This is a genomic window from Streptomyces sp. H27-D2 (assembly GCF_035828615.1).
In the GTDB taxonomy this organism is placed as follows: domain Bacteria; phylum Actinomycetota; class Actinomycetes; order Streptomycetales; family Streptomycetaceae; genus Streptomyces.
In genome coordinates this window covers 1-56,950 of the sequence record NZ_JAYMZR010000016.1, presented here as the reverse complement: position 1 = coordinate 56,950, position 56,950 = coordinate 1, and the positions used below count along the sequence as shown (strand labels likewise).

Sequence of the window (56,950 nt, the reverse complement as noted above, 5' to 3'; positions counted from 1 at the left end):
TCGCGACGACCCCCAGCTCGGCGTTGACCTTGGCCGCCGCCGCCTTGATCCGCGCCAGCGCCGCGATGTGCGCGCGCTCCAGCCGCTGTCCGGAGATCGGGAAATTCTCCACGGCGCGCTGCGTCTGCGCTCGCCACTTGGCGTCCTCGGGGACTCGCACCTCGCCCATGGAGTCGTGTTCGGTCCGGAAATTCGTGCCGGTCGTGTCATTGCCGTCGGTCATCGTCAGGCACCTCCTGAAGGCTGAGCGCTGGTCCTGTTCCGGATGTTCCCCAGCGGGCCGGATGCGCCCCCAGCGGGTCCGGCCGCAGCGGGTCCGGCCACCAGTAAATGCGGTGGGCGGCGGCTGGGACGGGAGCGGCTCCGGCCGGACGCCGCGCGGCGGCGGAGGGGCCGCCGCTACCCGTGCAGCGTCGAGGTCAGCGCCCCCACCGGGTCCTGGTCGGCCTCGCCCTCCGGCCACCAGTCGTCCCGGCCCCTGTCCGAGCGGTACGGGTACCAGAAGCCGTCCTGGCCGTAGCGGAGTTGGATGACTCCCGAGGGGTTGGTGAGGCGGTTGCGCCAGATGGCCATGGGGGGCCGGTCCGCGGCGGCCAGGGCGCTGCGGGCGCGGTCGAAGTTGCCGGCTGGGGGGTCCCAGGGGGTTTCCAGTACGGCCAGGCCCGCCGCGCCGCCCTGGAGCCAGGCGGCGGCCGCGCGGGCCAGGCCGTGCGGCGTGCGGTCGTTGGACTTGGCCAGTGAGGCGTACAGGTCGCGGGTCGCGGCGGTGAGGCCGGAGCCGGGGTGGGCGGCGGCCAGCCGGACCGCGTCCTGCCAGCGGGTGAGGCCCGCGAGGGGGTCCGCGCCGGTGGTCAGCAGGGTGTGCGCGCGGGCCGTGGCGTCCGTGGCCAGCAGGTCCAGGGCCAGCGGGTCGGGGGCGCCCGCGCCGCCGCCGGGGTACGCGGGCGGCCGGCCCGGGTGCGGGGCGGGCGGCATCGGGGCGGGGAGCGGCGGCAGCGTGCGCGGCGCGAGCGCTTCGCGGGCGTTCACCCCGGGCAGCACGGCCGCGGACTGCCGCTCGCGGGCGGACTGGACCGCGTTACGCCGGTCCAGCTCGTCGAGCAGCTCGCGCTCGCCCCGGCCGCGCATCAGGAGCAGCACGAACGGGTCCGTGTCCAGCAGCCGGGCGCACTGGTAGCAGAGGGCGGCGGCGTGCTTGCACGGATGGCCGTCGTCCGGGCAGGAGCAGTCGGGCGCGAGGTCCCCGGCGGCCGGCAGCAGCGAGACGCCCGCTTCCGCCGCGGCCTCCACCAGGGAGTGCGGCATGTCCTTGTCCAGCAGCGCCGCGATATGGCCCGGCTGGGCCGCCGCCGCGTCGAGGAACCGGTCCCACTCCTCGTCCGTGAGCGTCCGCAGCCGGATCTGGGTGCGGTACGGGCGGGGCCTGCTGCCGTGCACATACGCGATGATCCGGCCTGCCTCGACGGTGATCGCGTCGACGTGGCCCGCGCGGGCGTAGGTCCGCCCCCGGTTGAGCCGGCCGGCGTCCAGCGACATCTCCTCCAGGGCCGCTACCCACGCGTCGCCCCACCAGCTCTCGGTGAGCCGCTCGCCGCGCCCCGCGATCGGCTCCAGCGCGGGGAAGGTGCGGCGGCGGTCGGCGGTACGGGCTGCGTCGGCAGGGGGGCGGGTGGCGGCCGTTCCGGCCGGGGCGCGGGTACGGGCTCCGGTGGTCCCCTCGCGGGTGCGGGCCGCGCCGGCCGCGTCACGGGTACGGGCTCGGGCGGCCCCGTCACCCGTAGCGGCCCCGATGCTCGTAGCCCCGTCGCTCGCGGCGGCGCGGGGCCGCTCGGCGGTACGGGGCTCGTCGGCCGGGGCGGCGGCACGGGCTTCGCCGCTCCCAGCTCCGTCGGCCCGCTCGGCACCCGTACGGGCCCCACCGGGCCGCTCGCCGGTCCGCGCTCCATCCGTTCCGGACCGCCTGCCCCGCCTGCCGGGCCGCCCCCTGACGATCCCTGCCCTGGCCTGATCGCTGGCTCGGGCTCCGCCCGTCCGCTCGCGCGTGCGCGCATCCGGCCCGTCGCCCTCGCTCCGGTCCTCGCCCGGCTCCTCGCCGCGCGGGACGTCCTGATCCGTGCTCATCCCGTCCTCCGCAGCGCCACCAGGTCCGCGAGATCGCGGTCGTTCAGCTCGGTCAGGGCGGCCTCGCCGGTGTCGCCCAGCACCGCGTCGGCGAGCGCGCGCTTGGACGCGAGCATCTCGGCGATGCGGTCCTCGACCGTGCCCTCCGCGATCAGGCGGTGGACCTGGACCGGCCGGTGCTGTCCGATGCGGTACGCGCGGTCCGTCGCCTGCTCCTCCACCGCTGGGTTCCACCAGCGGTCGAAGTGGATGACGTGTTCCGCGCGGGTGAGATTGAGGCCCGTGCCCGCGGCCTTCAGCGAGAGCAGGAAGACCGGGATCTCGCCGGACTGGAAGCGGTCCACCATCTCCTCGCGCCGGGGGACCGGCGTCCCCCCGTGCAGGAGTTGGGACGAGATGCCCTGCGCGGTCAGGTGGTCCGAGAGCAGCCGGGCCATCGACACGTACTGGGTGAAGATCAGCACCGCGCGGCCCTCGGCGAGGATCGTGTCCAGCAGCTCGTCGAGCAGTTCCAGCTTGCCCGAGCGGCCCACCAGCCGCGTCGAGCCCTCCCGCAGATACTGCGCCGGGTGATTGCAGATCTGCTTGAGCGCGGCCAGCAGCTTCATGACCATCCCGCGCCGCGCGATGCCCTCCGCGCTCTCGATCACCGCCATCGTCTCGCGCACGACCGCCTCGTAGAGAGACGCCTGTTCGCGGGTGAGCGCGACCGGGTGGTCGGTCTCCGTCTTGGGCGGCAGCTCGGGCGCGATGCCCGGGTCGGACTTCTTGCGGCGCAGCAGGAACGGGCGCACGAGACGGGACAGCCGCTCCGTCGCCTCGTCGTCCTCGCCGCCCTCCACCGCGCGGGCGTGCCGGGCGCGGAAGGACTTCAGCGGGCCGAGCAGGCCCGGCGTGGTCCAGTCGAGGAGGGCCCACAGCTCGGAGAGGTTGTTCTCCACGGGCGTGCCGGTCAGCGCGACGCGGGCGGGCGAGGGGATGGTCCGCAGCGCCTTCGCGGTCGAGGAGTACGGGTTCTTCACATGCTGCGCCTCGTCGGCGACGACCATGCCCCAGCGGTGCTCGGCCAGTTCGGGGGCGCTGCCGCGCATCGTGCCGTACGTGGTGAGGATGAAGCCGCCGGTTGTGCCGGTCGGGCCTGCTGTGTCATCGAGGGTGGCGGGGGCGTCGAGGGTGCGGCCCGCGCCGTGGAAGCGGCGCACCGGGGTGCCGGGGGCGAAGCGCTCGATCTCGCGCTGCCAGTTGCCGAGCAGCGAGGCGGGGCAGATCACCAGCGTCGGGGCGGTGCGGGCGCGGTGCAGGTGGAGGGCGATGACGGTGATCGTCTTGCCGAGGCCCATGTCGTCGGCGAGGCAGCCGCCCAGGCCCAGCGAGGTCATCAGGTCGAGCCAGCCGAGGCCGCGCAGTTGGTAGTCGCGCAGCGTCGCGTCGAGTCCGGCCGGCTGGGCGAGGGGCGTCGCGCCCGCGATGAGCCGCTCGCGCAGGGCGGCCAGCGCGCCGACCGGGACGGCCTCGACACTCTCGCCGTCCACCTCCGCGCTGCCGCTCAGCGCGAGCGCCAGCGCGTCGACCGGGCCCAGCAGCCCCAACTCGCGCTTGCGCGCCTTGCCCACGAGCAGCGGATCGACCAGCACCCACTGATCGCGCAGCCGCACCACCGGCCGGTGGGCCTCGGCCAGCGCGTCCATCTCCGCCTCGGTGAGCGGCACCCCGCCGACCGCCAGCTGCCAGCTGAACTTCAGGAGTTCGTCGCTGTCGAAGAAGGTCGTGCCGTCGGTGGCGGAACCGGGCGCGGCGCCCACGACGGCGGTGGCGGTCAGCGTGCGGGCCAGGTCCCTGGGCCAGTGCACGGCGACCCCCGCCGCGCCCAGCCGGGTCGACACCTCGCCCAGCAGCTCGTACAGCTCGTCCTCGGACAGCGGCAGCACGTCGGGCACCGGCCGCTCCAGCAGCCGGCCCAGCGGCTCCCACAGCCGGGCCGCCCGGCGCAGCGCCAGCGCGGTGTCGATCCGCACGCGCGGCCCGAAGTGCTCACCGCCGCCGCCCGACCACAGCTCCGCCGCGTCGATGACGATCGTCGGGTCGGCGAGGCTGTGCACCTGGACGATGGCGGCGCCCGCGTGCCGCTCGCCGCCGCCGTTCTCGTCCTCGGCGTCGTCGGGGTCTGGCTCTGGGTCTTCCCCGATGTCGAACAAGTCGGATGCCTTCAGGTCCAGCCGCAGCGAGACCCGCACCCCGGCGTCCATGCCCGCCGCGACCTCGGCCGCCCACCCGCGCGCGTGCGGCAGCCGCTGCGGCTCGCGCGCCGCGAAGGGCGCTCCCACCGCGTGGGCCGCCGCCGGGGTGCGCGGCAGCGTGTCGGCGACCGCGTCGAAGAAGGCCCGCACCAGGGCCTCGGCGTCGGGCAACTGGAGGGGCTTGCGCCCGGCGAGCGGGGCCGCGTGGGCCTCGGGGGGCATGGCGGCGGCGATGGCCCGTACGTACGCGGTGTCCTCGGCGTCCAGCGGCCCGGCCCGCCACGCGTCCTGATCGGCGGCGGTCAGCCCCGGCAGCAGCCGCCCGCGCGCCACGAGGTGCAGCGCGTGCAGCGCCGCCGCGCCCCAGCAGCGGGCGGCTGGGTGGGCGCCCGGTTCGTTCCGGGCGCGGACCAGCAGCGGCACGGCCTCGGCCACGGACAGCAGCACGGCCGGGACGGTACGGCTGCGTACGCCGGAGCCGTGCCGCCGTACGACCGTCAGCTCCTCGACGGCGTAGCGGCTGACCACATCGGCCCCGTCGGCGGCAGGCTCGCCCCCGCCCGGCCGCGCGGGGAGCTCGTCGCCCTCGGGCGACCAGAACGCCAGCAGCCCCTCGCGCGGCAGCTCGGCCGGCACGAAGACCACCGCGCACCGCACCAGCCCGCCGACCGGGCTCACCTGCGGGCGTCGCGCCACCATCGCTCCCGCCCCGTTCCTGTTCCCGTGCGCGCTTTTCGCTCGCGCTTTTTCGTTCCGTACGGTCCCCGAGTCTAGAAGCGAGGTCTGACAGTCGGCACGGCCGTCGACGGGAGAGCGGGACGGGGGCCAGGGGGCCGGCGGGCGCGCCGACGGGACCGGGCCGCGGCGCTACGCCCCCTGGCGGACCGGAATCGTCAGCATCGTGGGCGTGGTCTCGATCGACGCGAAGAAGTCGTTCCCCTTGTCGTCCACCACGATGAACGCCGGGAAGTCCTCGACCTCGATCTTCCAGACCGCCTCCATGCCCAGCTCCTCGTACTCCAGGACCTCGACCTTCTTGATGCAGTCCTGCGCGAGCCGCGCGGCCGGGCCGCCGATGGAGCCGAGGTAGAAGCCGCCGTGCGCGCCGCACGCGTCGGTGACCTGCTGCGAGCGGTTGCCCTTGGCCAGCATCACCTGCGAGCCGCCGGCCGCCTGGAACTGCTCGACGTACGCGTCCATCCGGCCCGCGGTCGTCGGGCCGAAGGAGCCGGAGGCGTAGCCCTCGGGGGTCTTGGCCGGGCCGGCGTAGTAGACGGCGTGGTCGCGCAGGTACCGCGGCATCTCCTCGCCCGCGTCCAGCCGCTCCTTGATCTTCGCGTGTGCGATGTCGCGCGCGACGACCAGCGGGCCGGTGAGCGAGAGCCGGGTCTTGACCGGGTACTTCGTCAGCTCGGCGCGGATCTCGTCCATCGGCCGGTTCAGGTCGATCTGCACGACGTCCGTGTCGAGGTGCTCGTCCGTCGTCTCCGGCAGGAAGCGCGCGGGGTCGGTCTCCAGCTGCTCCAGGAAGACGCCCTCGGCGGTGATCTTCGCGACGGCCTGCCGGTCCGCGGAGCAGGAGACCGCGATGGCGACCGGGCAGGACGCGCCGTGCCGGGGCAGCCGGACGACCCGCACGTCGTGGCAGAAGTACTTGCCGCCGAACTGCGCGCCGATGCCGATCCGCTGCGTCAGCTCGAAGACCTTCTCCTCCAGCTCCTTGTCCCGGAAGCCGTGGCCGGTCGGCGAACCCTCGCCGGGCAGCTCGTCCAGGTAGTGCGCGGAGGCGTACTTCGCGGTCTTCATCGCGAACTCGGCGCTGGTGCCGCCGACGACGATCGCCAGGTGGTACGGCGGGCAGGCCGCGGTGCCCAGCGAGCGGATCTTCTCCTCCAGGAACTTCATCATCCCGGCCTCGTTGAGGACGGCCTTCGTCTCCTGGTAGAGGAAGGACTTGTTGGCCGAGCCGCCGCCCTTGGCCATGAAGAGGAACTTGTACGCGCCGCCGTCGGTCGCGTACAGCTCGATCTGCGCGGGCAGGTTCGTGCCGGTGTTCTTCTCGTCCCACATGGTCAGCGGGGCCATCTGGGAGTAGCGCAGGTTCAGCTTGGTGTACGCGTCGAAGATGCCGCGCGAGAGCGCCTCCTCGTCGCCGCCCCGGGTCAGCACGTTCTGGCCGCGCTTGCCCATCACGATGGCGGTGCCGGTGTCCTGGCACATCGGGAGCACGCCGGCCGCCGCGATGTTCGCGTTCTTCAGCAGGTCGAGTGCCACGAAGCGGTCGTTGGCGCTGGCCTCCTGGTCGTCCAGGATGCGGCGCAGCTGGGTGAGGTGGGCCGGGCGCAGGTAGTGCGAGATGTCGTGCATCGCCTCGGCGGCGAGCTTGCGCAGCGCTTCGGGCTCGACCTTGAGGAACGTACGGCCGTCCGCCTCAATGGTGCTCACACCCTCGGAGGTCACCAGCCGGTACGGGGTGGCGTCCTCGCCCAGCGGGAGGAGGTCCGTGTAGGCGAACTCGGGTTGGGTCGGGCGGGCGACAGGGGGCATGACGGCCATTCCTCACTCGGGCGGCGACTACGGCTGGCTTCTTCGACAGCATCGTCCAGAGTAGAACCCGCTGGTGCGGTCGCGCCGGTGAGGTAAGGCTCACCTCGCACGGCGGGGGCCGGCAAGCCCGACCGGCAGGCCGACCGCCGGGCTCGCAGCGGGCTCCCGACGGGTTCCTGACGGGCCTCCTTCGGGCCGTCCGCCGGCCGTCCGCCGGGTTTCGAGTCGGCACGCGATGGGCCTAGTCGCGATCTATCGCGTTTGGGTACGCTGAGCGCGTGGATGAGTCGTCGCTTCAGAAGCGAGAGCAGCAGCCCGTGCCCCTGGCCAAGCCCGTCGCGGAGGCCGAGCCTTCCGGGGCCGGGCCCTCGGCAGCCGGCGCGCCCGCCCCGTACGTCGCGTCCTCGGCCATCGCCTCCTCGGCGATCCGCGCCTCCGACGCGGACCGCGACCGGGTCGCGGACCTTCTGCGGGAGGCGCTGGCGGAGGGGCGGCTGAGCGCCGCGGAGCACTCCGAGCGGATCGACGGGGCCTACCGGGCCAAGACCCTCGGCGAGCTGGAGCCGCTGGTCCGCGATCTGCCGGCCGCCCGCGACACGGACCGTACGGGCAGGGCGGCTTCCCCGTCGGACGACGCCCCGCCGCACTCCCGCACCCCGCTCGCCGCGCAGAACCTGATCGCGGTCTTCGGCGCCGCGACCCGCAAGGGCCGCTGGCGCGTCGGCGCGCGCACCAACGCGTTCGCGTGCTTCGGCGGCGTGGAGATCGACCTGACCGAGGCGGTGTTCGAGCGCCAGGAGACCGTCATCAACGCGACGGCGATCTTCGGCGGGGTGGCCATCCTGGTTCCGGAGAACGTCACGCTGCGCGGTACCGGCACCGGAATCTTCGGCGGCTTCGATGTGAAGACGTACGAGGCGCCCGACCCGAACGCGCCGGTGATCGTCGTCAGCGGCTTCGCGGTCTTCGGCGGCGTCGAGGCGAAGCCGAAGCTGGGCAAGCGGGTCCGCGACCTGCGGGACCGGCTGCGCAAGGAGTTCGGCGGCTGAGGGCTCGGACGGCGGCTCGGACGGCGGGCTCGAGCTGCGGACCCACTGACCGCTCGGACGTTGGACCCCATCGGCGGTCCGGTGGCCCGGAGCGCCCCGGCGGCGGTCCGCCGCCCGCCCCGCGCCGCCCCGGCGGCCGGAAGTTGATTTCCGGACCATGTCCCGCTGGTAACCGTTGATTTCGCGGAGGTGTGATCCTCGGCGGACCGTCGGCGGGCCCGCGCCGGCCAGTGGTGGGATTTTATGCGAAATCAGTGCTGAAACCGACTGCGGAATCGAAAGTTCCGTATTTCCGGGGCACACACTCCGCGTACGGATGGCCACTCTCGGCATGAAGTGCCTTGCAACGGGTAGGGCTTGCTCCATCGTCTCGTACGGCTGCAAGTGCGAATAGTCGTGACCAGCGAGACGGGCAAGGGTGACTCTTTCGCGAAGCCGTCGTCAGGAGTAGACCGTGCTGCTACCGCATCAGCCCCTGCAGGACGCCGCCATGCCTTCCCAGCGAATGCATGCTCGGGAACAGGTCGGCCCCTGGCACTCGGAGGCGGTGTGCCGCCGGGATGAAGCCGGGCTGTTCTTCGCCCCGTCGAAGGAGCCGACGGCCGCACGGCTGTCGCGCGAGGAGGCCGCAAAACGGGTCTGCGCGCGCTGCCCGGTCATGGTCGAGTGCCAGGAACACGCACTCGTCCAGCCGGAGCCGTACGGCGTCTGGGGAGGACTGACCGCAGCCGAGCGTCGAGTCGTACAGGCTCGCCGCCGGCGCCGGGAAGCCGAGATACAACGCACCACGCGGATCGCCGCCGCTGGATAAGGGGGCGGAGGTACACGTGGCCGACGGGCCGGGGCCCCACCTGATCGGTGGAGCCCCGGTTCGCTCGTGCTGTTCTCGCGGCTGTCGCGCCGGCCGCTCGCGTCACGCCGTCACGGTCGCCGTGCTCAGCGGGCGCGCTCGAAATCGACCGAGCTGTACGCGCGCAGCTTCGACAGCCGGTGGGTGGAGTCGATCTGCCGGATGGTGCCGGACTTGGAGCGCATCACCAGCGACTGAGTGGTGGCGCTCTCGCTGCCGTACCGCACACCGCGCAGCAGTTCGCCGTCCGTGATCCCGGTCGCGACGAAGAACACGTTCTCGCCGCTGACCAGGTCGTTGGTGTGCAGGACTCGGTCCAGGTCGTGGCCCGCGTCGATCGCCCGCTGCCGCTCCGCCTCGTCCTTCGGCCACAGCTTCGCCTGGATGGTGCCGCCCAGGCACTTGATCGCGCAGGCCGCGATGATGCCCTCGGGCGTGCCGCCGATGCCGAGCAGCAGGTCCACGCCGGCGCCTTCGCGTACGGCCATGATCGCGCCGGCCACGTCGCCGTCGGTGATGAACTTGATCCGGGCGCCGGTCTCCCGGATCTCCTTCACGATGCCGTCGTGCCGGGGGCGGTCGAGGATCATCACGGTGATGTCCTCGGGCGAGCTGTGCTTCGCCTTGGCGACGCGCCGGATGTTGACCGCGACGGACGCGTTGATGTCGACGAAGTCGGCGGCCTCGGGGCCGGTGACGAGCTTTTCCATGTAGAAGACCGCTGACGGGTCGAACATGGTGCCGCGCTCGGCGACGGCCAGCACGGACACGGCGTTGGCCATGCCCTTGGCGGTCAGCGTGGTGCCGTCCACGGGGTCCACGGCCACGTCGCACTCGGGGCCGGTCCCGTCCCCGATCCGCTCTCCGTTGTAGAGCATCGGGGCTTCGTCCTTCTCGCCTTCGCCGATGACGACGACGCCGTTCATCGAGACGGTGCCGACGAGCGAACGCATGGCCTTGACCGCGGCGCCGTCGGCGCCGTTCTTGTCGCCGCGTCCCACCCACCGGCCGGACGCCATGGCGCCCGCCTCGGTGACCCGGACGAGCTCCAGAGCGAGGTTCCGGTCAGGAGCCTCGGGGCTTACTTCGAGCTGGGAAGGCAAGTGGTGCTCGGACATCGGAACGCACCTTTCTGTACGGCGACGGCCGGGTGGGCCACGCTCCCCCGATGGCTGCGAGGAGGGTGAGGGTGCTGCCGACTTTATCGGTTCATCGTCAAAGTGAGCAGAGGGCCCCACGCATGAGCGGCGAGAAGTCCGCTGCTGAGGGGCGAGAAGCCGGCCGCTCGGGCGGGTCGGCCGGACCGGCGGCGCCCGATCGACGGGACCGGCGGCATCCGCGCGGCCGGACCGGCGGCATCCACGCGGCTGGGCCCCCGGACTCCGTACGGCTCGGCGCGTGGGGGACGATAGGGGGGTGGCAGCTAAGCGCGGTAGGCAGACGGTGCGGGACATGGTGTTGTCGATGGCGGTCATCGGCGCCGTCGTAGCGGGCATCTACGTCTTCATCCCGCACGATGAGAACAAGGACCCGGTCAAGCCGGTCAGCTACCGGGTGGAGGTGGACACGGCCCGGCGCGCGGCGCCCTACGCGGTGGCCGCGCCCGAGAGCACGCCGAAGGGCTGGCGGGCCACCTCGGTCTCGTACAACGGCCAGAGCCCGGACGGCGCGGTCTGGCACCTGGGCTTCCTGGACCAGGACAAGGAGTACGCGGCCGTCGAGCAGAGCGACGGACCGGCGAAGAAGTTCATCGCGACCGTCACCCAGGGCGCGCGCAAAACGGACGTCGTCGAGCGGATCGGCGGCGTGAAGTGGGACCGCTACCAGGGCTCGCAGTACAACGCGCTGGTGCGCGCGGAGCCCGGGGTCACCACGGTGGTCACCGGTACCGTGCCGCACGCCGAACTCGCGAAACTGGCCGCCGCGCTCAAGGTGAAGAAGACCTGAGCACGACGGCCGGCGGCGCCCGCTGGTGACGCCTCGCCGCGTCGCCGCGACTGAACCGCGGGCCCCCCGGTCCGGGGAGCCGCGCGGTCCCGCCGCAGTGGGTCGGGCGCTGGTTCGGGAGGGTCAGACGGTGCTGACGACCTCGTCGTAGGCCAGCCGCGGGGAGCGCGCGAACCAGGCGTCGTCGCCCGGCTTGCCGATGTTGACGACGGTCAGCACGGAGTGGTCGCCGTCGCCGAAGAACTCCTTGTCGATGCCCGCCGGGTCGTAGCCCGTCATCGGACCCGCGGCCAGACCGGCGGCGCGGATGCCCAGGATGAAGTAGCCGGCCTGCAGCGAGGCGTTGAAGGTGCCGGCCTGCTCGCGGACCGAGCGCTCGGAGAAGAACGCGTCGGCGATGCCCGGGGCGTGCGGGAGCAGCTGCGGGAGCTCCTGGTGGAACTCGTGGTCGGTGGCGAGGATCGCGACCAGCGGGGCGGCGGCGGTCTTCGGCTGGTTGCCCGCGGCCATGTGCGACACGAGGCGCTCGCGGGCCTCGGGGGAGCGGACCAGGACGACGCGCAGCGGCGACTGGTTGAAGGCGGTCGGCGCGTACTTGACCAGGTCGTAGATCGCCTGGACCTGCTCGTCGGTCACCGGCTCGTCGGTGAACGTGTTGGCGGTGCGGGCCTCGCGGAACAGCAGGTCCTGGGCGGCGGGGTCGAGTACGAGAGACATGCGTACAACCTTCTGAGAGCGTGCGAACCGATGGGGCTACGCATCAGCCTACGCCGACTAGATTAAGATTCAACTAAAACTGGGGCAGTGTGCTCCGCTTCACACGCCGCAGTGCGTACGGGGGGCTGACGGGTCCCTGGGCGGTCCCCGAGCGGGTGTGATCGGGGCCTGACCGGCCCCTGAGCGGGGCCTGACCAGGGTGTGACCGGGGCTCTGAGCAGCGCCGTCGTCGGGCCGGGCGCAGCCTGCCGCGCTCAGCCTTCCCCGCTCAGCCCTCCGTGGGGTCCGCCGCCCGGTCCTTCGACTCGGCGAGAGCCGCGTCCAGCCGGGCCCGCGCGCCGTCCAGCCACCGACGGCACACCTTGGCCAGCTCCTCCCCGCGCTCCCACAGGGCCAACGACTCCTCAAGGGTCGTGCCGCCCGTCTCCAGGCGGCGCACGACCTCGATCAGCTCGTCCCTGGCCTGCTCGTAGCCGAGCGTCGAGTCGGTGGACTTCTCGTCCGTCTTGCTCATGGGAACCACCCTGGGTCTGAAGTCTGAAGTCTGAAGTCTGGGGCTCTGGGGCTCTGGGGTGTGGGGCTCTGGGGTGTGGGGCTCTGAAGTCTGGGGTCTGAAAACGACATCGCGGCTGTACGGCGGGGAGCGGTGATCGGGATGCGGCGGGAAGCCCCCGCCGCCTCCTCAGGGCAGCACCCGCACCGTGAAGCCGCCCTCCGCGACCCGGGCGCGCAGCTCCTCGTCCGGCGCGACCTCGTCCGCCGCCCTGACCACCTCGCCGTCCGCCCGCTGCAACACCGCGTAGCCGCGTTGCAGCGTGGCGGCCGGGGAGAGGGCGAGCACCCGCGCGCGGGTGTGCGACAGCTCCGAGTCGGCCCGGTCCAGCAGATGCCCGAGCGTGCGCCGGCCGCGCTCCAGCAGCGCGGAGACCTGCTGCTCGCGCTCGGCCACCATCGTCTGCGGCCGCTCCATGGAAGGCCGCCCCAGCGCCGAGGCCAGCCCCCGCTCCTCGCGGTCCAGCAGCCCGGTGACCGTACGCAGCGCCCGCTCGCGCAACTGCTGGATACGGGCCAGCTCCTCGCCCACGTCCGGCACGACCTTCTTCGCCGCGTCCGTCGGCGTGGACGCGCGCAGGTCGGCGACCAGGTCGAGCAGCGGGGAGTCGGGTTCATGGCCGATCGCGGAGACGACCGGCGTGCCGCACGCGGCCACCGCCCGGATCAGCTGCTCGTCGGAGAACGGCAGCAGGTCCTCGACGCTGCCGCCGCCGCGCGTCACGATGATCACGTCGACGTCCGGCCTGGCGTCCAGCTCCTTGACGGCGTCGGTCACCTCAGACACCGCGCGCACGCCCTGCACCGGGACGTTGCGCACCTCGAAGCGGACCGCGGGCCAGCGCAGCCGGGCGTTCTCCAGCACATCGCGCTCGGCGGCCGAGGCGCGGCCGCAGACCAGCCCGATGAGCTGCGGGAGGAAGGGCAGCGGCTTCTTCCGGTCGAGCGCGAACAGCCCCTCCGCCGCGAGGCTCTTCCTCAGCTGCTCCAACCGCGCCAGCAGCTCGCCGACGCCGACCGGCCGGATCTCGGCCGCGCGCAGCGAGAGCTGGCCGCGCGGCGCGTACCACTCCGGTTTCGCGTGCACGACGACCCGCGCGCCCTCCGAGACGGTGTCCGCGATCTTGTCGAAGACGGCGCGGAAACACGTCACGCTCAGCGAGATGTCGTACGAAGGGTCGCGCAGCGTCAGGAACACCACCCCGGCGCCCGGTCGCCGGGACAGCTGGGTGATCTGCCCCTCCACCCACACCGGCCCGAGCCGGTCGATCCACCCCCCGATCATCCGGGACACCTCGCCGACCGGGATCGGCGCTTCCGCGGACGTGTTCGCAGCCATACGCAGAGGCTATCCGCCGGTACCGACAGTGCGCCCGCCGCGCCGCCCGCGCTGTACGGCGAGGACGGCCAGCCCCACCGCGAACCAGATCGCTCCGACCACTTGCGCCACTTCCGACGCTTCCACGATCACCGCGATCGTCACCGCCATGCCGAGCACCGGGAGCACCAGGTGCTTGAAGGCGTTCGGGGCGCCGGACCGCTTGCGGACCCAGAACCAGCCGACCACGGACGCGTGCAGCAGCGTGAAAGCGGTCAGCGCGCCGATGTCCACCACCGAGACCAGCCGGTCCAGACCGTCGTCCCGGCGGGCCGCCCACACCGCCGCGATCAGGGTCACCGCCGCCGAGAGCAGCAGCGCCCGGCGCGGCACCCCGCTCGCGCCGTTCACCTTGGACAGCAGAGCCGGCAGCCGCCGCTCCCGCGCCATCGCGAACAGCAGCCGCCCGGCCGCCGCCTGCCCGGCCAGCGCCGCGAAGGCCGCACCGATCGCCTTGCTCACCGCGACCAGGTCGTGCAGCCAGGAGCCGACCGAGGAGTCCACCGTGTCGTAGAACGCGGACCCCTGCGTCGCCGGCTCGGCGGCCAGCTCGGCCGCCGACATCGGCGCGAGCAGCCCGGCCAGATACGTCTGCGCGACGAACAGCACGCCCGCCGCCACCAGACAGGTGAGCACGGCCCGCGCCACCCGGGCCGAGCCGCCGAGCGCCTCCTCCGCGAACGAGGCGATCGCGTCGAAGCCGAGATACGACAGCACCGCGACCGACACCGCGCCCAGCACCGCCGTCATCGAGAACGCGCCCTCGCCGGTCAGCGGCGACAGCCAGCCGCGCTGCGCGCCGTCGGCGGCCAGCACCACGACGGCCGACACCACGAAGATCAGCAGCACCGCGATCTCCAGGGCCAGCACCAGGAAGCCGACCTTCGCGGCGGCCCGTACGCCCCACAGGTTGAGCCCGGTCGTGACGACGACGGCGAGCGCCGTCCACACCCACTGCGACACCGAGGGCACCAGCGCGTGCATCGCGATGCCGGAGAAGAGATACGCGACCGCCGGGATCAGCAGGTAGTCGAGCATCGCCATCCACCCGGCGACGAACCCCGCCCCCTCGCCGAGCCCCAGCCGCGCGTACGTGAAGACGGACCCGGCCTGCGGGGCGACACGCACCATCTGCGCGTACGAGTAGGCGGTGAAGGCCATCGCGACGGTCGCCACCAGGTAGACGAGGGCGACGGCGCCGTGCGACTTCGCGTCGAGGGTGCCGAAGATGCCCACCGGCGCCATCGGGGCGATGAACAGCAACCCGTAGACGATCAGGTCCCGGAAGGTCAGAGTGCGCTTCAGAGTGCTCTCGGCGGCGGCCGGCCCGGACGGCTCGATCGGCTCGTTCGGCTCGGCGGGTGTGACCGGTGCGGTCATGGCGGGGCCTCCTCGCTGGTCGGCGCTGGTCCATCGGCTCGGTGCGGACGGCCGCCGCGATACCGGGCGCTCAGCGGTGTGTCGGCCGGCGGGCACTCGCCCGCCGGAGGCTGTCGGTCGCCCGCCGGCCGGTGGTGACCGCCCGGCGGGACGCGCCCACCAGCTTCCGGCACTCCCGGCCCGCCGCCGCCGGGGCGCGCCGGGGCCGCTCGCCCGGCCCCGCCTCCGCCTCCGGAGGTCCACCGGGAGGGCGATGTGCCGCACGGACGCCGACCCGTACGATGGACGGCATGACTGCTACGACCGCCCGCCGTGTCCTGCTCGCTGCCCCCCGGGGCTACTGCGCGGGCGTGGACCGTGCCGTGATCGCCGTCGAGAAAGCTCTGGAGCAGTACGGCGCACCGATCTACGTGCGCAAGGAAATCGTCCACAACAAATACGTCGTGCAGACCCTGGAGCGGAAGGGCGCGATCTTCGTCGAGGAGACGGAGGAGGTGCCCGAGGGCTCCATCGTGATGTTCTCCGCGCACGGCGTGGCCCCCGTCGTCCACGAGGAGGCCGCGCAGCGCAAGCTCGCGACCATCGACGCGACCTGCCCGCTCGTCACCAAGGTCCACAAGGAAGCCGTCCGGTTCGCCGACGAGGACTACGACATCCTGCTCATCGGCCACGAAGGCCACGAGGAAGTCGTCGGCACGGCCGGCGAGGCCCCCGAGCGGATCACCCTGGTCGACGGCCCCGGCGACGTGCCCAACGTCGCCGTCCGGGACGAGTCCAAGGTCGTCTGGCTCTCGCAGACCACGCTCTCGGTCGACGAGACCATGGAGACGGTCGACGCGCTCAAGGAGCGCTTCCCGCAGCTCATCAGCCCGCCCAGCGACGACATCTGCTACGCCACGCAGAACCGCCAGGTCGCGGTGAAGCAGATCGCCGCCGAGTCCGACCTCGTCATCGTCGTCGGGTCGAAGAACTCCTCCAACTCGGTGCGGCTCGTCGAGGTCGCGATCGGCGCCGGCGCGAAGACCGGCCACCTGGTCGACTACGCCGACGAGATCGACGAGGCGTGGCTCGAAGGCGTCACCACGGTCGGCCTCACCTCGGGCGCGTCCGTGCCGGAGATCCTGGTCGACGGCGTCATCGAGTGGCTCGCGGAGCGCGGATACGTCGACGTCGAGGTGGTCCAGCCGATGAAGGAGAGCATCACCTTCTCGCTGCCCAAGGACCTGCGCCGGGACCTGCGGGCGGAAGCGGCCGCGGCGTCCGAGGGGTGACGGCGCGTCCCGCGCCTCAGGGCCTGTTCCGGGTTTCCGGCTGGGCTCGCGGGGCGTGGCACGCACGCTCGCGGCGTTGCCGAAATGCCCTAGTAGCTCCTCCCCCAAGGACTCCGGCAAGCTCCGTCCAGGGGGGACCCCCATCGGGGGCATCCCGGCGCCTTGCGATCGCACGCACCACGCCCCGCTCCCTGATCCAGCCGCGAACCCGGGACAGGCCCTAGCGTGTCCCCATGAACGCTACGAATATCTTCGGCGTGGACATCGGCGGATCCGGCATCAAGGGAGCCCCGGTCGATCTGGAGCGCGGCGCGCTGGCCGAGGAGCGCCACAAGGTGCTCACTCCGCACCCGGCGACGCCGGAGGCGGTCCTGGACGGCGTGCGGCAGGTGGTCGAGCACTTCGGCTGGTCGGGACCGGTCGGGGTGACCTTCCCCGGCGTGGTCGTCGACGGCGTGACCCGCACCGCCGCCAACGTCGACAAGTCCTGGATCGACCGGGACGCCCGCTCGCTGATCTCCGACCGGCTGGGTCTGCCGGTGACGCTGCTCAACGACGCCGACGCGGCCGGAATCGCCGAGATGTCCTTCGGCGCGGGCCGCGGGCGCACCGGCACCGTCATCCTGCTGACCCTGGGCACCGGCATCGGCAGCGCGGTCTTCACCGACGGCCGGCTGCTGCCCAACACCGAACTGGGCCACCTTGAGCTGCACGGCCACGACGCCGAGAAGCACGCCTCGACCAAGGCCAAGGAGGACGAGGAGCTGAGCTGGCACCACTGGGCGCACCGGGTGCGGAAGTACCTGGCCCATGTGGAGATGCTCTTCTCGCCCGAGCTGTTCGTGATCGGCGGCGGGGTGAGCCGCAAGGCGGACAAGTTCCTCCCGCTGATCGAGGGGATCAAGGCCGAGGTGGTCCCCGCCGAGCTGCAGAACAACGCGGGGATCGTCGGCGCGGCTATGGCCGCGCGGTCTGCCGCTTCCGCCGGGACTGCCCGTCCCGCCCGGCCCGCTTAGCCGACCGGCCCGGCCCGGCCCGCCCCGGCCGCCCTCCGCGCGCGCCCCGGCCGCCCTCCGCGCGCGCCCCGGGCGGACCGGCCGCGGCGACCGCCGCCCTTCCCTGCCTGCCGCTGCGCGACGAGCGCCACCTTGCGCGCGATCACCACCAGCACGGCGAACAGCGTCCCGGCGTAGAGCCAGCCCGCGTTGAGCGCCAGCGAGGTGAAGACGCCCATCAGCCGGCTGCCGATCCCGCCGCCCTCGCTGATCGGCAGCAGCCCGAGGGTGAACGCGATCGGCATGGCGATCGGCGCCGCGATGAGCTCGGTCGGCCGCACCCACAGCCCGATCGCCACACTCGCCGCCAGGAAGCACAGGCCGTACGCGCCGGCCGAGCCGTTCAGCAGCAGCTCGTCCAGGCCGCCGATGACCAGCATCGCCAGTATGGCGAGCAGCCCGCCGCCGAGCCCGGTGAGCCGGGGCGCGGGCAGCCGGTCGAGCGGACCGAGCAGATTGCGGGCGGCGGTCCTGGGCCGCGCCCGGTAGACGGTGCCGGACCCGGGCGCCACGGGCCGGGACAGCCGGGACGCCGGGCCGGCCGGGTCGCCGGTGCTCTCGCCGGTGTTACGGGCCGCGCCGCGGGGGCCGGACTGAGACGTACGCGCTTCGTGTCGCTCCACCGAGCCACGGTAGGCCGCTAAGTGGGATTAATCCGACGTTGGACACGCCCTTTGGACGACCTTGGTTGTGAGTTCGAGAGGACGGGCGATGTGGCGGGTGATACGGCGAGTGACATGGCGGGCGGGTTACGGGGGCGTGCGGGGAGTGCGGGGGAGCGCGCGGGGGCGATGGCGGAACCGGCCTGTGCCCCGGCGAACCCTGCTCCCGCCTCCGGCGGAACCCTGCCCTCGCCCTCGGCGGAACCCGGTCCCTGCCCCGGCGAGCCTTGCCCCGCCCCTGTCAGCCCCGCCCTCCGCCCTTATCCGCCCTGCCCCGACCAGCCCTCCACCGCCCTCACAGGAAGAGCTGCGGGAAGGGCTCCAGGAAGGGCTGGCCGAGGCCGCCTCCCCGGCCCGTAAACTGGGGGATCGGTCCCCCCCGGGGCCGGTCCACCTCGCTCTCGCTACGGGAAGTCGCCACGTGTCGCTCACGATCGGAATCGTCGGTCTGCCGAATGTCGGCAAGTCGACCCTTTTCAACGCCCTGACCAAGAACGACGTGCTGGCGGCCAACTACCCGTTCGCCACCATCGAGCCGAACGTCGGCGTCGTCGGCGTCCCCGACCCGCGCCTGAAGGTGCTCGCCGACATCTTCGGCTCGCAGAAGCTGCTCCCGGCGACCGTCGACTTCGTCGACATCGCGGGCATCGTCCGCGGCGCCTCGGAGGGCGAGGGCCTGGGCAACAAGTTCCTCGCGAACATCCGTGAGTCCGACGCGATCTGCCAGGTCATCCGCGCCTTCAAGGACGAGAACGTCGTCCACGTCGACGGCAAGGTCTCGCCCAAGGACGACATCGAGACGATCGACACCGAGCTGATCCTCGCCGACATGCAGTCCGTCGAGAAGGCCATCCCGAGGCTGACGAAGGAGTCCCGCCTCCAGAAGGAGAAGGTCGCCGTCCTCGCGGCCGTCGAGGCGGCCCAGAAGATCCTCGAAGAGGGCCGCACGCTCTTCTCCGCGGGCATCACCGCCGACACCGAGCAGGGCCGCCTGCTGCACGAGCTGCACCTGCTCACCACCAAGCCCTTCCTCTACGTCTTCAACGTGGACGAGGACGAACTGGTCGACGAGGAGTTCAAGGACGAGCAGCGCGCCCTGGTCGCCCCGGCCGAGGCGATCTTCCTCAACGCCAAGATCGAGTCCGAGCTGATCGAGCTGGACGACGAGGAGTCCCTCGAACTCCTCCAGTCCATGGGCCAGGAAGAGCCCGGCCTCGCCACCCTGGGCCGCGTCGGCTTCGCCATCCTCGGCCTCCAGACCTACCTCACAGCAGGCCCGAAGGAGGCCCGCGCCTGGACCATCAAGAAGGGCGCGACGGCCCCCGAGGCGGCCGGTGTGATCCACACCGACTTCCAGAAGGGCTTCATCAAGGCCGAGATCGTCTCCTTCGCCGACCTCGTCGAGACCGGCTCCATCCCGGAGGCCCGCGCGAAGGGCAAGGCCCGCATGGAGGGCAAGGACTACGTCATGCAGGACGGCGACGTCGTGGAGTTCCGCTTCAACGTGTGACGGCATCGTTGCTGCCCGCTACGTAATGCGTCTAGCGCGCAGTTCAGAAGGGGTCGGGCTCCGGTGAGCCCGACCCCTTCCGTGTTCCCATGCCGGCGTGCCGGCTTGGTGCTGACTCTCAGGTACTTCGGGGCGGGGTGAGCTTGTCCAGGTCGAGGCTGATGTCGAAGGGCACCGGGCGCTGGAGCGAGCCTCGGAAGATGCCGGCGGGCGCGTAGGAGCGGGTCGGCTCGTCGAGTTCGTAGACGTGGACGACGGGTGCTCCGTCCTCGTCCTCGATGCACCAGTAGTGCGGGATGCCGGCCTCCGCGTACTTGCGAAGCTTTACCGTGCGGTCCCGGTGGGCGGACTCGGGGGAGACGACCTCGATGGCGAGTCGTACCTCGTTCGGGGCGAACCAGGTGCGATCACCGTCGTAGTCGGCCGTCGTCACCAGCAGATCCGGCTCAGGCCGGTTGCGCTCATCGAGCTTGATGGTCATCTCGCGGCCGACCCTGGCGTCGGCGGGTGCCTGCTGCATGAGGGCGACGGTGAGCATGGTGACGAGGTGGCCGTGCCACCACCGCTGCGGGGACATCATGAAGACGAGGGCTCCGTCGATCAGCTCGGTGTGGCGTGGTGCCTCGGGGAGGCGGTCCAGATCCTCCGCGAACCAGCCTTCCGTGCGCGGCGGGCGCATCCAGTCGGGCAGTGCGGTCATGGCTCAACCGTAGCGACTCGGACGGGTCCGGGCCACGAGATCGTCAACGCTGGAACCATCCCCGTAGCCGAGCCCCGATGGCATCTCCCGCCTGTGCTGATTTTGAGCCCAGAAGGGGTCCACCTCATCGGAGGCGGATCGCTGGGTTCCCCGTTGCCGCATGGGATCTCACGTGTCATGGACCGTCGAGCGGTGTCCGACATGAACGACCCACACGACCAGCTCGCCGCCGTCGAGGGTGTAGATCACGCGGTAGTCGCCGACCCGGAGGCGACGGCGTTCGGGTTGGGACACGAGCGCCGTGGTGCTGAACCCGAGCGGGTCGCTCTCCAGCTCCGTCAGCTTGGCGAGGATGCGCAGCGCCATGTCGCGGGGGACTTTGCGCAGCTCGGCCTGGGCCTCGGGCCGGAAGACGGTGCGGTACTCACTCACTGCGCGCCCGAGTCTCCTTCATGACGTCCTCGATGGGGACGCCAGCCGAGCCGGTCGCCATGCGCTCGTCGATGATGCGGTTGATCTCGCGCTCTTCCCACTGCTGGTACTTGCGCAGGACGTCGATCGAGACGACGGCGGCGACTTCCCTTCCTCGCCGTGTGATGACGGTGGGCTGGTCGTCGCGATCGGCCCGTTCGACGACTTCGGCGAGGTGGGCACGGACGTCACGGATGGACTCTATGGGCATCTGCGTCATGCGCTCAAAGGTACCGGGTGTTCAGGGTGTACACAACGTGCCTATGGGTGTCCCCACACTCTCGCAGCCCGCTACCACTACTGATCGCTGCTGCCACGGCTGCTGCCCGTGCCGATCCCGTGCCGATCCCGTGCCCGATCCCGTGCCCGATCCCGTGCCCGATCCCGTGCTGACTTCGGTATCCGACCTGGTCGGTCACTCGCCCCAGCCATCACATCGGCGTAGTAACCGTCAGCGGCTCCCCGCTCCCGAGGTGCAGAAGCCCCTTGCCCGGCGCGACGGGGTCGCCCACCATGCTGCGCGTCGTACGGATACCGATGAGCCCGCCGCTGGACGCGTCCTGCGGTGAGAGCAGAATGCCGCGGCGCGACTTCTTCGCCTCGACCTGCCAGCCGCTGAATCCGGAGGCGATCTCCTCCTCGTCGCCCGCGAGGACCAGCGCCAGGCCGTTGTCGGTGCCTCGGGTGACGATGCGCTTGAGCTCCGAGGCGGCGTCGCAGTCTCTCAGCAGTTCTGCGTCGTCGACCAGCACCACCACCGGGCTGTCGGGCGTGGCCGTGTCCATGAGTGCGTCGAGGTCGTCGTCGACGATGTCCTCTCCGGTGAAGACCTTCAACACGCCGTCCGTTCCTTCGAGTCGGCGCAGCGGCGAGGGGCGGGGGGCGGCCAGTACGACGCGTACGCCTTGGGCGAGGTAGGAGCGGGCCATGTTCAGCAGGATGGTGCTGCGGCCGGATTTCGCCGGGCCGGCGATGATGAACGCGGGTACGCCGTCCGCGAGGTCGGGTCCGTAGCCGTTCAGCTCGTCGCCGCCGATCCCCACCAGGCTCCACAGCGGGGAGCGTGACAGTTCGGGGTCGCGCAGCTCCCAGGCGTCGGTGAAGGAGATGCGGGCCGGCAGGACGTCGACCCGGAAAGGCCGCTGTGCGCGCGGCACCGCGGCGTCCCGGGTGGCCGCCGCCGCGCCGATGGCCGTCAGCGCCGCCGCCTGGCCCTGTCCGGTGAGGTCGTCGCTGAGCAGGGCGAACTGGGTCTCGGTACCGGTCTCGTTCTTGAAGGCCCGGCCCGGTGGGATCTCCTCGGGCACCTTCTGGGCGCTGATGCCGATCATCGAGAAGTCCGAGCGGTCCTGGAGCCTGAGCGCGTACTTGTCCTCGGTCAGCGATCCCATGCGGCCGATGAGCAGCTGGCGGTCACCGGTGATCACCACATGAATGCCGACGCTCGCGCCCTCCCGGATGAGCGCCATCAACTCGTCCGTCAGCTCGCCGTGATTCAGCTCGCCCAGGGTCGGCAGCCAGCCCTCCCAGCGGTCCAGGAGCACCACGATGTGCGGAAGCCGCTGATGCTCGGCGGCCGACGCCCGCTGTTCGCCGATGTCCGCGAAGCTGTCGTCGGCGAGGATCTCCTGACGGCGGGTCAGCTCCGACTTGAGCCTGCCGATGAACCGGACGACCCGCTCCGTCTGCGCGCGTCCGATCACCGCGCCGCAGTGCGGCAGCCGCGTCAGGGCGTTGAGCGCGCCGTTGCCGCAGTCGATGCCGTACAGATGGACGTCGGCGACCGAATGGGTACGGGCCAGCGAACCGGCGATCGTCCGCAGCAGCTGCGAGCGGCCGCTGCGCGGGGCGCCGCCGACGAGCAGGTGCCCGAAGGTCGCGAAGTCCACGGCGACGGGACGGCGGGCCTGGTCGGCCGGCAGGTCCTCGACGCCGTACGGGGCGGGGGGCAGCGAGGCGGCTGACGGCGAGCCCGCGCCCCGTACGGCCAAGATGGCGTCCAGCATCAGGGCGTCGTCGAGGGCAGGCAGCCACGGGCTGTGCTGCGCGGGGATGGCGAGGCGGTCGTTCGCTTCCCGTACGGCGTCGACGAGCACCTTCAGGTCGGTGATCGGCTCGTCCTCGCGGGCGGCCGAGGCGGGGCGTTTGAGCGCGGTGCGCCCCAGCTCCTGCCAGTCGAGCCGGCCGGCCCAGGGCGCCTCGGTCCGCGGGTCCGCGGCGCCCGGCCGCCGGCCGCCGACGCGGCCCGACTGGAAGGGCACGAGCGAGGCGTGCCCCAGCCGTACGTAGGCGCGCCCAGGCGTGGACTTGGAGATCCGGCCGGCCTCGGGCGCGTCGATGACGTCGCTGGACTCGCCCGCGTCGGTGACGCGCAGCGCGATCCGGAGGTTGGTGTTGGCGCGGATCTCGGGGGAGACGACACCGCTCGGCCGCTGGGTGGCGAGCAGCAGGTGAATGCCGAGCGAACGGCCTCGCTGGGCGATGTTGACCAGGCCGGCGACGAAGTCGGGCAGGTCACGGACCATGGACGCGAATTCGTCGATGACGATGAGCAGCCGGGGGAGCGGTGCGTGCGAGGGGTCGCGGCGCATCAGGTCCTGGTAGTCCTCGATGTCCTTGGCTCCGGCGTCGGCGAGGATGTGCTCGCGCCGCTTGAGCTCGGCCCCCAGGGACTCCAGGGCTCGCTCGACGAGGTGCGCGTCGAGGTCGGTGACCATGCCGACCGTGTGCGGAAGCTGCACACAGTCCTTGAACGCCGATCCGCCCTTGTAGTCGATGAGTACGAAGGTCATCGACTCGGGAGTGTTGGCGACCGCCAGCGAGGCGACGATCGTCTGCAGCAGCTCCGACTTACCGGAGCCGGTGGTTCCGGCGATGAGCCCGTGCGGTCCGTCCCGCCGGAGGTCGATGCCGAAGGGGCCGTCGTACGACTCGCCGATGATCGCCGTCGTCGACTGTCCGCTCAGCCGCCAGCGCGCGGCGACCGCGTCGCCCGTCGGGGGTTCGAGGTCGATGACGTCCAGCAGCCGGCTGGCGGACGGCAGGATGGAGTCCTCGCTCTCGCCGCTGATGTCGCGCAGCGGCGCCAGCGCGCGGGCCAGCCGGGCGCACCAGGCCGGCGAGACGAAGTCGGGCCGTACGCCGTCCACTCGCTCGGCGTCGGTCTCCTCGACGCGCAGACGCAGCCGGGGGGCGCCCGGCTCGCCTTCCGCCGCGGAGCCGGTGGGGCCGGCTGCCGGGGCGTGCCATGCCTGGAAGGAGGGGAAGGCGGGGAAGCCGCCGGGGGGCTGCTGGCCGGGCTGGGCGGCCTGGCCTGGCTGCTGCCCCGGGGCCGTGGACTGCTGCCCGGTGGGCTGCCCCGGGTGGCCGCCCGTGTCGTGGTCCTCGGGCCGGGGCTCGGCGACCACGACGGCCTGGCACTCGCCGGGCAGGAACCGCTCCTCCGAGTCGAGGCACACCGCGTACATCGACACCGCGGGGCCCTCGCGCAGCAGCCGTACGACGCCGGGCATCGAGCGCAGCCGGCGCGAGCCGTCCCAGACGACGACGAGGTCCGGATCCGAGAATCTCGCGCCCTCGCGTCCTCCCGCCTCCTTCGCCGCCTTGAGCCGGGCGTCGAGGATCTGGGTCAGCTCGCCGATGCGGGCGCCGACGGTCTCGGCGTCCGTGCCGATCAGCGCGTTGGTGTCGTTCCCGCCGTTGGGGCGGCAGTGCGGCAGCCAGCGGACCCAGTCCCAACTCTCCCTGGCCAGGGTCTCGGTGAGCACGTAGAACTGCACGTCCATCGGGCTGTGCAGCACCGCGGCCTGCGCCATGACCCACCGGCCGAGCGAGCGGGCCGCGTCGCCCGGTCCGGCGAAGCCGACCACTCCGAGCGTACGCAGCGGCAGCGCGACCGGCGCGTCCTCGATCTGCCAGGTGACCTGGCGGCGGTGGTCGTCCTGCTCGGGGTCGTCGAGCACGACCTCCGACGGCAGCTGTCCGGTGCCGACGCGCAGCAGCAGGTGGTCCTTGTCGACACGGCGTCGTTCCCACAGCCGGGTCCGGGGGCCGGTGCCGACGTTCAGGACCGTGGCGGGGTCCGGGAAGGCGAACCGCCGGTCGACCCGCTCGGCGACGAGCGCCTCCCGGGCGTCCTTCTCGATCCGGGCCTTGTGCTCCTTGTACTCCGCGAGCTGCTTGGCGTACGACTTGCGTCCGAGCCGCTTGTCCATGAAGAAGTTGGCGAAGAGCATGATCGGGCTCATCACGGCCATGATCAGGTAGTACCAGCGGTCCATGACCACGGCCATGGTCACCGCCGCCACCAGCGGCATGAACGCCATCAGCCAGGGCAGCGGACGCTGCTCGTTCTCGTTGGGCGGCGAAGGCAGCCGGAATTGCGTGGTGCGGTCCTTCGGGCGCAGTCGGGGCGGACGGTTGTAGTCCAGGCCCGCGCCGTCGTCGGACCATTTGAGCGCGGCGTTCGGGGGTGTGTACCGGGTGAGTTCGAGGAGTGTGTTGGCGACGGAGACTTGGGCGCCGAGCGGCCAGGTGCCGTCGTCGGCACGGCCCGCTCGGTCCGCCGGGTCCTTGCCGTCCTCCCGGTCCTTCTCGCCCTTCCGGTCCTTTCCGTCCTTCCGGTCCCTTCCGTCGTTCCCGCCGAGCGGCTCGCCGTCCAGGGACACTTCCTGCTTCGTGTGGACGGTGAGCCGGCAGGCGCCGTCCGCCGCGACGGAGAGGGTGAGGGCCCGGTCGGGCAGCTCGGGGTCGTCGATTCGGGCGTACGCGGTGTCGCCGCGTCCGATGTCGTAGCGCCCGATGCCGATTCGGTGCACGGCCCCGGCCCCCGGGCCGCCCGCGACCCGCAGCTCGACGAGCCCGACCGGTTCGCCCGGCAGACAGCCGGCCGGGTCGTGGAGACTCACGACCGCGCCGTCGCGAAGCGGCGAGGCGGCGATCGTACGGGTGGGGTCGAGGGCGAAGCCGTCCACGTACAGCAGGGGCGGTGGCGAACCTTCTCTGCCGGGTCCGCCGTTGATTGCCGTTCCGGTGCTCCCGGCGCCCCGCTGGCTCCCGATGGGGATTATCCGGGCGCCGCCGCTCTGTTCGACGTGACGCGCCAACTCACTTGTCAGATCTCTGACTTGCGATTCGGGATCGGCGTCAAGAACGACATCGGCGCCGACATTGCCGAACGGGTCGATGACGGTGAGCGTCAGGCGCACGATCCTCCTCCAGGAGCTGCCGAGGCCCGCTCCGGAACGCGAACCTCAGTGACCATGGACGATAACCGCCGCGTATGGGTAGTCGGCCATGGGCATAGGGCCGGGGCTGCCGAGTGCGAGCCGGTCGGACATGGCCTGAGGGCTGTGCGATGTCTGTGCGATGGCTGCGAGTAGGGCCCGGATCCACAAATGTGCTCCCGATAGCCCCCGCCCGTAAGGTGCCTGGCAAGGCGGGCCATTACACCGCCCGCCTCGCCAGAACCACGGGGGACGGCCCTGCGGTAGGTCTGAACGAAGGGGAGCCTCATGGGAGCCGGCAAAGGCGACGTCGCCATCACTTTTGAGACGATGACGAGCAAGTCCAAGCAGTTGACGGAGCAGAAGAAGCACATTGACGAAAAGCTCGACGACGCACAGAAGTTCGTGGACGATCTGCTCACGGACGGCTTCGTTACCGAGAAGGCGTCGAAGGCGTTCGACGAGTCCTACACCGCATTCACGAAGGGCGCCAAGGAGGCTATCGAGGGCCTTGAGGGCATGGCCACCTTCCTGAAGAAGGCGGCCAAGGCGTTCCAGGCGCTCGATGACCACCTGGAAAAGGGCATCAAGAAGCACTGACGTGGCTTTGTGCGTACGGGCCTGGTGGGGTGGTGTGCTGCGGCGCGCCACCCCACCAGGGCTAGCATCTGAAAACGTCCTTTCCTCGGCCCTGTGAAGATGTAAGGCGGTCGATTGGCGCGAGGTCGGCGAATGACACCGTGTGGAGGATGGCTGCGGTCATGTCGCAGAACTCGCTCCAGTAGTTGATGGACGCGGTGTAGAGCGTGAAGACCGCCGTGTACGGTCCGGCCGGAAACGGGACGTGAGCCTGGATCTGGCCGGTGAGCAGCTTGGACCCCTCTCCGCTAGCCGTGAGCTCGGATCCAAGGACGAATTCCCGCAGGGTGATGCAGGAAACCGCAGGTCCGCAGGGTAGGTCAAGCCAGCGAGCGTCGTTGAGTGGATCGTGGGCCAGAACCTGCTGGATGCCGTGGGCAGCGACCTCGGGGTCGGAGTGGTCGGTGTCGATGGCGGCGACTGTGAAGGCGCACTGCGCGACCCCGCCTGCGTCATCGGCGAAGAGCCCCATCGCGGAGTAGCTGAGGCCGTTGTCGCCCATGAACTCGGCGATCGCGGCGTAGTAGGGGGCAGCCGGAGTCCAGAGCGATTCGTCGCCATTGGAGTACAGCTCCCGTACGAAGGTGTCGGCGAGGACCGTGCGTTCCTCGGGGGTGGCTGCGAGGGGGAGGGTCTGAAATCCGTCGGGGGCGGTGAACGACAGGGGAGGTATGCCGCTGTCGCCGGAGGTGGTGCCAGCGGAGGTGGGGGCGGTCATGGAATTGTCATTCCGATCAGAAGTCACCGGGCTTGAATCGCACGTCTTCGCCGCCTGAGCCCATCGCTTTGAATACTGACCAACCTCCTTTGGGCTGCTCGGATGTTTCCTCAGTCGGGAAGTCGATGAGATAATTACCGCTCGGACGGCGGGTCACCACAGGTTTCGCAACAATCGAATGCCGCGCGGCTAGGGAGGAGACTGCGAGCTTTTGCCCTGGTGCCAGTTCGCCAGGCGAGATCAATTCGACCGTATGGGCCAAGTATCTGGGGAGAGTCCAAAATGGGTTCGAGCCAGAGGCGGAGAACCGACACCATGAGCCATCCGTAAACTGGACAGTGACATCCGTTCCGTCCTTGCTGTACTTTTTCTCCTCAACCTTATCGATCAAGCTTCGTTCGATCTCCCAGAGGACTTCGTCCTGGGGAGAATTCGGGTCGGAGTAAGCGAGGATCAGAACACGGCGGTCGGTAACAATGGCGTGGGTGCGGAAGTCTTTGGAACAGCGCCCAGGGTCGAGCTGCCAGGGGAGCGTACGGGCGATGGTGCCGCGGGCCCCCCACATCACGGGGAAGTCCTCGACCTCGTTGGCGGGCTCTTCGGGGCGCCTGGGCACTGAAGACCCACCGTCAACGATGCTTCCGGATCCGGCAAGTGTTTCCAGGCCGCCAACGATCAAGACGAACAGGGAGCGCAGCCCGAACCTCGCGGCTTTTCGGGCACGAGGCTCGGGTTTGGTGCGGACAGCGAACCTGGCCCCTTCGGGCCACCCAGGAAGCTCGTGTTGGATATCGTTGCGCTCAGTGTCGCGGAACCAGCGCTTCCCGGAGACGGGCGCGGCCATACCGGTTGCAAAGGCGATCTGGCTGCGGGACATGAGGGTTTCGCCAGATGCTGGTTTCCATGACGTCATGAGTGTCGGCTTTCAGTGCGAGGTTGCGGCTTGGTGGAAGCGGTCGCCAGGGTTGACGGCTTCTCCGATGTGCTGGGGAATACTGACCAGCTTGGGAGCGATCTTGAAGCCCGCGTCCAGGGCCCTGCCTGCATTGCCCAGAGGGTTGATGGCCGCATGCCCACCGCTGATCAACTTCAAGCCCTTGGTGCCGATCAATTGCCCCTGGTGGTAGCCCTTGTTGGCGATGCCGGCGAGGCGGCTCATTGTCCCGCTCTCGTGGCTGATCAGACCAATGTTCTTGCTCCCCCACAGGGTAACCCTCATACCGAGGGCTGTGATTTTATGCCCACCTGCCACGTTGCCTCCGGCCTCTCCGAAGGCGACGAGATTGCGCGCGCCGCTGACGGCGACGCCGCTGAATCCTTTGCCGAACTCGGCAGCCTTCGCCGAAAGGTTCGCACCCTCCGCCAATTTCACTCCCTTGCCGAAGGCACCGATCCCCGGCAGCAACCCGACCGCGTCCAGCCCGATCGACTGCCAACTCACATCGGCACCCGCGGCCTTGGCGATCGAGTGCGACAACAGAGCGAGCCCACTGGTGATCAGGGCAGCTGCCCCGAAGATGGCACTGAGCGGTGGAAAGGGCAGGGTGACGATGGCCAGCACAGCCAGGATGCCGGTCAGGTCACTGAGCAGATCGCCGATCAGCGCGATCGTGCCGGCGTGCTCCTCGACCCACTTGGCCGTGGCGTCCCAGGTATCCTCGACGTCGTCCAGGAGCTTTTCCCAGAAGTTGGGTTCGTCCGGCGCGATGTCGGTGGCCTTGTCGAGATCCTTGCTGATGAGCCCGGCCGCACGTTTGTAGCGCACCTCCAGGTCATCGACCTGGCCGGTGACCTCGTTGACGGCCCCGGATGCTTCGCCGACTTCCGTGCTCGGTCCCTTTGCGTTGGCGTCCGCGAGGGCGTCGAGTTTCTTGCCGACGGATTTCTCCAGCCGGTCCGCCTCGTCCTGGAAGCCCTGCAATTCCCTGGCCCACCGGTGCAGCGCCCCGGACGCCTTCTCGAACGACTCGTGGCTCTTCTTGATCAGCGGTGCGACGTCCTCCGAGACGTACTCGGTGAAGGCGACGGCGGCTTTTCCCTTCCATGCTCCGGCCTCGATCTGCTCCAGCTCCCGCAGGGCCGTCCCCAGTTCGGTGGCCAAGCCGCCGAGCTTCTTGCCCAGGTCCCGGGTCTGTTCCACGTCGCCGGGGGCGGGGTTCCAACCGATGCGCGGGAAGGATCGCCGTTCGCCCGTCACTTCCCCTTCTTGGCGGACTTGGCGGGCTTGAGGGATTCGGCGAGATCCAGGTCCAGCTTGCCGAAGGCGTCGTCGATCTTGTCGATCATCTTGACCGCGTTGTCGGTGTGCTCGCCGAGCTGCTTGATGCCGTAGCTCCACTCGTCAGCGAACTCGTGGACGTCCTCGATGAGCCCGGCGGCGCCCACGGCCGAGCCGTCGGTGCCGCGCAGGGTGCGCCGCGTAGCAGCCATGCGGTCACTGACCGTGGAAAACGTCTTCCTCAGGTCCTCGAAGATCGTGCCTTCGAGGCGTATGTCACTCATATCGCGGTCCGGATCCCCTCAGCGGTTGACGGCCTGGTGTTCTTGGACGGTGACGTCAGTGGTGGTGCCGAAGGTGCCATTCGGGAGGGTGTCTCCGGTGTCGCCGGAGCCCTTCCAAGAGATTTCCCAAGTTAGGGTCGCCTTGAGTTTGTGCGGTGGGGTGTTGGTTGTGGCGCGTAGGTAGCTCACGCCGCAGGGTGGATCCTGGTTGGCCTTGCCCTTGGCGTAGGGGGTGCCGATACTGCCGTCCTTGTTGATGGGGCAGTCGCCGGAGGTGGGGAAGGCTTTGGCGTCCTTGGTTCCGGGGTCGATATGCAGGCTGACTGGGGTAGCGGTGGTTTCTGCCCACAGTCCGGTACCGGGAAGGGTCGCTTTGGCCTTTACTGGCTGGAACTTTGCTTTATCCAGCCAGATCCACGTCGGAAGATTGACGGTCTGTTTGCCGTCCGGCTTCATCTTGGCCTTGGTGTCCGGCACGCGGATCTCGTCGTAGGCGTAACCGGCGAGGATCTCGGGGCTTACCATTTCGGGGGCTTTGGGCTTGGCTCCATCGGGAACGAAGAACAGGATATTACTACAGGAATCCACTTCCGCTTCGTCTTCACGGTTGGGGTTAATTACTCCCCTATACCACATCCCCTTACCCTCTTGGGGCACCGCGTAGTCGTCGTATTTGGTTAGCTCAGATTTTTTGGCGAGATATTTCTCGAAGGTGATTTGGCCCCATTCGAGTCCTGGAGCGACTGGAATGAAGTCGCTGTATGCGTCCATCTTCTCGACGGAGGATTTCAGCTGTTTTGGAGTCGCCACGGGTTCATACCAACAGACTGGCGGAGTCCAATTTCCGTTCGTGGAGGTGAGGCCAGTCGATCCTGATTTGCCGCCGGATCTGCTGATCTTGATCTTTGTCTCGGTGACACTCGCAGTCAGAGTTTCCCCCTTTGTGCTGCCGCGTTTCTGGCCGCCCTCCCGGCCAGCGTAAGCCGCAGGTTGGCAGATACCTGCAGTGGCCGCTGTGAGGGCAAGAATGACTGCAATTCGACGTCCTCGGGTCATGGCTGGCACTTTCCCTCCTGGGGGGAGAGTGATGTGGTCTTCCAGATGCCATCACTGTTCCTCTGGACGCCAGTTGAATACAATGTGTAGTCGCCAGCGGAAGGCGTAGTGACGTATTTCTTTCCCGTATCAAGATTCTTTGAGAAGGATCTGCTCTCGTCGGAACAGTAGGCCAGCGTCGCGTAGTCTTTCGCGAGGAACTTGATGCGCGGCTCGTAGTACCGGGCCGTTCCGGTCGAGCTGTGATGGTTCTTCTTGAATCCAGACACCCAATCCTTTGCTGATGCCAAGGCAGGGCCTGAGTTGTAAAAAGCGACCTCAGGTGCCTGTGGATCTTGCTTGAAGATTGCTGAGTCGACGGAGAGCACTTGGTACTTTGCGTCCAACAGGACGGCCTTCTTCTTCGGATCCTTTGAAGTCCAGCCCTCGAAGACCGTCTTGAAGTCCTTGTCCGTCTTCAGTTCGGGCCGCTTGGATGCGTTCGGGTCTTCGCCCGCGCTCGAGGGGTCGGCCGGAGACGCCGAGCGCTTGTCGCCATGCTCAGCGCCCACGATTTTCTCGTCGTCGTTCGGTTTTTCGTCGCTGCCGCCGCACGCGCTCAACAGCAGCGCGGCGCTCGCGATGAGCGCGGTGGCGGCGGGCAGGGGGTGGCGGGCCATGAGTAACAACTCCCCATGAGGTTCGGATATGCGGAAGGGTTGAGGCTACCGTCGCTGGTCTTGGCCGCGGGATGGCCTGGTCCGCGCCTTGGGTTGCTGGTGCGGGGCGTGGGCGACGGCGTCATTGGCTGCTGCGGGCGCGGCGAACACATGTGCTGAGCAGGGGGGTTGGTGGCGGCGGCGTCGCTGTCGCGAAGTGATTTCACCCGAACGAGGCGCGAAGGGCGCTGCGCCAGGCCACGCCGCAGTTGTGTCACGTGGGCAGCGGTTCGTGATCGGTAGCGCGGTTCGGGGCGCTTTGAGGGCGCTTATGTGCTGCTGATACGGTGCTAAGAGTTTACAGTCCCACATCCAGTGTCCAAATTCGCGCGGGTGGGGCTTCGTTGGCATAAATGCCTGAACTCAGACATGACTTGCGGGGGCAGTGGCGTGAAGACCCAGGAGCGCACGGCGGCGGCGAACCATAGGGGGTCTGGGGCCGCTCAGCCGGTGGGGGAGAGGCTTCCTTCCGCTCCTCGGGAACGTAAACCGGCACTTGCCGCGCTCGCGGTTTTGCTCATCCTCGTCGGCGCGCTCGGCGCGACGGTTCTCGTACTTCGCGCCGGAGATCGTGTGGAAGTCGTGAAGATTACCCAGGATGTGCCGGCCGGAAAACACGTGCCCAGTTCGGCAATGAAATCGGTGATGGTTGCTGCGGATTCCGGTGTGGATTATGTGAAGTATTCGCAGCGTGACCTGATGGCGACGAAGTACCGGACCAGCACGAATATCGTCAAAGGCTCGGTTCTCGTCGGGCCGATGGTGACCGACAAGGCTGGATTGCCGGAGGGCAAGGTCGTGGTCGGTCTCTCCCTCAAGGGAGGCCAGTACCCGAAGAGTCTGAAGGTGGGCGACACCGTCGCCGCCTACCGCGTCGGTACGGACGCCGCCAAGGGGACGACCGGTACGCCGGGTTCGACCGGAGCCTCGGGGGGCGCCGGCGGCGCCACGAACCTGCTGGTGCAGCGGGCGCAGGTGCAGGACGTCACCGTTGCCCGCGGGGACACCGTGAGCAGTGGCGACCTTCCCGTCTCCGTCACCGTCGAGCAGAACGAGGCGCAGGCGCTGGCCCAGGCCGCGTCCGCCGGCGAGGTCGCCGTCGTGCAGGTGCCCGCAGTCGGCGCCAGCGGCACCAGCGGCGCGGACGGCACCAGCGGCACCAGCGGCGCGGGCGGCTCGGAGTAGCTCAAACAGCTTGGAGTACTCGGACGGCATGGAGTGACTCAAGCGGCAGCCGACTCAGCGCACTTCAGGATTTTAAGGCACTCAGGATTTAGGGGACATGGCGCTCATCGCACTCGCCGCCGACAAGGGATCGCCCGGCGTCACCACGGCCGCCGTCGCGATTTCCGCTGTCTGGCCGCGTCGCGCACTGCTGGCCGAGGTGGACCAGGCCGGCGGCGATCTCGTATACCGCAGCACCGCCGCGCACGGCGGGCCGCTCGACCCCAACACCGGCATGCTCTCCCTCGCCGCGACCGCCAGGCGCGGGCTCGTCGCCGAGCAGCTCTGGGACCACGCGCAGCCGATGTCCGGCGGCCTCGAAGTCCTGGTGGGGCTGGGCAATTCGGAGCAGGCAGCCGGCCTCGGCGGTCTGTGGCCGCTGCTGGGACGGGCCTTCGCCGGACTCGCCGAGTCCCCGCACGGCGCGGCCGACGTGATCGCCGACTGCGGCAGGATCGGATCCGACCCGGCCGCGGTCGAGATGTTCCCGCAGGCTTCGCTCGTCCTGCTGTTGAGCCGTACGGAGCCGGAGCACCTCGCCCGCGTCCGGGACCGGGCCGCGGCGCTGTCCGTCAAGCTGCACGGCGCCCAGCGCGGCGCGGCCCAGACCGGCACCCCGCTGATCGGGGTACTGCTCGTCGCCGACCCGGGAACCGGCGCCCGCGTCGCCGATCAGGTCAACACCATGCTCGTCGCCTCGCAGACCGGCGCCCGGGTGATGGGCGTCCTCGCCCAGGACCCGGCGGGCGCGGAGCAGTTGGCCGGCCGCAGGCGCGGCAGGCTGGAGAAGTCGCTGCTGATCCGCTCCGCCCGCAAGGTCGTCGGCGACCTCCACCAGCAGTTCGGCGCGGCCTGGACCGCGTCCTCCATGGCACCCTCCGTACCCTCGTCCATGCCGCCTTCCGCGCCGCCGGGAGCGGGCCGGTGAGCACGGTCGACCACGGGCTCGTCAAACGCTTCCGGCAGGACGCGGGCGACCGTATCTCCGAGCAGCGGCGCACGGACCAGGCGTCCGGCGTCGCTCCCATGTCCGGCGAGGACGAGCGCCAGTACGCCCGCGCCGTCATCGCCCAGCTGCTTGAGGTCTACGCGCGCTCCGAGATCAACCTCGGGCGCGCCCCGCTCGACGCCGAGACCGAGGAGGCGTACGCGGCGGCCGTGCACGCCGCCCTCTTCGGCGTCGGCAGGCTCCAGCCCCTGCTGGACGACCCGGATGTCGAGAACATCGACATCAACGGCTGCGACCAGGTCTTCGTCGGGTACGCGGACGGCAGCGAGTCGGCCGGCGAGCCGGTGGCCGAGACCGACGAGGAACTCGTCGAACTCATCCAGGTGCTCGGCGCCTACTCAGGTCTGTCCTCGCGCCCCTTCGACTCCGCCAATCCGCAGCTCGACCTGCGGCTGCCGGACGGCTCGCGGCTGTCGGCCGTCATGGACGTCACCCGCCGTCCCGCGCTCTCCATCCGGCGGGCCCGGATGGGCAAGGTCTTCACCTCGGACCTGGTCGGCAACGGCACCCTGACGCCGGAGATCGGACACTTTCTGGCCTGCGCCGTGCGCGCCCGTAAGAACGTCATGATCGCGGGAGCGACCAACTCAGGGAAGACCACGCTGCTGCGCGCCCTCGCCAACGAGATCCCCGCGCAGGAGCGGCTCGTCACCGTCGAGCGCGCGCTCGAACTCGGGCTGGACCAGTTTCCCGAACTGCACCCCAACGTCGTCGCGTTCGAAGAGCGGCTGCCCAACTCCGAGGGGCAGGGGTCGATCACCATGGCGGAGCTGGTGCGCCGGTCCCTGCGCATGAACCCGTCCCGGGTGATCGTCGGTGAGGTGCTCGGCGACGAGATCGTCACCATGCTCAACGCCATGTCGCAGGGCAACGACGGTTCGCTGTCGACCATCCACGCGAACAACTCCGGCCAGGTCTTCAACCGCATCTCCACCTACGCGCTCCAAGCGGCCGAGCGGCTGCCCATCGAGGCCAGCCACATGCTCGTCGCCGGCGCGATCAACTTCGTCGTCTTCGTCGAGCGGCGCAACAACTTCCAGAACGGCGGTCGCCTCAGCCGCACCGTCACCTCGGTGCGGGAGGTCAACGGCGTCGACGGGCGGGTGCTGTCCAGCGAGGTCTTCAAGGAGGCCGGCGACGGGCGCATCGTCGCCCACGCCCCCATCTCCTGCGTCGAGGAACTGGCGTCGCACGGCTACCGTCCGACCGGGAACTGGGGATGAGCAGAGCCGTATGAACGGAATCTCTTCCATGGGCGGCATTTTCGCGCTGCCCGTGCTGTACGCGCTGCTGTGCGGCGTCGTCGTCGGCGGGGGCATCGCGCTGCTCACCGCGGCGCTGCGCGGCCTGCCCGTCAAACCCGCGCACGAGAAGGCCAGGGCGACCGAACGAGCCGCGGAACTGGCCCGGTTCGCGAGCCGACGGGGCTCCATCGCGGTCGGCGCGGGACTGCTCGTCCTGCTGCTGACCCGCTGGATCGTGGCGGGCGTCGCCGCCGGCATCCTCGTCTTCGCCTGGGACCGGCTCTTCGGCGGAGCGGCCGAGGAGCGCGCCGCGATGCGCCGCGTCGAGGCCCTCGCCTCCTGGACGGAGTCGCTGCGCGACACGATCGCCGGCGCGGTGGGCCTGGAGCAGGCCATCCCCGCCTCGGCCCGCGCCGCAGCGCCGGCGCTGCGGCCGCACCTCGACGGTCTGGTGGACCGGCTGCGCGCCCGTACGCCGCTGCCCGACGCACTCCAGCACCTCGCCGACGAGATCGACGACGCGTCCGCCGACATCATCGTCGCCGCCCTCATCCTCAACTCGCGGCTGCGCGGCCCTGGTCTGCGCGAGGTGCTCGGCGCGCTCGCCAAGTCGGCCCGCGAGGAAGTGGACATGCGGCAGCGGGTCATGGCGCAGCGCGCGAGCACCCGGCGCAGCGTCCAGATCGTCATCGGCGTCTCCATCGCCTTCGTGCTCGGCCTGGCCATCTTCAACCGTGACTTCGTCGCGCCGTACGGCACCGCGGTCGGGCAGCTCGTCCTGGCCTGTGTGTGCGGGCTGTTCGCGATGGGCTTCTGGTGGCTGCGCAAGCTGTCGAGCATCGACACCCCGGAACGCTTCCTGGTCCGGGACGTGGACCACGTCACGCTCGTACGGCCGCGTGCGGAGCAGCAACAGCAACAGCAACAACCGCAACAGCAGCTACCGCAGCAGGAGGGGGTGCCGCGATGACCGCCATGGTGCTGATCGGGGCGATCTTCGGCCTCGGGGTCTACGTCCTCGTGCGGGCCTTGATGCCCTCGAAGCGCAGCTCGGTCGCGACGGTCGCGCAGATCGACGCGCTGCGGGCGCGTGGCGCGGTGCACACCGGCACCGCCGACCGGGGCTCGGACGCGGAGAGCGGGCGGCTCGGGTCGCTCCGCGCGCGCGTCGGGGTGCGCGTCTCGGACCTCTACCTGCAACAGGGCTGGGAGCAGCGGTCGCTGCGCGCGGACCTGGCGGTGCTGGGCCGCAGCTGGGAATCGTTCCTGGCGACGAAGGCGCTGCTGGCCGCGATGGGCCTGTTCTTCGGACCGCTGGTCTTCGTCGTCGTGTGGACGCTCGGGTTCGGCAGCAGTCCGGTGATCCCGGTCTGGCTGGCGCTCGCCTTCGCCGGCGTCTTCTTCATGCTGCCGGATCTGGAGGTACGCAGAGACGCCGCGGACAAGCGGCGCGACCTGCGGCGCGTCATCGGCGCGTATCTGGACCTGGTCTCGATGAACCTCGCGGGCGGGCGCGGCCTGCCGGAGGCGCTGATGGCAGCCGCTGAGATCAGCGACGGCTGGGCGATGCAGCGCGTACGCAACTGCCTAGCGGACGCCCGGATCACCGGTCTGAGCCAGTGGCACGCGCTCGGCCGGCTCGGCGAGGAACTGGGCATCGAAGAGCTGAAGGACCTGTCGGGTTCGCTGGCGTTGGTCGCGGACGACGGAGCGAAGGTACGGGAGTCCCTCGCCTCACGCGCCGAGACGATGCGCCACCGCGAGCTCGCGGAGATCGAGGGCAGCGCGGGCGAGAAGTCCCAGTCGATGCTGGTGGCCCAACTGCTGCTGTGCGCCGGTTTTCTGGTCTTTCTGATCTTCCCGGCGGCGATGCGCGTGTTCCAGATCTGATCCTTCCGCAGTCAGTCTCCAAACGGTCCCCGGACAGGGGCCAGACAGTGTCCGGATGCTTTTTCCCCCACTACTTTCCCCCCACTACTTGAGAGGATCCGGCCGATGCGCATCGGACCCCGATTCAGCAGTCCCACCGTGGATTTCCTGCTCGCCTTTCTACGAGGCCGAGTCGAGCGCGCTCGCTCCGGCGAGCTGGACCGCGGTGCTTCCGCGGTGGAGTGGGTGATTATCTCGGCGGTCGTGGTGGCGATCGTCGGTGTGGTCGCCGCGATCATCAACACCGCGTTGAAGGGCGGCGCTGAAAAGGTCGGCGACTGTATCGCGGGCGCCAAGGCCAGCGGGACCTGCTGAGCCGAATGACTGGGCAGAACTGAGCAGGACTCACGGGGACCTTCAGAATGAGACGCACCGATGCGCTGCACCGCGCCGTACGCCGCAGGCTCGACGCCGCACGCGGCGACAGCGGGGTGGGCGACCGCAGTCGACGTACCAGCGAAAGCGGCATGACCGCGATCGAATTCGTACTGCTGACGCCTGTGCTGTTTTTTCTGATCTTCGCGACGGTGCAGTTCGCCCTGTACTTCTTCGCGGACCACGTGGCCCAGGCTGCGGCCCAGGCGGGCGCGCGGGAGGCTCGTGCGATGGCGGATGAGAATCCCGGCGGATGGCAGGGCAAGGCGAAGTCGACGGCCGACAGCTATATCGAGCAGCTGGGGCCGACGCTGCTCATCGGGCCCGATGTGAAGACGGTCCAGCCGGAACAGAACGTGGTCGGAGTGGAGATCGAGGCGAGTGTGCCCGCGGTCTTCCCGGGGTTGAACCTGACCGTGCACGCGCAGTCGCAGGGACCGGTTGAGCGGTTCGTGACGGAGGGGGGCTGACGGACCGATGCCGATGCCGACGAAGAAGCCGAAGACGCCGAAGAAGCCGAAGAAGAATCTGAGGAAGGCGTCGACGACGCGGTCACCGGAATGTGGTGACGCGTACGACACGCTCCCCGAACGCGCCGGTGATGAAGGGCTGTCCACTGTCGAGGTCGTGATTCTCGCGCCGGTGATGATTTTGTTCATCCTGGTGTTGGTGGCTTTCGGGCAGCTTGTCGACGGCCGCGGCGCTGTCGACAGCGCCGCGAGGAACGCCGCTCGGGCCGGTTCGATCCAGAAGGAGTCGGGTATCGCGATGAGCGAGGCGAGGAAGGCGGCCGAGGCCGACCTCACCGATGTGTGCTCAGGCGATGTGAGGGTGCGCAAGACCAGCGTGGGATTCGAACCGGGCGGCCTCTTCACGATCGAGGTCAGTTGCCGAATCCGGGGTCTTGACATGCTCGGGCTGGACATTCCCACCGACCTGACCGGACGCTCCAGTTCGCCCCTCGACCCCTACCGGAGGTCCGCATGACTCGGCTGTGGGTACTCAGGCTCCCCGCCCGTCCCACGAACCGCGTGGCCCGGCCGGATGACCGGGGTTCGGCGGCAGCGGCCGTAATCATCTTCGCGGTGCTGTTCATGGCACTGGCCGCCTTCGTCATCGACGGCGGTTTGTCCATCTCCCAGCGCGAACGCGCCGCCGACATCGCCGAGCAGGCGGCGCGATACGCCGCGCAGGACCTCGACAGAGAAGCTCAGTACGAAGGCCGAGGCACCGCGCCGATCAACTACGCCAACTGCGGCAGCCGCGTGCAGGACTACGCCCGGGAGACCGGGATGTCGGGCGGCGACATCGCGGCATCCCACTGCCTCGCCGCCGATGTCGACTTCGTAGAAGTCGAGATTCAGCTCACCTACAAGCCCGTTCTCACCGGTCTCTTCTACGACAGTGCGATAACGGTGCACGGCACCTCCAGGGCCGAGATCCGAACGGGCTGATCGCTTCGTTCGGGGTGGGCTCGCTGGCTGATGCATTTGCATTTCTCTTTGTTTGCGTCAAGCGGGAGGGGCATGTAATGGGTGATGGAATCAAGGCGGATCTCGGTGTTATTCGAGGGATGGGTAATGGGCTGGACGATGTAAAGAAGGCATTTGACGGACTCTCCAAGCTCACGAACAAATATGGAGACGACTTCGGCGACAGCGACTTGGCCGATACCTTCGAGGATTTCGCATCGAATTGGGAGATCAGCCGCGAGGGGCTGACGGAGGAGGTTGCCGCCTTGGGCAAGATCGCCAAGGCGGCAGCTGAGGCGTATGAGGAGATCGACAGTAAATTGGCGCAGGCGATTCGTAAGGCTCAGGAACCCGAGAAGGGCAAGAAAGGGAAGTAGGTAATGGGGGGACGGCCAGGCGACTGGATTCCGGTAGCCGACGGGGACCCGATTCCGGGGAACCCGGATCAAGTAGCAACTCTCGGGAAGGAGTTGCGAAAGACTGCCGATGAACTCAATAAGCAGATCAGGAACCTCAAAGCGGTTGCGGAAGTCGATGCGTGGGACAGCGGCGCCGGCCGGGAGTTCCGTAAGAAGGCCGAGGGAAATGTAGGGAAGTTGGAGGCCGCCTACAAGAGGTATGACGCGGCTGCCGATGCGCTGGGCACCAGAGTGGGTGAGACAGGCGGCGGCTATCAGGACAAGCTGCATGCCCGGTCGACGAACTACGCTTCGGATCTGAATCGCGCGCAGGAAATCGCTGACGCCGCGCTCAAAGACGCCAAAGACGCGGATGAGCGTAAGGGGGCAGCGGAGAAGAGTTTGGACGGGCTGTCCGGCAAGGGCGAGAGGAAGTCTAAGAAGGGGCATCTCGAAGAGAAGCGAGATGCGGCTGATGGTGAAGTCGAGGCTGCTAAAGCGAAGATTGAGGCAGCGAAGAAAATTCGCGATGCGGCAGCCAAGAGGGCGCGCGAGGCGATTGATAGCGTGATTTCTGGGGACTCTCTCAAGGATGGTTTTTGGGATAGTCTCGTCAAAACGATTGCCGACGCGACATCGCAAATTGCCACGGTGTGTGGTATCGCGGCAATGCTTGTAGGTTGGATTCCGGTCATTGGGCAGGCGCTTGCTGGTGTGCTGGGTGCGATTGCCATGGTGGCGACACTGGTGAACCTTGTTTGTACGTTGGTTCAGTTCAGTCGGGGGCAGGCTGATTTGATGGACCTTGGGTTTGCTGCGTTGGGGTTTCTGATGATGGGGGTGGGGAAGGCGTTTGGTAAAATCGCCGGGAAATTTGCGGGGAGGGCGCTTTATCGGCTCCGGAAGGCAGGCGGCAAGCCTGGTGTCCGCACTACGGCGAGGGAGTTTCGGAGAAGCGAGAAAAAGCTGAATAAAATTGCTGGAGGGAGTTCCAAAATCAGCATGAAAGACATGCTGAAGTCATTGAGAGAGCCATTCAGTGATGTACTCACGTTGAATGGGTGGAAAGCGACGTTGGGTAGCGCTAAGACGCTTAAGCCTGGGGCTGGCAACTACAAGGCGTCGTGGAATGAGATGCGTAGTCGCGGCGGACCCGTTATGGGCCCCCTTCGGTCATTTTCTATCGCAGATCCAAGCGTTGCCTCGGATCTAAAAGGTGCGAAATATGCGGCGCAAGAATTGAGTGATATTCCGGCCGTCAATAAGATCGCTACAAGGGCCATGATTCTGACAGGTACGGGTACTGCGGTGACTGGCGGTGGGTTGTCCATCGATAGCAACGTAAATCCACTGCTGAGCTAAGAAGGAGGATAATATGAGCGTTTCGGACAGTGGGGTCCCGGAGTGCGATGATTACACCTGCCGACTGGATCTCCAGTCAGGTTGGGTCGTTCTGACGCTGGATAGCGATCTGCGTGCGGACGCGGATGAATTGGCTCGAAAGGAAGTGGAGCAGTTCAATCCGCTGAAGTTGACTGTTCGCAAGGGAGACCTTTCAAAGGAAATGTCGCGACTGGCGCTTGAGGCGAACAAGAGCGGTTCAGTTCTCACGGGTGCCTACTACACGGACACCGGCGTGAACCTCGCCAATCTGGAAATTGATGTCTATCGTGATGAAGGTGTCTACCCCACTCCTGCCGACATTCAGCCCCTGCTGCAGGAATGGAAAGACGTTGAAATCACCGGAGAACCCGATGTGGCCTATCTGGACCTTCCGGCCGGACCTGCAGTTCGGGTGCAGGCGACATTCCGGACCAAGGGAGTGCTTGGCTTTGGGCGCCGCCTCATCGAGATTGTGCGGTTCGCGGTTTGCCCACCGACCACCAACAATGTCGTGGTCGTCACTGTCCGATGGGAAGACTTTGAATTCACCGAGGAACTGACGGAGTTGACGGATGGCTTGATGCCCTCCCTGACCCTCATCCCCCTCGACGAGAACGGCAACGAGATCGACCCGGAATCCCGAAAGTGACCGCACCAGTGCCTGGCAACGACGAAAACGCTCAGTGGGAATCACCTCCCAAGGACTACAACCTGGTTGTCCCGTACGGCTGGTTCCAACTGAAGCTCGATCCCGATGACCGTGACCGCAGCATCGTGGCCCTCGCCGAATACCAGTTCCGCGGCCTCGACAACGCTCCGCATCTCAAGGAGCAGTTCATGCGGGAGCTGCAGAAGCGGGCCAAGGAGGCGTACAAGGTCGGCGGTATGGAGCTCTATCTCTCGACGCTGTCCGTGGGCTCCCTGCCGCTCGCGTCGTCGCTGCTCGTCACCATGCCTCCACCGGACGCGTGGCCGGGGTCCGCCACCGTGCACGAGTTGGCGGACAGTCTGCGGGGGTCCGGGCGCGACGTGCGTGTGGTCGAGCTTCCGGTGGCGGGGCGTGCTGTGCGGGAACGGCGGAAGGAAGCGCCCTCGCCGGACACTCAGATGGGCAACACCCTCCCCACCACGACGGTCACCTTTCACGTGCCCATCCCGGCCAGCAGCGCCTGGCTCATGATGGCGTTCTCAACTCCCATTGAGCCGCTGGCGGATCGGATGGAGGAGTTGTTCGACACCGTCGCTGAGACTCTTCAGTGGGCATGACGCCAGCGTTCCCGGCCCTGTTCCCGGCCCTGTTCCCGGCCCGGACTCCGGCCCGGACTCCGGCCCGGACTCCGGCCCGGACTCCGGCCCGGACTCCGGCCCGGACTCAGCCCTGAGCCCGGACTGGAGTCCGGCCCGCGGCCCCGCGCGGAGCCCCGCCCGGACGTGCTTCGACACCCCTCGGCCCGCTGACTAGGCTCGGCGCTCAACCACCCATCCCGCACAGGCGACTCACGAAGACATAGGAATCCCCGCCATGGCGCGCACAGCCCGCCCCGTCCGAAGCGCGAACACTCAGCCGCGGCCGTTGCCCCGACGCCGCCGTACGGCAGGTGATTTCGGCAAGGCGTTCCTGGCGTTCCTCGCGCTGGCCGTGCTGGTCGTCGGCGTGCCCGGTGCGCTCGCGTACTTCGTCGGGTGGCCGTTGCCGCACTCGCTGCCGTCCGTCGACACGTTGCAGCAGGAGATCACCACCTCCGTCTTCATCAGGGTGCTGACGGTGGTGGTCTGGGTTGCCTGGGCGCAGTTCGCGGCCTGTGTGCTGGTCGAGGCGAGGGCGGAGTTCTCGGGTGTCGGTGTGCCCTCCCGTATTCCGGGTGCCGGGCCGAGTCAGCTGCTGGCTCGGCAGTTGGTCGCCGCCGTACTGCTGCTCGGAGCGACCGCGGCGAGTCTGACGCCGGGGCTGTCGCAGATCGGCAACGCGTTCGAGGACACCGGCCGGCCCACCGTCGCCGCCGCCGCGCAGCAGAGCCCCGGGCAGCACGCGCAGCGGCAGGGCGGGGCCGAGACCGCACACCGCGCTCAGGGCGCCGAGAAGCACGCGGCAGCGGTCGGCGGGCACACGGCGGTGGCCCAGGACGAGGACACGAAGTTCTACCGCATCCAGCCTCCGGAGGGCCGCCACCACGACTCGCTCTGGGAAGTCGCCGAGCGGCACCTCGACGACGGCCGCCGCTACAAGGAGATCTACGAGCTCAACAAGGACCGCGTGCAGCCGGACGGTTCGCGGCTGTCCCAGGCCAGTCTGATCCGCCCCGGCTGGATCATGGAGATGCCGGCCGACGCGCACGGCGGTGAAGTCGTCCAGATGCCCGACGAGGCGCCGAAGGTCTCCGAAGAGGTACACGGGCAGATCCACGACTACGACCGGACGAGCCCGCACGCGGGCGAACAGCGCGCGGAACGGGGCGTGGAACGGGGCGTGGAACGGGGCACGGAACGGGGCGCGGAACAGATCGGCGCTCAGCAGCCCGCCGGCGGCAGCGGTGACCAAGTTCAGCCCTCCCCGGCCGCTCCCGAAACACCGTCCCAGCCGTCCCAGACACCTGCCCAGACGCCTTCCCAGGCACCGCGCCCCGCCGGCCCCGACTCCGGCGCGGAGCAGGTCACCGCCGGCTCCGCCGCCTCGGGTTTCGGCCTCTCCGACGCGCTCATCGGGGCTCCGCTGCTCGCCGCCGGTGTGCTCGTGGCGCTCGGCCGCCGACGCCGTACGACGCTGTGGCAGTCCGCCATGGGCGCGGTCGGCCGCCGTACTCCGGCGCTCCCCACGCCCACCGGCGCGGCTGCCGACGCGCAGGACGCCCTGCTGGTCGGTGCCGACCCCGACGCGGTGCGGGACCTGGACCGCGCCCTGCGCGCGCTGGCGTCCTCCTCCGAGGCGTCGCGCACGCTGCCGACCGTCTACGCGGCCTGGCTCACCGAGGGAGAGATCAACCTTCAGCTCGCGCACCCGGCGGGCCAGCCTCCGGGCCCGTGGCAGCCCGGCCAGGACCAGACGTTCTGGCGCGTCCGGCGGGCCGACATCCCCGCCGACGCCGCCGACGCCGCGGACGACCGCGCCGCCGCCGCGCCGTACCCGGGTCTGGTCAGCCTCGGCAGCCTGGACGACGCCCGGCTGCTGCTGAACCTGGAGGCCGTCCCCGGCCTCGTCTCGCTGACCGGCGCGGAGCCGGACCGCACCGCCGTCTTCGCCTCGGTCGCCGCCGAGCTCGCGACCAGCGGCTGGTCGGACCGGCTGACCGTGACCCTCGTCGGATTCGGCGCGGAACTCGGCGCGCTCGCCCCCACCCGCGTCCGCCACGTCGAGGACGTCGAGGCGCTGATCGAGACCATGGACGCCGAGACCCAGCAGCGGCGCGGCGCGCTCGGGAGAGCCGGCCACGACTCGGTGCTCACCGGGCGTACCGGCCAGGCGCAGCACACCCAGTGGGCGCCGCACCTGGCGCTCGTCGCCGCCGAGCCGACAGCGGAGCAGGCCGGCAGGATCGCCGAACTCGCGGTCGACTCCGGCCGGTTGGGCATCGGATACCTCGTGGGCAGTCAGGCGGCCGTGCCCGGCGCGACCTGGGAGCTCGAAGTCACCTCCGCGGGACGCCTGCTGGCGCCGCTGCTCGGCCTGGACCTCAAGGCGCAGCTGCTGCCCCGGGCCCAGTACGAGGCGGTGGTCCGGCTCTTCGCCGACGCGGCTCCCGACGGCGGGGACGACCGTGACGCGGACCCGACCGGCCTTCCCTTCATGGTGGACGTCACCGAGCGCGGCCGGCCCGCCGTCTACGCGCGCCTCGTCGGCCCGTACGAGGTCATGGGCCTCGACGCCCCGGACGACGAGCGCGGCCCACTGCTACACGAGGCGCTGGCCATGCTGCTGCTCCACCGCGAGGGCGTGCACCCGCGTGTGCTGGCTTCGGGGCTGTGGCCGCGCGGGGTGACCGATGACGTCCGCGACGCCCTCGTCGAGCGGCTGCGCGGCTGGCTCGGCGCCGACCCGGGCGGCGCGACGCGCCTGGGCACCGATGCCGCCGGCCGGCTCACTCTCGCCCCGTCCGTCGTCTCCGACCTGGACGTATTGCGCACGCTGCATCACGAGGCGACCGTCGGGCGGGGCGCCCGGCGCGCTTCGGTACGGGAGCGGATGCTCACCGACGCGATGGCGCTGGCGCGCGGCCCGCTCCTCGCCAACCGGCCGGCGGGCCGTTACGGCTGGCTCTCGCACGAGATCATCGACGCCCAGCTGCCGCTGCTGGTCGCCGACGTGGCGCTGGCGCTGTCGGCGCACCATTTGGAGGCGGGCGATCCGACGCCCGCCATCGAGGCCCTCAACGCGGGCCTGCTCACCACCCCGACGGACGAGCGCCTGTGGAACGAACTCCTCCGCGCCGCCCACAGCACGGCGGACACCGCCCTCCTGGAGTCGACGGCGATGACCCTCGTCGCCCGCAATCACCAGCTGAGCGGTGGCGCGCGCGGCCTCCCGGCCCGCACGGAGGCCCTGCTGGACGAGCTCCTGCCGTCCTGGCGCACGGCGGCCCGTGCGGCGGCCGGCTGACCCGACCCGCGGAGCGGCGATGGACCCCGCTGAGCGTCGCGGGCTCCAAGCGCCAGGGGGTCCCCAAGCGCCAGAGGCTCCAAGCGCCACGGGGGCCATCGGCTGCGCCCGCGGCCGTTCGTCCGTCCGTCCGAGTGGAGCCGCCCGCCCGACCGGCGGAGTATGGGACGGGAGCTCGCCGCGATCCGCGCAGCTGACCGCGGCAACCCGGCGAGCGGTCGGGAGGACACGATGTATCGGCGCGCCCCGCTCAGATCCGGTGCCGCCTTCGCCGCGGCCGCATCCGCTGTCGCGGTCGTTCTCGCGGGGTGCGGCGGTGGGGAGTCCCCATCCGATTCGTCCTCGGTCACCGTGACGCGTACCGAGACGGAGCGCAGCGGGAGCGAGGCCGGAACGGAGCCGTCCACGGCGACAGCCACAGCGCCGCCGCCCTCGACCGCCGCCCCCGCGCCGCCGACCGCCCGTGGTTCCTCGGACGTCGAGGTTCGCGAGCCGGCGTCCCGGGCGGTGGTGCTGGCCTACTACGCCGCGATCAACGCCGGAGACTACCGGGCAGCGTGGAACATGGGCGGCAGCCGCTTCGCGTCGTCGTACGAGTCCTACGCGGCGGGCTTTGAGGGGCTGGCCGAGGACAAGGTGACCGTGCTGGAGAGCGACGGCGGATCGGTCGACGTCGCGCTGGAGGCTGTGCAGACCGATGGCACGAGCCGCTGGTTCCGGGGCACGTACACCGTGAGTGACGATCGGATCACCGGCGCGAACATTCGCGAGGCGGAGCGCGCCGGGCCGGATGCGCCGGGTGGTGCGGCCTACTTCAAGAGCTGCGGGGACGCCCACGACCGGGGCGCGGGTCCGTTCAGAGCGGGCGAGCCCGGCTATCGCCCGCAGCTCGACCGGGACGACGACGGGACGGCGTGCGAGTGGAATTGAGCGCTGCTCCCGGGGACGCGAAAACGGTGGGGCCAAGCGTCGGCAAACATGCGACGCTTTGCGGTGAAGCACTCGAACTCAGGAGACACCATGGCCGAAGGCGCAGCACCGCAAGAGCATCCTGAAGACGAAGTGAAGCGCAAGTTCCGGGAGGCCCTGGAGCGCAAGCGGGGCCCGCAGGGCAGTGCCGCTTCGGGCGGGTCGGACGCGAAGTCGAAGATCCACGGTGCACACGGGCCGGTGAACCCCCAGCGCACGTTCCGGCGCAAGAGCGGTGGCTGACCCGGGGCGATCTGTGGATGACGCCGAGATGAGCCGTCCGACCTGCGATGGAGCGGGTCGGGCGGTTTTGGCGTGAAACGGGAAAGAAGGGCGGCGGCGCGGGGCGGCGCGCGGTGGGCGGCAGCGCGCGGGGCGTGCGGCACCGCGTGCGCCCGCGCGCCGGCTCAGCGTGGGGCGTGCGTCACCGCGATGATCATGACGAACGCGACGATGTGGATGGCGAACAGGAAGTAGCCCACCCGCCACCACAGGTGCCGTGAGAACGTCTTCTCGTCGGAGGTGTCCATCCGTTCCGTCACGTCCTGTCGTCCGATGGCCCGCTCGGTGCGGCGGGCAGCACGCCCGCGAGGTGCAGGCGGGCGCGTTCGGTGGCTATCGCCTCCGGGGTGCTGTCGCGGACCAGGCCGGCCGCGTCGAGCCGGGTGATCACGCCGAGGGCTGCGAGGGGCCGGTGATGGCCGTCGCGGATGCCGGAGACCAACACCATGATGCCTCGCTTCTCCAGTTTCTCGATCACGTCCTTGAGGACGAGCGCCCCGCTGGCGTCGATCGTGGTGACCCGCGACATCCGCAGGATGATCACCGATACGTCGGCGACCGCGGAGAGGTCGAGGAAGCCCAGCGAGGGCGCGGGCAGCCCGTCGGGCAGCCGGCCGATCCGGGCGACGTCGAGATGCAGCGCCTGCGCCCCGAGGGTGGCGGCGGCGACGGCCGGCAGCGAGAACGGGACGGTCGGCCGCCACCGGGAGCCGAGCAGCATCAGAGCGGCCACCGCCGCCGCGAGCGCGATGACGGACCAGTGCGGGGCGCGTACGAAGTCCATGGCGGCCCGGAAGGCCGTCACGGTGACCTTGGCGCCCTCCACGGCGGGCACGCCCAGGGCGGCCGGGATCTGTTGCAGGCCGATGACGCAGGCGATGCCGATGGTGAAGCCCTCGACCACGGGGGCGGGCACATACGCCATGTACTTGCCGGCGCGGGCCAGCGCCAGGACGATCAGCAGGCCGCCGGCCAGCAGTCCGACCGCTACACGCCGGCCGCCCCATGGGCGTGCGTGATCGGCACCAGCACCACGGTCATCGCACCGGTCGGCCCGGAGACCTGGAAGTGGGAGCCGCCGAAGACCGCGGCCAGCGCCCCCGCGACCACGGCGGTCGCGAGCCCCGCCGCCGCGCCGAGCCCGGAGGAGATCGCGCCGAGCCCGGAGGAGATGCCGAAGCCCAGGGCGAGCGGGAGGGCGACGATCGCGACGGTGAGCCCGGCGAGCAGGTCACGGCGCGGGGCGCGGCCCATCGAAGCGAGATCCGCCCGGCTGGGCAGCACCGAACGGACCCGCGAACGGACGATTCGGCATAACGGTTTCCGCACCCTGATCCACCCTCGTCCCACGTCGATCGCGTTCGCCATGCCGTCCGGGTGGCGGGATCAGGATCGAATGGATTGCAGTAAATATGCAATTACTCAAATGGGGTACGTGTGGTGCGGTGCGGGGGCGGGAACGTGCGGAGGCGGGCGGCCTGCCGGGCGGCTTGGACCAGTGTGGAATGCAGCCGGTCGGCGTGGATACGGCCGGTCAGTGCGGCTGTAGTCGCTCAGCGCTCGCTCAGCAGTTGCTCAGCGCGGATAGAGCTGGAAGGTGACGGTGGGGTTGCCCCGGTAGCGCTGGCCGCCCATTTCCAGCATGTGCTCGATGAAACCGCGTGCGTAGTCGTGCGGATCGCCGTCCGTCAACGCGGAGATGTATGCGCTGTGTTCGGCCAGCGAGGTGATCGCGCGCTCCACCCCGGACGAGACCTCCACGGCGTGCGTCGCCTCCGGGGAGCCGGCGACGGCCGTCCAGCGCACTCCGTCCCACGGCTCCAGGCCCGCCGCGACCAGCTCCGGGAAAATCCAGCGGTTGCCCGCGTCCATCGCGGCGTCCAGCACCGCCCGCCCGACCACCCGGTGGTCCGGGGTGTTCCAGTTGGCGCCGCCCCAGGTGTCGTGGTGGTTGAGAGTGATCAGCAGCTCGGGGCGGTGGCTGCGGATGGCGGCCGACAACTCCTTGCGCAGCCGGAGCCCGGCCTCGATGACGCCGTCGGGGTGGTCCAGGAACTCCACGGCCGTGACCCCGACGGCCGCCGCGCTCGCCCGCTGCTCCGCCTCGCGGACCACGGCGCACTCCTTCGGCCCGAGCCCGCCGATCCCCGATTCGCCGCGGGTCACCAGCAGATAGACGATCTCGCGACCGGCGTCCGTCCACTCGGCCACGGCGGCGGCCGCGCCGTACTCCAGGTCATCGGGGTGGGCGACGACGGCGAGGGCGCGCTGCCAGTCGTCGGGCATGGGGGTGAGGGTGTCGGCCACGGCTTGCTCCTCCGGGGGTGCGGGGCGGCTGCGCGGGGCGCGCGGCGCGGGGCGCGCGCCGCGGAGTCGTGCGCCCGCTCGCGGCCCCGCTTCGGGGCGGCCCCGGCTCTCCCTCGATCGTGGCACATACCGGCCCGTAAGGGCCCCGGAGCGCCTGCCGTGGCGGGCGGCGGCTGTCCAGTGAGCGCCCGCGATATGCGTGCTGAGCAGCAAGTCATCACATCGAGTGAATTGCTGGCCTTCACTTGCAGTCAACAACCCACGGTTGCCAAGGTGTTGCTCACTGTCAACCTGTTGGGAGGGCACGTGTCTTTCGGTGACCAGCCCGCGTATCTTCGCGTCGCCGGCGATCTGCGCCAGAAGATCGCGGACGGCTCGTTGCCGCCGCATACCCGGCTCCCCTCGCAGGCGCGCATCCGCGAGGAGTACGGCGTCTCCGACACCGTCGCGCTGGAGGCCCGCAAGGTGCTGATGGCCGAGGGCCTGGTCGAGGGCCGCTCCGGTTCCGGGACGTACGTCCGCGAACAGCCCGTGCCCCGCCGCCTGGTGCGCAAGGGATACCGCACGATCGGCGGCTCCACCCCGTTCCGGCAGGAGCAGGGCGACGACCAGGTGCGCGGCACCTGGGAGTCCAACAGCGAGCAGGACAAGGCGGACGAGCCCATCGCGCAGCGGCTGCGCATCGAGCCCGGCGACCGCGTCATGCGGACCCGCTACCTCTTCCGGACGGAGGGGGAGCCCACGATGCTGTCCACGTCCTGGGAGCCGCTCGCCCTCACCGGGCGCACGCCGGTGATGCTGCCCGAGGAGGGACCGCTCGCGGGCCGCGGGGTCGCGGAGCGGATGGCGGCGATCGACCTGATCGTCGACAACGTGGTGGAGCAGGTCGGCGCCCGGCCCGGACTCGCGGAAGAGGCGATGGCCCTGGGCGGGGTGCCGGGCCACGCGGTGCTGGTCATCGCCCGGACGTTCTTCGCGGGCCGCCAGCCGGTCGAGACGGCGGACGTCGTGGTGCTGGCGGCGGGATACCGCATCGCGTATCACCTGCCGGTGAAGTGAGGGGTCGCCGTGGGCTGGCGGGGCCAGCCCGTTCCGTTCCCCTGACCCTGCCGTCGCGCGCGGGTTTCGCGCCCCGGCGTGCGCCCCTCCGCTCGCGCGCCGGTCCGCGCCACCGGCGCGTGCGGGATGGCCGGTTCGGTGCCTCATTGTGTAAAGCCGTATCCGCTGAGTAAAGGTCGGGCGTACGCTCGGGCATATGCGTATCGCGGTTTCGGCAACGAGGCTCCAGGGGCGCGCGACCGCGCGTACGGCGGCGGACGGAGGGGCGAGATGAGTGACAGCGGCGCGGTCCTGCCGTGGCTCGTCGTGCGTGAGGACGACAACGGCAACCGGTACCGCGTCGGCCGTTATGCGACCCGGGCCGAGGCCCAGCAGGTGGCCGAGCGGCTCGATGCGAGCGGGGACGCGCAGTTGTACGTGGTGGAGCGGGTCGCGCGCGGCGTCTCCTGAAATCCGCGGGGGTCTGCGGAAAACCGCTCGGTGTGCCGGCTCCCGTGCGTCCAGTGGATCCGGTGAATTCGCGCCGGCGTCCGCGGCCCCGCCGCAGCCGGCTCCCGGACCGGCATACGCGCAGGGCCCGCCGCCGCGCCCCCCGTAGGCTGCCCGGTATGACAGTGCGCGTGGTGGTCGGTGGAGCGGTCTTCGACCGGGGGCGGTTGCTGGCCGCGCGGCGCAGCGCGCCGCCCGCGCTGGCCGGCCGGTGGGAACTCCCGGGCGGCAAGGTCGAACCCGGCGAGACGCCCGAGCGGGCGCTGGTGCGCGAATTGCGCGAGGAGTTGGGCGTCGAGGCCGCCCCCTCGCAGCGGATTCCGGGGGAGTGGCCGCTCAAGCCGGGGTACGTCCTCCAGGTCTGGACGGCGACGTTGATCGCCGGGGAGCCGCGACCGCTGGAGGACCACGATCAGCTGCGCTGGCTGGAGCCCGGGCAGGTCGACCAGGTCGACTGGCTGGACGAGGACCGTCCGGCGGTCGCCGAGGCGATGCGGCTGCTGGCGGCGGCGGCGAGCTGACCGGATAGGTCCGGTGGGCCCCGGAGGAGCCCTCAGTAGGGCCGTTCGTACCATATCGAACCGCTTATAGCGATAGATATACCTGGATTTCGGGTATGGGGTCATTATCCTCCCCAAAGCCGGGCATGCCGGTGGGGCCCGTCACCGGTCTGGGAAGTGGTCGGCGTGAGCGAAACCGTAGGGGCTTTTGATCCCTCCGTCCCGCACGCACCACCCGGCCCTGCGGTATCGCCAGCCCTGTCGTCCCGGACGTCCCGGACGTCCCGGCAGCCCTGGAGCTCCCGGCCCGCCCGGCAGCCGCCACCCCGGCCCACTCCGGAGTCCCAGGCCGAGTCCGAGTCCGAACATCAGCCCCAGCCCCCCGAATCCCAGCCCGAGCCCGAGCCCGAGCCCGAGCCCGAGCCCGAATCCCGCCCCGCCCGCCCGGTGCCCTCCGTCCCGCCCGGAGAGCCCATGCCGGGCATGCCGCGCGTCGGCGGAGCGCCCGGCGTCGCGCTCGCCGAGTGGAGTTTCCCGGCCGAGCCCGACGCCGTACGCACCGCCCGCGATGTCGTGCGCGGCACGCTGCTCGACTGGGGACTGGACGGCGTGACCGATATCACTGTGCTGCTGGTCAGTGAACTGGTCACCAATTCGCTGCGGCACGCGAGCGGCCCGATCGGCGTCCGGATCGCCCGGCCACGGGACACCGCGCTGGTCGTAGAGGTCTCCGATCCGTTGCCGGACCCCCCACGCGAACGTGTTTCCGCACCGGAGGACGAGGGGGGCCGGGGATTGCAGCTCGTCGCCTGTACATCGCGCCGCTGGGGGACCCGGCATGGAAAGACAGGCAAGACGGTGTGGTTCGAGCTGACCTTGCCCGGTTAGGAGAGAAGAGGAACACCCGGTCGCGGCGACTCGGTACTTATCGGCTCCTGAGCAAGTGGTTGAAACCGTGCTGTGATCGTGAAGGCTGTGTTCCGGACGGCCACGGTGCTGGATACTCGGCTCAGGCCGGTCCGAGCACGATGAGCTGGAGGGGACGGGCGCGTGAACGAGAGGTCACCGCAGGCGGAGACGCCCGACGGCGGGTCGCCCGAGGACGGGACCGGAGCAGTGACGCTGCCGATGTGGCAGAGCAGCCCGCCCGGTTCGATCTACGACCACATCCGCGTCGCGTCGTTCTCCCTCGGTCCCGACGGCCGCATCGAACAGTGGAGTGAACGGGCCGCCGAACTGCTGGGCATCCCCGCGCGGCGCGCGGTGGGCAGGGACCCGATCGAGGCCTTCATGCCGCCCGAGCTGCGGGAGCGCGGCCACCGCAAGGTCGCCGAGATCATGGACGGCCGCGAGTGGACCGGCCTCGTCCCCTTCCGGATGACCAGCGACGGCCGGTACCGCGACGCGGACGGCCCGTACGAGGACCCCGAGGTCGCCGAGGCGGCCGAGGCCGCCGACGCCGGGGGCGCGGCCCACGGCCTCGCCGAGATTTACGTGATGCCCACCCGGACCGAGCGCGACGAGAACGCCGCCCTGTGTATCGTCGTCGACGTCCGCGCGCTGCGTCGCATCGAGACCGACCTCGCCGCCTCGCAGGCCGTTTTCGGCCAATCTCCCATGGGATTCCTGCTCTTCGGGACCGACTTGCGACTGTTGCGGGTCAACGAGCGCTTCGCCACAGTCTTCGGCGGCAGCACCGACTCGCACCGCGGCCGCACCCCGTACGACTTCCTGTCCCGCCCCGAGGCCGACCGGCTGAACGCCGCGCTGCGCCAAGTCCTGCAGACCGGCAGCTCGGTGACGGACATGCCGCTCGTCGGCTTCGCGCCCGACGAGCCGGAGCGCCGCCGCTGGGCGATCTCGCTCTACCGCCTGCACAGCGGCAGTGGACGCGCGATCGGGGTGGCCGCCCTCGCCACCGACGTCACCAACCGGCGGCGGGCCGAACGGGAAGCCGCCAGCGCGCGCCGCAACCTCGCCCTGCTCAACGAGGCCGGCGCCCGGATAGGCAATTCACTGGACCTGGAGACCACCGCGAGGGAACTGCTCGACGTCGCCGTCCCGCAGTTCTGCGACCTCGCCTCCGTCGACCTCTACCAAGGGCTGCTCGCCGGGGACGAGGCCCCGCCCGGCCTCGTCGACGGCAGCGGCGAGCTGCGCCGGGTCGCCTTCGCCAGCGCCGTGTCCGACGCGCCGATGGCCACCACCAGCAACGGCGACCCCGCCACCGACCCGCTGCCGGTCGCCGTCGGCGCGGTGCACCGCTATCCGTTCAACTCCCCCTGGGCCGAGGCGCTGCGTACCAGCCAGGCCCAGGTCGTGCCGGGCTGGGACAGCGACGAGGCGCCGGAGCTGGGCGTCGTCGTACAGTCCACCCTCGCGGTGCCGATGGTCGCCCGCGACACGGTGGTCGGGCTGGCGCAGTTCTCCCGTACGAAGGGCAGCGAGCCGTTCGGCGAGCGGGACACCGCCCTCGCGGTCGAACTGGCCGCCCGCGCCGCCGTCTGCATCGACAACGCCCGCCTCTACCGCCGGGAGCACGAGCGCGCGCTGATACTCCAGCGCAGCCTGCTGCCGCCCGGCGATCCGGAGGCCGCGGGGCTCGACATCGCGTGCCGCTATCTGCCCGGCACCACCGCGACCGAGGTGGGCGGGGACTGGTTCGACGTCATCGAACTGCCCGGCCACCGCACCGCCCTGGTCGTCGGCGACGTGATGGGGCGCGGGCTGCGCGCCGCCGTCGCCATGGGCGAACTGCGCACCGCTGTGCGCACCTTGGCGCTGCTCGACCTCGAACCGGCCGAAGTGCTCTCGGCGCTGGACGAGATCGCCCGCGGCCTGGCGGCGCAGGGCGGCTCGCCGGGGGGCGCGCAGGCGGGCACGAGCGCCTCCCGGCGGCTCGCCTCCGACAGCCGTTCGCAGGGCAGGCTCGGCGGGCGGGACAACGGAGCCGCGCACGGCAGCGGCCACTCCGCCGACCTCTCCGAGGTCTACCTCGCCACCTGCGTCTACGCCGTCTACGACCCGGTCACCCGGCGCTGCACGTTCGCCAACGCGGGCCACCTGCCGCCCGTCCTCGTCGAGCCCGGCGAGCGGGCGCTGATGCTGGAGGTCCCGCCCGGCATGCCGCTGGGCGTCGGCGGCGAACCGTTCGAGGAGATCGAGGTCGAACTGCCGGACGGCGCGCTGCTCGCGCTCTACACCGACGGCCTCGTCGAGTCGCGGGAACACCCGCTGGACGAGGGCCTCAGCGCGTTCCGGGAGGCCCTGGGCACGGCGGACCAGCCGCTGGAGGACGTCTGCGACCACGTCCTGAACACCCTCGACATCCACCACGGCGAGGACGACATCGCGCTGCTGATGGCCCGGGTGCACGGCCTGCCACAGGACGCGGTCGGCGACTGGCAGCTGGCCCCCGAGGCCCAGTCCGTCGCCCGCGCCCGCGAGCTGGCCCGCACCCAGCTGGCGAGCTGGGGCATCGAAGCGCTGGTGGACACCACCGAACTGCTGGTCAGCGAGCTGGTCACGAACGCGCTGCGGCACGGCCACGGCGACATCCGGCTCCGGCTGCTGCTGGACCGCACACTCGTCTGCGAAGTCTGGGACAGCGCCCTGGTCCAACCGCGCCGCCGCCGGGCCCGCGACACCGACGAGGGCGGACGCGGGCTGCAACTGGTCGGCCTGCTCAGCGCGGGCTGGCGCAGCAGGCGCACCCCGCTCGGCAAGACGGTCTGGTTCGAACTGGCCCTGCCCAACGGCGACTCGGAGACACCGGACCCGACAGAGGCGCTGCTCAGCCTGTTCTGAGCCCCAGCTTCGTCTTCATCCGGTTCACCCGGTCCAGGCCGGACTTTGAGCCTGTCGACGACCTCCGGCCGGCTCGCGCTGGTCGGCCCGGCGCTCTCCGGCTGGCTTGCGACGGTCGGCCCGGCGGCCGTCGCCGCCCGCTCCGGACGCTGCCTCAGGACACACTGCCTCAGGACCTGCCGCCGCGGCCCATCCGGCCGCGCGTACCGCCGCCGCCGAAGCTGCCGGGGCTGCCCCCGCCGCCGGGGCCGCCGCCCCTGAAGCCGCCCTGCCGGCCGCCGCCGCCCAGCATCCCGCCGAGCACCGCGCCGCCCATGCCGCCCCCGCCGCCGAGCCCTCCGCGGCCCCGGCCCTTGCCCGCGACGCCACGGCCGGACGGGCCGCCGTAGCCGGAGACGTCCTCCTCGGCGAGCTGCCCGGCCTGCTGGGCCGCGGCGTCCGCCCGCTGGGCCTGGCGCAGCGCGCCCGCCGCGTCCGTACGGGTCAGCGCCGCCGCCTGGGTCAGGCAGCGTTCGGCCTCGGCCAGCCGGGTGCGGGCCCGGCTGCCGATGCCGCCGCGGTTGGTGGTGATGAAGTCCTGTGCGGCGCCGACCTCGCTGCGGGCCGCCAGCAGTACCTGGTCGAGCAGGCCGCGGGCCCGCTGCTCGCGCACCTCGGGCTCGCGGGCCCCGGCCAGCGCCTCGTTCAGCGTGCTGTGCGCCGCCTCGATCCTGCGCAGCGCGGACAGCGGGTCGCAGTGGCCGGCCGCCGCCTCCTGCCGTACGTCGGCGGCCACCGCCTCGGCGCGGGCGACGCGGCCGCGCAGATCGGTGCCGGCGACGCCCCGGGCGGTGCCTTCGAGCAGCCCGCGGGCGTCGGCGAGGTCGGTCCCGGTCTCGGTGAGCGCGTCGGGGATCGCGGCGGCGGCCTCGGCCAGTTCCTCGGCCCTGCGGTTGATGGCGTCCACGAAGGTGGCCGTCTGGTCGAGGGCGCTCTCGGCGGTCCGCACCGAGACCGCGACCCGGCTGTTGTCCTCGGCGTCGAGCGCCTGCCGGGCCTCGGCCAGCGCCGACTGGGCGAACGCCAGCCGGTCCCTGGCCCGCGCCGGGTGGCCGGTGACCGGGGCCAGGGCGTTGTCGGCGTACCGCCGGGCGAGCGGGGCGAGCGCGGACTCGGCGGCGGCCACCCGGGGGGCGAGGGCGCGGGCGGTCGCCTCGGCCTGGTCGAGGACCTGGCCCGGGTTGGCCTCCAGGGCGCGCAACTGGTCGAACGAACCGGCCTCGGCGTCGAGTCGGTGGTTGGCGTTCTCGCAGCGGGTGATGATCTCGGCCGTCATGGTCCGCTTGGCCGCGTCGTTCCCGGGGAACGCGTCGTCGAGCTGCTGGCGCAGCCGGAAAGCCTCGGTCAGCTCGGTCCTGGCGTAGACGAGCGCCGCGGCGAAGGGGCGGGCCGTCTCGTCGCCGAACTGGGCCGAGGCGAAGCCGAGTTCCTCCGCGCTGGTGCGGATGGCGTCGTCGGTCTCGACGAGCAGCTGTCGGGACTCGGCGTCCAGCTCCGGCAGCGGTCTGCGGCTCCGGTCCGGGGCCCAGCCGTTCTCGTCCTCGTCCGCGCCGACGGCCGTGCCGCGCCCGCGCCAGCGCCGCTTGTAGAGGTACACGGCGGCCACCCCGACGCCGCCGACGGCCGCCACCGGAACCCACAGCGCGGCGCCGGTCGGGTCGGGTACGCCGCCGGGGTCGGGCGTGCCGGGGGTGAGCGCGGGGGAGGAGACGGGCCGGCCGCTGAGCAGCGCGTCGTAGCCGTGGGCTGCGCCGATGGCCGCGCCAGCCCAGTCGTTCTCGCGCAGGGCCGGCTCGACGGCGTCGCTGTTGACCTCGCGCGAGCGGCGCTGTGTGATGCCGCTGTCCTGGTCGGCGGAGACGGCGTACTGCCGGTCGTGGGTGGCGACGGCGAACAGCACGTCGCTCTGGCCCAGGCCGTTGCGGTTGGCGGTGGTGTTCGCCCAGTCCTGGCCGTCGATCCCGGAGAAGTCGCGGACGTAGGCGACGAAGAGCTGGACGCGGTGGTCGGTGTCGAGCTGACGGAGCGCGCGGGCGACGTCGCCCCTGCGGTCGCCGAGCGCGCCGACCTTGTCGGTGATCTGGCCGTCGCGGTCCAGCGTGATCGGTTCGTCCGCCTGGGCGGCGCCGGTGCCGTCGGTGGTGCCGAGCGCGCCGGGCGACATCAGGAGGACGGCGAGCGCGGCGCCGACGGCTGCCGCTGTGCGCGCGTACGTCTTGCGGTCGTGCCGCCACGGCACCCATCGCATTCGCCGCATCTGCCGCGCGCCCTTCGCCGAGCCGCGCGCCGTCGGCGTGGCCTCTTCGAGAGCGTATGGCCGTTCTATCCGCTTCGCGACGCGGGTCGCGGGCGGACGGGGGGGGCCGGATGGCGGGGCGCTGGGCGGGGGCGGTTCAGGGGTGGCGCGGCACCGGGGGCCGTACACCGTCGGCTCGCGCCGGGGCGGCGGGCGCGGGGCCCTCGTTATCTTTTTCGTGGCCCCGCAATGGGGCTCCTGGCCCCCGGGTCCGGCATGACTATGTGCCCCCTGCCGCGCGTATGGCCTGGGGGGTGGTGTCACCGGGCCTGGGGCACCGCTTGACCGCTGA

At 70.5% G+C, this 56,950-nt stretch carries 51 protein-coding genes and 1 pseudogene (1 of these 52 cut by a window edge); 28 read left to right on the top strand and 24 right to left on the bottom strand.

Annotation, left to right across the window (positions count from 1 at the left end):
- The 4 genes from QMK28_RS09460 to QMK28_RS09445 form a co-directional block, all read right to left on the bottom strand.
- Positions 1-223 carry the 5' end (the start) of a class II fumarate hydratase gene (locus QMK28_RS09460; protein WP_326436595.1) on the bottom strand. 1,187 nt of this gene lie to the left of the window's left edge, so 223 of the gene's 1,410 nt are visible here — the first part of the coding sequence; the start codon lies at positions 221-223; its stop codon lies beyond the left edge, outside the window.
- 176 nt (positions 224-399) lie between these two features.
- The gene (locus QMK28_RS09455; RefSeq protein WP_326436594.1) at positions 400-2,121 is read right to left on the bottom strand and encodes an SWIM zinc finger family protein; all 1,722 of its coding nucleotides are present in this window, start codon (positions 2,119-2,121) and stop codon (positions 400-402) included.
- A complete protein-coding gene (locus QMK28_RS09450) occupies positions 2,118-5,057 on the bottom strand; it encodes a DEAD/DEAH box helicase (protein WP_326436593.1) in 2,940 nt (979 codons plus the stop codon). The genes QMK28_RS09455 and QMK28_RS09450 overlap by 4 nt, the downstream gene beginning before the upstream one ends.
- 168 nt (positions 5,058-5,225) lie before the next feature.
- Positions 5,226-6,905: a fumarate hydratase gene (locus QMK28_RS09445; protein WP_326436592.1), complete on the bottom strand. Its 1,680-nt coding sequence runs from the start codon at positions 6,903-6,905 to the stop codon at positions 5,226-5,228.
- Positions 6,906-7,228: 323 nt separating this feature from the next.
- On the opposite strand from QMK28_RS09445, the gene QMK28_RS09440 reads away from it, so the two are divergent.
- Positions 7,229-7,954, top strand: a complete 726-nt coding sequence (locus QMK28_RS09440; RefSeq protein WP_443050608.1) for a DUF1707 SHOCT-like domain-containing protein — start codon at positions 7,229-7,231, stop codon at positions 7,952-7,954.
- Between the two features lie 490 nt (positions 7,955-8,444).
- Positions 8,445-8,765, top strand: coding sequence for a WhiB family transcriptional regulator (locus tag QMK28_RS09435; protein ID WP_326436591.1), 321 nt, complete (start codon positions 8,445-8,447; stop codon positions 8,763-8,765).
- Positions 8,766-8,890: 125 nt separating this feature from the next.
- Here the strand turns inward: QMK28_RS09435 and glpX are convergent, their stop codons facing one another.
- Entirely contained in the window at positions 8,891-9,922 is a 1,032-nt protein-coding gene (glpX, locus tag QMK28_RS09430; protein ID WP_326436590.1) for a class II fructose-bisphosphatase, read from the bottom strand.
- A 334-nt stretch (positions 9,923-10,256) separates the two neighbouring features.
- Between glpX and QMK28_RS09425 the strand changes: the two genes are divergently transcribed.
- A complete protein-coding gene (locus tag QMK28_RS09425) occupies positions 10,257-10,751 on the top strand; it encodes a DUF4245 domain-containing protein (protein WP_443050604.1) in 495 nt (164 codons plus the stop codon).
- A gap of 123 nt (positions 10,752-10,874) precedes the next feature.
- Here QMK28_RS09425 and QMK28_RS09420 read toward each other — a convergent pair whose 3' ends face one another.
- From QMK28_RS09420 to QMK28_RS09405, 4 genes are all read right to left on the bottom strand, one after another.
- Positions 10,875-11,468, bottom strand: coding sequence for a malonic semialdehyde reductase (locus tag QMK28_RS09420; RefSeq protein ID WP_326436588.1), 594 nt, complete (start codon positions 11,466-11,468; stop codon positions 10,875-10,877).
- Between the two features lie 268 nt (positions 11,469-11,736).
- The gene (locus QMK28_RS09415; protein ID WP_326436587.1) at positions 11,737-11,982 is read right to left on the bottom strand and encodes an exodeoxyribonuclease VII small subunit; all 246 of its coding nucleotides are present in this window, start codon (positions 11,980-11,982) and stop codon (positions 11,737-11,739) included.
- A 168-nt stretch (positions 11,983-12,150) separates the two neighbouring features.
- Complete coding sequence (xseA, locus tag QMK28_RS09410; RefSeq protein ID WP_326436586.1) at positions 12,151-13,359, bottom strand: exodeoxyribonuclease VII large subunit; 1,209 nt, start codon at positions 13,357-13,359, stop codon at positions 12,151-12,153.
- Between the two features lie 9 nt (positions 13,360-13,368).
- Complete coding sequence (locus tag QMK28_RS09405; protein WP_326436585.1) at positions 13,369-14,778, bottom strand: APC family permease; 1,410 nt, start codon at positions 14,776-14,778, stop codon at positions 13,369-13,371.
- Between the two features lie 281 nt (positions 14,779-15,059).
- Here QMK28_RS09405 and QMK28_RS09400 point away from each other — a divergent pair, with 281 nt between their 5' ends.
- Together QMK28_RS09400 and ppgK are read left to right on the top strand one after the other, a co-directional pair.
- The gene (locus QMK28_RS09400; RefSeq protein WP_326436584.1) at positions 15,060-16,049 is read left to right on the top strand and encodes a 4-hydroxy-3-methylbut-2-enyl diphosphate reductase; all 990 of its coding nucleotides are present in this window, start codon (positions 15,060-15,062) and stop codon (positions 16,047-16,049) included.
- Between the two features lie 233 nt (positions 16,050-16,282).
- The gene (gene ppgK, locus QMK28_RS09395; protein ID WP_326436583.1) at positions 16,283-17,065 is read left to right on the top strand and encodes a polyphosphate--glucose phosphotransferase; all 783 of its coding nucleotides are present in this window, start codon (positions 16,283-16,285) and stop codon (positions 17,063-17,065) included.
- On the opposite strand, the gene QMK28_RS09390 is transcribed toward ppgK, so the two are convergent.
- Positions 17,062-17,727, bottom strand: a complete 666-nt coding sequence (locus QMK28_RS09390) for a DUF6542 domain-containing protein (protein ID WP_326436582.1) — start codon at positions 17,725-17,727, stop codon at positions 17,062-17,064. The genes ppgK and QMK28_RS09390 overlap by 4 nt on opposite strands.
- Before the next feature lie 460 nt (positions 17,728-18,187).
- Between QMK28_RS09390 and ychF the strand changes: the two genes are divergently transcribed.
- Positions 18,188-19,276 (top strand): redox-regulated ATPase YchF, encoded by a 1,089-nt coding sequence (gene ychF / locus QMK28_RS09385; protein WP_326436581.1) that lies wholly within the window; start codon positions 18,188-18,190, stop codon positions 19,274-19,276.
- Positions 19,277-19,394: 118 nt separating this feature from the next.
- Here the strand turns inward: ychF and QMK28_RS09380 are convergent, their stop codons facing one another.
- The 4 genes from QMK28_RS09380 to QMK28_RS09365 form a co-directional block, all read right to left on the bottom strand.
- A complete protein-coding gene (locus QMK28_RS09380) occupies positions 19,395-19,976 on the bottom strand; it encodes a Uma2 family endonuclease (RefSeq protein WP_326436580.1) in 582 nt (193 codons plus the stop codon).
- A gap of 168 nt (positions 19,977-20,144) precedes the next feature.
- On the bottom strand, positions 20,145-20,408 hold the full coding sequence (locus tag QMK28_RS09375; RefSeq protein WP_326436579.1) for a type II toxin-antitoxin system RelE family toxin: 264 nt from the start codon (positions 20,406-20,408) through the stop codon (positions 20,145-20,147).
- On the bottom strand, positions 20,401-20,667 hold the full coding sequence (locus QMK28_RS09370; RefSeq protein WP_326436578.1) for a type II toxin-antitoxin system Phd/YefM family antitoxin: 267 nt from the start codon (positions 20,665-20,667) through the stop codon (positions 20,401-20,403). The genes QMK28_RS09375 and QMK28_RS09370 overlap by 8 nt, the downstream gene beginning before the upstream one ends.
- A gap of 211 nt (positions 20,668-20,878) precedes the next feature.
- The gene (locus QMK28_RS09365; RefSeq protein WP_326436577.1) at positions 20,879-25,654 is read right to left on the bottom strand and encodes an FtsK/SpoIIIE domain-containing protein; all 4,776 of its coding nucleotides are present in this window, start codon (positions 25,652-25,654) and stop codon (positions 20,879-20,881) included.
- Positions 25,655-25,960: 306 nt separating this feature from the next.
- On the opposite strand from QMK28_RS09365, the gene QMK28_RS09360 reads away from it, so the two are divergent.
- Entirely contained in the window at positions 25,961-26,272 is a 312-nt protein-coding gene (locus QMK28_RS09360; RefSeq protein ID WP_326436576.1) for a WXG100 family type VII secretion target, read from the top strand.
- A 61-nt stretch (positions 26,273-26,333) separates the two neighbouring features.
- Here the strand turns inward: QMK28_RS09360 and QMK28_RS09355 are convergent, their stop codons facing one another.
- From QMK28_RS09355 to QMK28_RS09330, 6 genes are read right to left on the bottom strand one after another with little or no spacing between them, the layout of a single operon-like run.
- A complete protein-coding gene (locus tag QMK28_RS09355; protein WP_326436575.1) occupies positions 26,334-27,029 on the bottom strand; it encodes a hypothetical protein in 696 nt (231 codons plus the stop codon).
- A 16-nt stretch (positions 27,030-27,045) separates the two neighbouring features.
- Positions 27,046-27,906, bottom strand: a complete 861-nt coding sequence (locus tag QMK28_RS09350; RefSeq protein ID WP_326436574.1) for a hypothetical protein — start codon at positions 27,904-27,906, stop codon at positions 27,046-27,048.
- A 48-nt stretch (positions 27,907-27,954) separates the two neighbouring features.
- Positions 27,955-29,226, bottom strand: a complete 1,272-nt coding sequence (locus tag QMK28_RS09345) for a putative T7SS-secreted protein (RefSeq protein ID WP_326436573.1) — start codon at positions 29,224-29,226, stop codon at positions 27,955-27,957.
- Complete coding sequence (locus tag QMK28_RS09340; protein WP_326436572.1) at positions 29,223-29,531, bottom strand: hypothetical protein; 309 nt, start codon at positions 29,529-29,531, stop codon at positions 29,223-29,225. Before QMK28_RS09340 ends, QMK28_RS09345 begins: the two co-directional genes overlap by 4 nt.
- Positions 29,532-29,549: 18 nt before the next feature.
- Positions 29,550-30,587 carry a hypothetical protein gene (locus tag QMK28_RS09335; RefSeq protein ID WP_326436628.1) on the bottom strand — a complete coding sequence of 346 codons (1,038 nt, stop codon included), beginning with the start codon at positions 30,585-30,587 and terminating at the stop codon, positions 29,550-29,552.
- Positions 30,584-31,246, bottom strand: a complete 663-nt coding sequence (locus QMK28_RS09330) for a hypothetical protein (RefSeq protein WP_326436571.1) — start codon at positions 31,244-31,246, stop codon at positions 30,584-30,586. Before QMK28_RS09330 ends, QMK28_RS09335 begins: the two co-directional genes overlap by 4 nt.
- Positions 31,247-31,675: 429 nt before the next feature.
- On the opposite strand from QMK28_RS09330, the gene QMK28_RS09325 reads away from it, so the two are divergent.
- The 16 genes from QMK28_RS09325 (at position 31,676) to QMK28_RS09250 (ending at position 46,122) form a co-directional block, all read left to right on the top strand.
- The gene (locus tag QMK28_RS09325; protein WP_326436570.1) at positions 31,676-32,470 is read left to right on the top strand and encodes a hypothetical protein; all 795 of its coding nucleotides are present in this window, start codon (positions 31,676-31,678) and stop codon (positions 32,468-32,470) included.
- Positions 32,471-32,567: 97 nt separating this feature from the next.
- A complete protein-coding gene (locus QMK28_RS09320; protein WP_326436569.1) occupies positions 32,568-33,437 on the top strand; it encodes a hypothetical protein in 870 nt (289 codons plus the stop codon).
- Positions 33,434-34,741: a CpaF family protein gene (locus tag QMK28_RS09315; RefSeq protein WP_326436568.1), complete on the top strand. Its 1,308-nt coding sequence runs from the start codon at positions 33,434-33,436 to the stop codon at positions 34,739-34,741. The genes QMK28_RS09320 and QMK28_RS09315 overlap by 4 nt, the downstream gene beginning before the upstream one ends.
- Positions 34,742-34,751: 10 nt before the next feature.
- Complete coding sequence (locus QMK28_RS09310; protein ID WP_326436567.1) at positions 34,752-35,732, top strand: type II secretion system F family protein; 981 nt, start codon at positions 34,752-34,754, stop codon at positions 35,730-35,732.
- A complete protein-coding gene (locus tag QMK28_RS09305; protein ID WP_326436566.1) occupies positions 35,729-36,652 on the top strand; it encodes a type II secretion system F family protein in 924 nt (307 codons plus the stop codon). The genes QMK28_RS09310 and QMK28_RS09305 overlap by 4 nt, the downstream gene beginning before the upstream one ends.
- A 105-nt stretch (positions 36,653-36,757) precedes the next feature.
- The gene (locus QMK28_RS09300) at positions 36,758-37,006 is read left to right on the top strand and encodes a hypothetical protein (protein ID WP_326436565.1); all 249 of its coding nucleotides are present in this window, start codon (positions 36,758-36,760) and stop codon (positions 37,004-37,006) included.
- A 47-nt stretch (positions 37,007-37,053) separates the two neighbouring features.
- Positions 37,054-37,536, top strand: a complete 483-nt coding sequence (locus QMK28_RS09295) for a TadE family protein (RefSeq protein ID WP_326436564.1) — start codon at positions 37,054-37,056, stop codon at positions 37,534-37,536.
- Positions 37,537-37,549: 13 nt separating this feature from the next.
- Positions 37,550-38,053 (top strand): TadE family protein, encoded by a 504-nt coding sequence (locus QMK28_RS09290; protein ID WP_326436563.1) that lies wholly within the window; start codon positions 37,550-37,552, stop codon positions 38,051-38,053.
- The gene (locus tag QMK28_RS09285) at positions 38,050-38,520 is read left to right on the top strand and encodes a pilus assembly protein TadG-related protein (RefSeq protein WP_326436562.1); all 471 of its coding nucleotides are present in this window, start codon (positions 38,050-38,052) and stop codon (positions 38,518-38,520) included. Before QMK28_RS09290 ends, QMK28_RS09285 begins: the two co-directional genes overlap by 4 nt.
- Before the next feature lie 77 nt (positions 38,521-38,597).
- Positions 38,598-38,915: a hypothetical protein gene (locus tag QMK28_RS09280; RefSeq protein ID WP_326436561.1), complete on the top strand. Its 318-nt coding sequence runs from the start codon at positions 38,598-38,600 to the stop codon at positions 38,913-38,915.
- Between the two features lie 93 nt (positions 38,916-39,008).
- Positions 39,009-40,298, top strand: a complete 1,290-nt coding sequence (locus QMK28_RS09275) for a hypothetical protein (protein ID WP_326436560.1) — start codon at positions 39,009-39,011, stop codon at positions 40,296-40,298.
- Positions 40,299-40,311: 13 nt separating this feature from the next.
- Positions 40,312-40,968, top strand: a complete 657-nt coding sequence (locus QMK28_RS09270; protein ID WP_326436559.1) for a hypothetical protein — start codon at positions 40,312-40,314, stop codon at positions 40,966-40,968.
- Positions 40,965-41,585 (top strand): hypothetical protein, encoded by a 621-nt coding sequence (locus tag QMK28_RS09265; protein WP_326436558.1) that lies wholly within the window; start codon positions 40,965-40,967, stop codon positions 41,583-41,585. Before QMK28_RS09270 ends, QMK28_RS09265 begins: the two co-directional genes overlap by 4 nt.
- Before the next feature lie 256 nt (positions 41,586-41,841).
- Positions 41,842-44,910: a hypothetical protein gene (locus QMK28_RS09260; protein ID WP_326436557.1), complete on the top strand. Its 3,069-nt coding sequence runs from the start codon at positions 41,842-41,844 to the stop codon at positions 44,908-44,910.
- A 351-nt stretch (positions 44,911-45,261) separates the two neighbouring features.
- The gene (locus QMK28_RS09255) at positions 45,262-45,840 is read left to right on the top strand and encodes an excalibur calcium-binding domain-containing protein (protein WP_326436556.1); all 579 of its coding nucleotides are present in this window, start codon (positions 45,262-45,264) and stop codon (positions 45,838-45,840) included.
- 90 nt (positions 45,841-45,930) lie between these two features.
- Positions 45,931-46,122: a DUF5302 domain-containing protein gene (locus QMK28_RS09250; RefSeq protein WP_326436555.1), complete on the top strand. Its 192-nt coding sequence runs from the start codon at positions 45,931-45,933 to the stop codon at positions 46,120-46,122.
- Positions 46,123-46,286: 164 nt separating this feature from the next.
- Here the strand turns inward: QMK28_RS09250 and QMK28_RS09245 are convergent, their stop codons facing one another.
- The 3 genes and pseudogenes from QMK28_RS09245 to QMK28_RS09235 form a co-directional block, all read right to left on the bottom strand.
- On the bottom strand, positions 46,287-46,421 hold the full coding sequence (locus QMK28_RS09245; RefSeq protein ID WP_326436554.1) for a hypothetical protein: 135 nt from the start codon (positions 46,419-46,421) through the stop codon (positions 46,287-46,289).
- Positions 46,422-46,540: 119 nt separating this feature from the next.
- Positions 46,541-47,415, bottom strand: a pseudogene (locus tag QMK28_RS09240) (SulP family inorganic anion transporter); the annotation flags it as partial.
- Between the two features lie 321 nt (positions 47,416-47,736).
- Positions 47,737-48,447, bottom strand: coding sequence for a PIG-L deacetylase family protein (locus QMK28_RS09235; RefSeq protein WP_326436627.1), 711 nt, complete (start codon positions 48,445-48,447; stop codon positions 47,737-47,739).
- A 327-nt stretch (positions 48,448-48,774) separates the two neighbouring features.
- On the opposite strand from QMK28_RS09235, the gene QMK28_RS09230 reads away from it, so the two are divergent.
- The 5 genes from QMK28_RS09230 (at position 48,775) to QMK28_RS09210 (ending at position 54,323) form a co-directional block, all read left to right on the top strand.
- On the top strand, positions 48,775-49,527 hold the full coding sequence (locus tag QMK28_RS09230; RefSeq protein ID WP_326436553.1) for a GntR family transcriptional regulator: 753 nt from the start codon (positions 48,775-48,777) through the stop codon (positions 49,525-49,527).
- Between the two features lie 270 nt (positions 49,528-49,797).
- A complete protein-coding gene (locus tag QMK28_RS09225) occupies positions 49,798-49,977 on the top strand; it encodes an SPOR domain-containing protein (protein WP_326436552.1) in 180 nt (59 codons plus the stop codon).
- 158 nt (positions 49,978-50,135) lie between these two features.
- Positions 50,136-50,537 carry a (deoxy)nucleoside triphosphate pyrophosphohydrolase gene (locus QMK28_RS09220; protein ID WP_326436551.1) on the top strand — a complete coding sequence of 134 codons (402 nt, stop codon included), beginning with the start codon at positions 50,136-50,138 and terminating at the stop codon, positions 50,535-50,537.
- A 453-nt stretch (positions 50,538-50,990) separates the two neighbouring features.
- Positions 50,991-51,404 (top strand): ATP-binding protein, encoded by a 414-nt coding sequence (locus tag QMK28_RS09215; protein ID WP_326436550.1) that lies wholly within the window; start codon positions 50,991-50,993, stop codon positions 51,402-51,404.
- A gap of 240 nt (positions 51,405-51,644) precedes the next feature.
- The gene (locus tag QMK28_RS09210; protein WP_326436626.1) at positions 51,645-54,323 is read left to right on the top strand and encodes a SpoIIE family protein phosphatase; all 2,679 of its coding nucleotides are present in this window, start codon (positions 51,645-51,647) and stop codon (positions 54,321-54,323) included.
- 169 nt (positions 54,324-54,492) lie between these two features.
- On the opposite strand, the gene QMK28_RS09205 is transcribed toward QMK28_RS09210, so the two are convergent.
- Positions 54,493-56,619 carry a TPM domain-containing protein gene (locus tag QMK28_RS09205; RefSeq protein ID WP_326436549.1) on the bottom strand — a complete coding sequence of 709 codons (2,127 nt, stop codon included), beginning with the start codon at positions 56,617-56,619 and terminating at the stop codon, positions 54,493-54,495.
- Positions 56,620-56,950: the final 331 nt, after the last annotated feature.

Coding starts and splice junctions, on each gene's coding strand:
- QMK28_RS09455 (WP_326436594.1), bottom strand. CDS start 2,121: ATGAGCACGGATCAGGACGTCCCGCGCGGCGAGGAGCCGGGCGAGGAC.
- QMK28_RS09450 (WP_326436593.1), bottom strand. CDS start 5,057: ATGGTGGCGCGACGCCCGCAGGTGAGCCCGGTCGGCGGGCTGGTGCGG.
- QMK28_RS09445 (WP_326436592.1), bottom strand. CDS start 6,905: ATGCCCCCTGTCGCCCGCCCGACCCAACCCGAGTTCGCCTACACGGAC.
- QMK28_RS09435 (WP_326436591.1), top strand. CDS start 8,445: ATGCCTTCCCAGCGAATGCATGCTCGGGAACAGGTCGGCCCCTGGCAC.
- glpX (WP_326436590.1), bottom strand. CDS start 9,922: ATGTCCGAGCACCACTTGCCTTCCCAGCTCGAAGTAAGCCCCGAGGCT.
- QMK28_RS09425 (WP_443050604.1), top strand. CDS start 10,257: ATGGTGTTGTCGATGGCGGTCATCGGCGCCGTCGTAGCGGGCATCTAC.
- QMK28_RS09420 (WP_326436588.1), bottom strand. CDS start 11,468: ATGTCTCTCGTACTCGACCCCGCCGCCCAGGACCTGCTGTTCCGCGAG.
- QMK28_RS09415 (WP_326436587.1), bottom strand. CDS start 11,982: ATGAGCAAGACGGACGAGAAGTCCACCGACTCGACGCTCGGCTACGAG.
- xseA (WP_326436586.1), bottom strand. CDS start 13,359: ATGGCTGCGAACACGTCCGCGGAAGCGCCGATCCCGGTCGGCGAGGTG.
- QMK28_RS09405 (WP_326436585.1), bottom strand. CDS start 14,778: ATGACCGCACCGGTCACACCCGCCGAGCCGAACGAGCCGATCGAGCCG.
- QMK28_RS09400 (WP_326436584.1), top strand. CDS start 15,060: ATGGACGGCATGACTGCTACGACCGCCCGCCGTGTCCTGCTCGCTGCC.
- ppgK (WP_326436583.1), top strand. CDS start 16,283: ATGAACGCTACGAATATCTTCGGCGTGGACATCGGCGGATCCGGCATC.
- QMK28_RS09380 (WP_326436580.1), bottom strand. CDS start 19,976: ATGACCGCACTGCCCGACTGGATGCGCCCGCCGCGCACGGAAGGCTGG.
- QMK28_RS09370 (WP_326436578.1), bottom strand. CDS start 20,667: ATGACGCAGATGCCCATAGAGTCCATCCGTGACGTCCGTGCCCACCTC.
- QMK28_RS09360 (WP_326436576.1), top strand. CDS start 25,961: ATGGGAGCCGGCAAAGGCGACGTCGCCATCACTTTTGAGACGATGACG.
- QMK28_RS09355 (WP_326436575.1), bottom strand. CDS start 27,029: ATGACCGCCCCCACCTCCGCTGGCACCACCTCCGGCGACAGCGGCATA.
- QMK28_RS09350 (WP_326436574.1), bottom strand. CDS start 27,906: ATGTCCCGCAGCCAGATCGCCTTTGCAACCGGTATGGCCGCGCCCGTC.
- QMK28_RS09340 (WP_326436572.1), bottom strand. CDS start 29,531: ATGAGTGACATACGCCTCGAAGGCACGATCTTCGAGGACCTGAGGAAG.
- QMK28_RS09335 (WP_326436628.1), bottom strand. CDS start 30,587: ATGACCCGAGGACGTCGAATTGCAGTCATTCTTGCCCTCACAGCGGCC.
- QMK28_RS09330 (WP_326436571.1), bottom strand. CDS start 31,246: ATGGCCCGCCACCCCCTGCCCGCCGCCACCGCGCTCATCGCGAGCGCC.
- QMK28_RS09320 (WP_326436569.1), top strand. CDS start 32,568: ATGGCGCTCATCGCACTCGCCGCCGACAAGGGATCGCCCGGCGTCACC.
- QMK28_RS09310 (WP_326436567.1), top strand. CDS start 34,752: ATGAACGGAATCTCTTCCATGGGCGGCATTTTCGCGCTGCCCGTGCTG.
- QMK28_RS09305 (WP_326436566.1), top strand. CDS start 35,729: ATGACCGCCATGGTGCTGATCGGGGCGATCTTCGGCCTCGGGGTCTAC.
- QMK28_RS09300 (WP_326436565.1), top strand. CDS start 36,758: ATGCGCATCGGACCCCGATTCAGCAGTCCCACCGTGGATTTCCTGCTC.
- QMK28_RS09295 (WP_326436564.1), top strand. CDS start 37,054: ATGAGACGCACCGATGCGCTGCACCGCGCCGTACGCCGCAGGCTCGAC.
- QMK28_RS09290 (WP_326436563.1), top strand. CDS start 37,550: ATGCCGACGAAGAAGCCGAAGACGCCGAAGAAGCCGAAGAAGAATCTG.
- QMK28_RS09285 (WP_326436562.1), top strand. CDS start 38,050: ATGACTCGGCTGTGGGTACTCAGGCTCCCCGCCCGTCCCACGAACCGC.
- QMK28_RS09280 (WP_326436561.1), top strand. CDS start 38,598: ATGGGTGATGGAATCAAGGCGGATCTCGGTGTTATTCGAGGGATGGGT.
- QMK28_RS09270 (WP_326436559.1), top strand. CDS start 40,312: ATGAGCGTTTCGGACAGTGGGGTCCCGGAGTGCGATGATTACACCTGC.
- QMK28_RS09260 (WP_326436557.1), top strand. CDS start 41,842: ATGGCGCGCACAGCCCGCCCCGTCCGAAGCGCGAACACTCAGCCGCGG.
- QMK28_RS09250 (WP_326436555.1), top strand. CDS start 45,931: ATGGCCGAAGGCGCAGCACCGCAAGAGCATCCTGAAGACGAAGTGAAG.
- QMK28_RS09235 (WP_326436627.1), bottom strand. CDS start 48,447: ATGCCCGACGACTGGCAGCGCGCCCTCGCCGTCGTCGCCCACCCCGAT.
- QMK28_RS09225 (WP_326436552.1), top strand. CDS start 49,798: ATGAGTGACAGCGGCGCGGTCCTGCCGTGGCTCGTCGTGCGTGAGGAC.
- QMK28_RS09220 (WP_326436551.1), top strand. CDS start 50,136: ATGACAGTGCGCGTGGTGGTCGGTGGAGCGGTCTTCGACCGGGGGCGG.
- QMK28_RS09215 (WP_326436550.1), top strand. CDS start 50,991: ATGCCGGGCATGCCGCGCGTCGGCGGAGCGCCCGGCGTCGCGCTCGCC.
- QMK28_RS09210 (WP_326436626.1), top strand. CDS start 51,645: ATGTGGCAGAGCAGCCCGCCCGGTTCGATCTACGACCACATCCGCGTC.
- QMK28_RS09205 (WP_326436549.1), bottom strand. CDS start 56,619: ATGCGGCGAATGCGATGGGTGCCGTGGCGGCACGACCGCAAGACGTAC.